This is a genomic window from Cerasibacillus sp., assembly GCF_036516575.1.
Classification (GTDB): Bacteria; Bacillota; Bacilli; order Bacillales; family Amphibacillaceae; genus Cerasibacillus.
Genome location: NZ_DATBTY010000023.1, coordinates 1 through 57671, shown reverse-complemented (window position 1 = coordinate 57671; position 57671 = coordinate 1). Strand labels below are relative to the sequence as shown.

At 36.7% G+C, this 57671-nt stretch carries 53 protein-coding genes, 2 pseudogenes and 1 other annotated feature (1 of these 56 running past the window's edge); of the genes and pseudogenes, 52 read left to right on the top strand and 3 right to left on the bottom strand.

The genetic code is table 11. The features are described from left to right. From VIG73_RS03810 to pyrE, 31 genes and pseudogenes are all read left to right on the top strand, one after another. Positions 1-1788, top strand: the 3' portion of a protein-coding gene (locus VIG73_RS03810; RefSeq protein WP_331639204.1) for a stage V sporulation protein D. 138 nt of this gene lie to the left of the window's left edge; the window shows 1788 of its 1926 coding nt (coding positions 139-1926); the start codon falls outside the window, past its left edge; it ends in the stop codon at positions 1786-1788. Positions 1789-1906: 118 nt separating this feature from the next. Beyond that, positions 1907-3394, top strand: a complete 1488-nt coding sequence (locus VIG73_RS03805; protein WP_331639203.1) for a UDP-N-acetylmuramoyl-L-alanyl-D-glutamate--2,6-diaminopimelate ligase — start codon at positions 1907-1909, stop codon at positions 3392-3394. Then, positions 3394-4758 carry a UDP-N-acetylmuramoyl-tripeptide--D-alanyl-D-alanine ligase gene (locus VIG73_RS03800; RefSeq protein ID WP_331639202.1) on the top strand — a complete coding sequence of 455 codons (1365 nt, stop codon included), beginning with the start codon at positions 3394-3396 and terminating at the stop codon, positions 4756-4758. The genes VIG73_RS03805 and VIG73_RS03800 overlap by 1 nt, the downstream gene beginning before the upstream one ends. 69 nt (positions 4759-4827) lie before the next feature. Continuing rightward, positions 4828-5814 (top strand): phospho-N-acetylmuramoyl-pentapeptide-transferase, encoded by a 987-nt coding sequence (gene mraY / locus VIG73_RS03795; protein ID WP_331639201.1) that lies wholly within the window; start codon positions 4828-4830, stop codon positions 5812-5814. Then, the gene (murD, locus tag VIG73_RS03790; RefSeq protein ID WP_331639200.1) at positions 5811-7160 is read left to right on the top strand and encodes a UDP-N-acetylmuramoyl-L-alanine--D-glutamate ligase; all 1350 of its coding nucleotides are present in this window, start codon (positions 5811-5813) and stop codon (positions 7158-7160) included. The genes mraY and murD overlap by 4 nt, the downstream gene beginning before the upstream one ends. Positions 7161-7241: 81 nt before the next feature. Further along, positions 7242-8351 (top strand): stage V sporulation protein E, encoded by a 1110-nt coding sequence (spoVE, locus tag VIG73_RS03785; RefSeq protein WP_331639199.1) that lies wholly within the window; start codon positions 7242-7244, stop codon positions 8349-8351. Positions 8352-8485: 134 nt separating this feature from the next. Then, complete coding sequence (locus tag VIG73_RS03780; RefSeq protein ID WP_331639198.1) at positions 8486-9235, top strand: cell division protein FtsQ/DivIB; 750 nt, start codon at positions 8486-8488, stop codon at positions 9233-9235. Between the two features lie 194 nt (positions 9236-9429). Beyond that, the gene (gene ftsA, locus VIG73_RS03775; protein ID WP_331639197.1) at positions 9430-10704 is read left to right on the top strand and encodes a cell division protein FtsA; all 1275 of its coding nucleotides are present in this window, start codon (positions 9430-9432) and stop codon (positions 10702-10704) included. A 110-nt stretch (positions 10705-10814) separates the two neighbouring features. Beyond that, positions 10815-11948, top strand: a complete 1134-nt coding sequence (gene ftsZ, locus VIG73_RS03770) for a cell division protein FtsZ (protein ID WP_331639196.1) — start codon at positions 10815-10817, stop codon at positions 11946-11948. 173 nt (positions 11949-12121) lie between these two features. After that, positions 12122-13051, top strand: a complete 930-nt coding sequence (spoIIGA, locus tag VIG73_RS03765) for a sigma-E processing peptidase SpoIIGA (protein WP_331639195.1) — start codon at positions 12122-12124, stop codon at positions 13049-13051. A 14-nt stretch (positions 13052-13065) separates the two neighbouring features. After that, positions 13066-13785, top strand: a complete 720-nt coding sequence (sigE, locus tag VIG73_RS03760) for an RNA polymerase sporulation sigma factor SigE (protein WP_331639194.1) — start codon at positions 13066-13068, stop codon at positions 13783-13785. Between the two features lie 121 nt (positions 13786-13906). Then, positions 13907-14689: an RNA polymerase sporulation sigma factor SigG gene (gene sigG / locus VIG73_RS03755; RefSeq protein WP_331639193.1), complete on the top strand. Its 783-nt coding sequence runs from the start codon at positions 13907-13909 to the stop codon at positions 14687-14689. 107 nt (positions 14690-14796) lie between these two features. Then, positions 14797-15039 (top strand): YlmC/YmxH family sporulation protein, encoded by a 243-nt coding sequence (locus VIG73_RS03750; RefSeq protein WP_331639192.1) that lies wholly within the window; start codon positions 14797-14799, stop codon positions 15037-15039. Between the two features lie 55 nt (positions 15040-15094). Beyond that, positions 15095-15904: a peptidoglycan editing factor PgeF gene (gene pgeF, locus VIG73_RS03745; protein ID WP_331639191.1), complete on the top strand. Its 810-nt coding sequence runs from the start codon at positions 15095-15097 to the stop codon at positions 15902-15904. A 28-nt stretch (positions 15905-15932) separates the two neighbouring features. After that, positions 15933-16604, top strand: a complete 672-nt coding sequence (locus VIG73_RS03740) for a YggS family pyridoxal phosphate-dependent enzyme (protein WP_331639190.1) — start codon at positions 15933-15935, stop codon at positions 16602-16604. A gap of 30 nt (positions 16605-16634) precedes the next feature. Next, complete coding sequence (locus tag VIG73_RS03735) at positions 16635-17051, top strand: cell division protein SepF (RefSeq protein WP_331639189.1); 417 nt, start codon at positions 16635-16637, stop codon at positions 17049-17051. 3 nt (positions 17052-17054) lie between these two features. Beyond that, positions 17055-17336, top strand: a complete 282-nt coding sequence (locus tag VIG73_RS03730; RefSeq protein ID WP_331639188.1) for a YggT family protein — start codon at positions 17055-17057, stop codon at positions 17334-17336. A gap of 11 nt (positions 17337-17347) precedes the next feature. Next, positions 17348-18124, top strand: coding sequence for an RNA-binding protein (locus VIG73_RS03725; RefSeq protein WP_331639187.1), 777 nt, complete (start codon positions 17348-17350; stop codon positions 18122-18124). A gap of 46 nt (positions 18125-18170) precedes the next feature. Then, positions 18171-18671 (top strand): DivIVA domain-containing protein, encoded by a 501-nt coding sequence (locus tag VIG73_RS03720; RefSeq protein WP_331639186.1) that lies wholly within the window; start codon positions 18171-18173, stop codon positions 18669-18671. 51 nt (positions 18672-18722) lie between these two features. Continuing rightward, positions 18723-18959 (top strand) — a binding site (T-box leader). A 45-nt stretch (positions 18960-19004) separates the two neighbouring features. Then, a complete protein-coding gene (gene ileS, locus VIG73_RS03715; RefSeq protein ID WP_331639185.1) occupies positions 19005-21770 on the top strand; it encodes an isoleucine--tRNA ligase in 2766 nt (921 codons plus the stop codon). A gap of 294 nt (positions 21771-22064) precedes the next feature. Further along, a complete protein-coding gene (lspA, locus tag VIG73_RS03710) occupies positions 22065-22529 on the top strand; it encodes a signal peptidase II (protein ID WP_331639184.1) in 465 nt (154 codons plus the stop codon). Further along, positions 22526-23437 (top strand): RluA family pseudouridine synthase, encoded by a 912-nt coding sequence (locus VIG73_RS03705; protein ID WP_331639183.1) that lies wholly within the window; start codon positions 22526-22528, stop codon positions 23435-23437. The genes lspA and VIG73_RS03705 overlap by 4 nt, the downstream gene beginning before the upstream one ends. Before the next feature lie 161 nt (positions 23438-23598). Continuing rightward, positions 23599-24150 (top strand): bifunctional pyr operon transcriptional regulator/uracil phosphoribosyltransferase PyrR, encoded by a 552-nt coding sequence (pyrR, locus tag VIG73_RS03700; protein WP_331639182.1) that lies wholly within the window; start codon positions 23599-23601, stop codon positions 24148-24150. Positions 24151-24287: 137 nt separating this feature from the next. Then, positions 24288-25191, top strand: a pseudogene (locus tag VIG73_RS03695) (aspartate carbamoyltransferase catalytic subunit). Continuing rightward, complete coding sequence (locus tag VIG73_RS03690; RefSeq protein WP_331639180.1) at positions 25166-26449, top strand: dihydroorotase; 1284 nt, start codon at positions 25166-25168, stop codon at positions 26447-26449. Before VIG73_RS03695 ends, VIG73_RS03690 begins: the two are co-directional and overlap by 26 nt. Further along, entirely contained in the window at positions 26442-27545 is a 1104-nt protein-coding gene (locus VIG73_RS03685) for a carbamoyl phosphate synthase small subunit (protein ID WP_331639179.1), read from the top strand. The genes VIG73_RS03690 and VIG73_RS03685 overlap by 8 nt, the downstream gene beginning before the upstream one ends. Then, complete coding sequence (carB, locus tag VIG73_RS03680) at positions 27532-30732, top strand: carbamoyl-phosphate synthase large subunit (RefSeq protein WP_331639178.1); 3201 nt, start codon at positions 27532-27534, stop codon at positions 30730-30732. The genes VIG73_RS03685 and carB overlap by 14 nt, the downstream gene beginning before the upstream one ends. Continuing rightward, positions 30729-31484, top strand: a complete 756-nt coding sequence (locus VIG73_RS03675; RefSeq protein ID WP_331639177.1) for a dihydroorotate dehydrogenase electron transfer subunit — start codon at positions 30729-30731, stop codon at positions 31482-31484. Before carB ends, VIG73_RS03675 begins: the two co-directional genes overlap by 4 nt. Next, entirely contained in the window at positions 31481-32422 is a 942-nt protein-coding gene (locus VIG73_RS03670) for a dihydroorotate dehydrogenase (protein ID WP_331639176.1), read from the top strand. The genes VIG73_RS03675 and VIG73_RS03670 overlap by 4 nt, the downstream gene beginning before the upstream one ends. After that, a complete protein-coding gene (pyrF, locus tag VIG73_RS03665; protein ID WP_331639175.1) occupies positions 32394-33104 on the top strand; it encodes an orotidine-5'-phosphate decarboxylase in 711 nt (236 codons plus the stop codon). Before VIG73_RS03670 ends, pyrF begins: the two co-directional genes overlap by 29 nt. Further along, positions 33097-33711: an orotate phosphoribosyltransferase gene (gene pyrE / locus VIG73_RS03660; protein ID WP_331639212.1), complete on the top strand. Its 615-nt coding sequence runs from the start codon at positions 33097-33099 to the stop codon at positions 33709-33711. The genes pyrF and pyrE overlap by 8 nt, the downstream gene beginning before the upstream one ends. A 58-nt stretch (positions 33712-33769) precedes the next feature. Here the strand turns inward: pyrE and VIG73_RS03655 are convergent, their stop codons facing one another. Beyond that, a complete protein-coding gene (locus VIG73_RS03655) occupies positions 33770-34531 on the bottom strand; it encodes a class I SAM-dependent methyltransferase (protein WP_331639174.1) in 762 nt (253 codons plus the stop codon). A 124-nt stretch (positions 34532-34655) separates the two neighbouring features. Between VIG73_RS03655 and VIG73_RS03650 the strand changes: the two genes are divergently transcribed. Together VIG73_RS03650 and VIG73_RS03645 are read left to right on the top strand one after the other, a co-directional pair. Next, a complete protein-coding gene (locus VIG73_RS03650) occupies positions 34656-35546 on the top strand; it encodes a LysR family transcriptional regulator (protein ID WP_331639211.1) in 891 nt (296 codons plus the stop codon). A 198-nt stretch (positions 35547-35744) separates the two neighbouring features. Further along, on the top strand, positions 35745-36059 hold the full coding sequence (locus tag VIG73_RS03645; RefSeq protein ID WP_331639173.1) for an Ohr family peroxiredoxin: 315 nt from the start codon (positions 35745-35747) through the stop codon (positions 36057-36059). A 50-nt stretch (positions 36060-36109) separates the two neighbouring features. Here VIG73_RS03645 and VIG73_RS03640 read toward each other — a convergent pair whose 3' ends face one another. After that, the gene (locus tag VIG73_RS03640; protein ID WP_331639172.1) at positions 36110-37810 is read right to left on the bottom strand and encodes an Rqc2 family fibronectin-binding protein; all 1701 of its coding nucleotides are present in this window, start codon (positions 37808-37810) and stop codon (positions 36110-36112) included. 109 nt (positions 37811-37919) lie between these two features. Here VIG73_RS03640 and VIG73_RS03635 point away from each other — a divergent pair, with 109 nt between their 5' ends. The 15 genes from VIG73_RS03635 (at position 37920) to spoVM (ending at position 54044) form a co-directional block, all read left to right on the top strand. Further along, a complete protein-coding gene (locus VIG73_RS03635; protein ID WP_331639171.1) occupies positions 37920-40577 on the top strand; it encodes a cation-translocating P-type ATPase in 2658 nt (885 codons plus the stop codon). A gap of 148 nt (positions 40578-40725) precedes the next feature. Beyond that, positions 40726-41610, top strand: coding sequence for a YicC/YloC family endoribonuclease (locus VIG73_RS03630; RefSeq protein WP_331639170.1), 885 nt, complete (start codon positions 40726-40728; stop codon positions 41608-41610). A gap of 109 nt (positions 41611-41719) precedes the next feature. Next, positions 41720-41983, top strand: a complete 264-nt coding sequence (gene remA, locus VIG73_RS03625; protein ID WP_331639169.1) for an extracellular matrix/biofilm regulator RemA — start codon at positions 41720-41722, stop codon at positions 41981-41983. A gap of 36 nt (positions 41984-42019) precedes the next feature. Continuing rightward, complete coding sequence (gene gmk, locus VIG73_RS03620; protein ID WP_331639168.1) at positions 42020-42634, top strand: guanylate kinase; 615 nt, start codon at positions 42020-42022, stop codon at positions 42632-42634. Beyond that, positions 42635-42835, top strand: coding sequence for a DNA-directed RNA polymerase subunit omega (rpoZ, locus tag VIG73_RS03615; RefSeq protein ID WP_331639167.1), 201 nt, complete (start codon positions 42635-42637; stop codon positions 42833-42835). 140 nt (positions 42836-42975) lie between these two features. Further along, on the top strand, positions 42976-44184 hold the full coding sequence (gene coaBC, locus VIG73_RS03610; protein ID WP_331639166.1) for a bifunctional phosphopantothenoylcysteine decarboxylase/phosphopantothenate--cysteine ligase CoaBC: 1209 nt from the start codon (positions 42976-42978) through the stop codon (positions 44182-44184). Continuing rightward, a complete protein-coding gene (priA, locus tag VIG73_RS03605; protein ID WP_331639165.1) occupies positions 44181-46589 on the top strand; it encodes a primosomal protein N' in 2409 nt (802 codons plus the stop codon). Before coaBC ends, priA begins: the two co-directional genes overlap by 4 nt. 13 nt (positions 46590-46602) lie before the next feature. Continuing rightward, positions 46603-47550 carry a methionyl-tRNA formyltransferase gene (gene fmt, locus VIG73_RS03600; RefSeq protein WP_331639210.1) on the top strand — a complete coding sequence of 316 codons (948 nt, stop codon included), beginning with the start codon at positions 46603-46605 and terminating at the stop codon, positions 47548-47550. Beyond that, positions 47547-48893 carry a 16S rRNA (cytosine(967)-C(5))-methyltransferase RsmB gene (gene rsmB, locus VIG73_RS03595; RefSeq protein ID WP_331639164.1) on the top strand — a complete coding sequence of 449 codons (1347 nt, stop codon included), beginning with the start codon at positions 47547-47549 and terminating at the stop codon, positions 48891-48893. Before fmt ends, rsmB begins: the two co-directional genes overlap by 4 nt. Positions 48894-48931: 38 nt before the next feature. After that, the gene (locus VIG73_RS03590) at positions 48932-49696 is read left to right on the top strand and encodes a Stp1/IreP family PP2C-type Ser/Thr phosphatase (protein ID WP_331639163.1); all 765 of its coding nucleotides are present in this window, start codon (positions 48932-48934) and stop codon (positions 49694-49696) included. Continuing rightward, a complete protein-coding gene (pknB, locus tag VIG73_RS03585; protein ID WP_331639162.1) occupies positions 49690-51693 on the top strand; it encodes a Stk1 family PASTA domain-containing Ser/Thr kinase in 2004 nt (667 codons plus the stop codon). Before VIG73_RS03590 ends, pknB begins: the two co-directional genes overlap by 7 nt. 13 nt (positions 51694-51706) lie before the next feature. After that, a complete protein-coding gene (gene rsgA, locus VIG73_RS03580) occupies positions 51707-52591 on the top strand; it encodes a ribosome small subunit-dependent GTPase A (RefSeq protein WP_331639161.1) in 885 nt (294 codons plus the stop codon). Then, a complete protein-coding gene (rpe, locus tag VIG73_RS03575) occupies positions 52591-53271 on the top strand; it encodes a ribulose-phosphate 3-epimerase (RefSeq protein WP_331639160.1) in 681 nt (226 codons plus the stop codon). Before rsgA ends, rpe begins: the two co-directional genes overlap by 1 nt. Next, positions 53268-53912, top strand: coding sequence for a thiamine diphosphokinase (locus tag VIG73_RS03570; protein ID WP_331639159.1), 645 nt, complete (start codon positions 53268-53270; stop codon positions 53910-53912). The genes rpe and VIG73_RS03570 overlap by 4 nt, the downstream gene beginning before the upstream one ends. Positions 53913-53960: 48 nt before the next feature. Continuing rightward, complete coding sequence (gene spoVM / locus VIG73_RS03565; RefSeq protein WP_146935966.1) at positions 53961-54044, top strand: stage V sporulation protein SpoVM; 84 nt, start codon at positions 53961-53963, stop codon at positions 54042-54044. 57 nt (positions 54045-54101) lie between these two features. Here the strand turns inward: spoVM and rpmB are convergent, their stop codons facing one another. Beyond that, positions 54102-54293: a 50S ribosomal protein L28 gene (gene rpmB / locus VIG73_RS03560; RefSeq protein ID WP_331639158.1), complete on the bottom strand. Its 192-nt coding sequence runs from the start codon at positions 54291-54293 to the stop codon at positions 54102-54104. Positions 54294-54591: 298 nt separating this feature from the next. On the opposite strand from rpmB, the gene VIG73_RS03555 reads away from it, so the two are divergent. From VIG73_RS03555 to VIG73_RS03540, 4 genes and pseudogenes are all read left to right on the top strand, one after another. After that, the gene (locus tag VIG73_RS03555) at positions 54592-54954 is read left to right on the top strand and encodes an Asp23/Gls24 family envelope stress response protein (RefSeq protein ID WP_331639157.1); all 363 of its coding nucleotides are present in this window, start codon (positions 54592-54594) and stop codon (positions 54952-54954) included. Between the two features lie 65 nt (positions 54955-55019). After that, the gene (locus tag VIG73_RS03550; protein WP_414648364.1) at positions 55020-56645 is read left to right on the top strand and encodes a DAK2 domain-containing protein; all 1626 of its coding nucleotides are present in this window, start codon (positions 55020-55022) and stop codon (positions 56643-56645) included. Between the two features lie 133 nt (positions 56646-56778). After that, the gene (sdaAB, locus tag VIG73_RS03545) at positions 56779-57441 is read left to right on the top strand and encodes an L-serine ammonia-lyase, iron-sulfur-dependent subunit beta (protein WP_331639155.1); all 663 of its coding nucleotides are present in this window, start codon (positions 56779-56781) and stop codon (positions 57439-57441) included. 33 nt (positions 57442-57474) lie between these two features. After that, positions 57475-57671 (top strand): annotated as a pseudogene (locus tag VIG73_RS03540) (L-serine ammonia-lyase, iron-sulfur-dependent, subunit alpha); the annotation flags it as partial.

The window sequence follows — 57671 nt, the reverse complement described above, 5'->3', positions numbered from 1 at the left end:
GATGAGTCATGGAGTCGAGATATCCTATTTGAACCAGAGCGGGGTCGAATTGTAGATATAAATGACGTTATTATGGGGGAAAACGTCACCGCCCCTTCAATCGTCGTCATTCCTCGCCAAGTAAAAAACAAACAGGAAACGGCAAAAAAGTTAGCTAATATTTTACATATCTCTGAATCGCGGGCTTTAGAATATGTAACGAAAAATGCGAGTACGGTAGATATACGACCTGAAGGAAAGAAGATCACAAAAGAACAGGAACAAGCTATACGCTTATTAAATATGCCCGGCATTTATTTAGCGAAGGATTCCAAGCGGCATTATCCATTTGGAAATCATCTAGCCCACGTGTTAGGTTTTACAGGGATTGATAATCAAGGCTTAATGGGCTTGGAATTATTCCACGATGAATTATTAAAAGGCAAAAAAGGTCGACTATCCTATTACTCAGATGCTAAAGGCGGTAAATTAGAAAAACATGCTGATGTCTACGAATCGCCAACTGATGGTTTAGACTTAAAAATGACGATTGATTCTCGTGTTCAAGTTATAATGGAGCGAGAACTTGATTTAGCTGAGGCGAAATACAATCCTGATGGTGCCATTGCAATTGCTGTCAATCCAAAGGACGGAAGTATTTTAGGGATGGCTTCAAGACCAACATTTCATCCAGAACAGTATCAACAAGCAGATCCAGAAGTCTATGGACGCAATCTACCTATTTGGATGACATTTGAACCTGGTTCGACTTTTAAAATAATAACACTTGCTGCAGCTTTAGAGGAGGATCTCATAGACTTAAAGAAAGATACGTATCATGATCAAGGATTTGTCAAAGTTGGTGGATCCCGTTTACGCTGCTGGAAAAGTGGTGGCCATGGCTCACAAACATTTTTAGAAGTTGTTCAAAATTCATGTAACCCAGGTTTTGTACAACTTGGTCAATTACTTGGAACAGATAAATTATTTCAATACATAGATAAATTTGGCTTCGGGTCCAAAACAGGTATTGATTTACAAGGAGAAGGAACGGGTATTTTATTTAAGCGGGAAAATATAGGCCCTGTTGAATTAGCCACAACTTCCTTTGGACAAGGTGTCTCAGTGACACCGATTCAACAAGTTATGGCTGTATCAGCAGCAATTAATGGCGGCTATCTGTATGAACCATATGTAGCTAAAGCTTGGCTTGACCCACATACTGGAAAAGAAGTAAAAACGTATAAACCTGTTTTAAAAGAACGGGTTATTTCTGACAAGACTTCTAAGGAAGTAAGAGAGGCTTTAGAGAGTGTCGTCGCAAATGGAACAGGGCGGCCTGCATATGTCGATGGATACCGTGTTGGAGGTAAAACTGGAACAGCACAGAAGGTTGGTAGGGACGGAAGATACATGGCTAATAATCATATCGTTTCCTTTATCGGCTTTGCACCAAGTGATGACCCGGAAATTGTCGTCTATGTGGCAATTGATAACCCTAAAGGAACGGTTCAGTTTGGTGGCGTTGTCGCTGCACCAATTGTCGGTCAGATTATAGAAGATAGTTTAAGTGTATTAGGAGTCGAACGTAGAAAAGATGGATTAGAAAAGAAAACTCAATGGCCAGATGTACCGAAAGTTAAAGTCCCGGATTTTAAAGGAAAGCGAACAGACGAATTGATGACCTATTTAACGAATCTTACCCTTGAAATCGAGGGGGAAGGGGATATTATTTTAGATCAGTCGCCAGAAGCAGGTGTAATGGTCGAACAAGGGTCTACTATTAGACTTTACGTTAGTGAAGAATAGGCTTACTCGTTACATAAAACAATCGAGATTATCGTATGAGTTTGATATAATAATTGAAGTGTCATTCGGACCATTTATTGAATATTAAATTAGAGCTATAGATAGGATGTTGTGATAAATGAAATTAATTAATCTGCTTGAAAGTCTAGCTTTTTATCGGACAACACGACCAATCGATCATCATTTGGAAATAGCAGCTATTGAAGTTGATTCTCGTAAAGTGTCGCCAGGCTCGCTATTTGTTTGCATAAAGGGATTTACTGTAGATGGACATGATTTTGTAAAGGAAGCACTTGACAATGGAGCATCGGCAATTATTGCTGAAAAAGAAATGACACTTCCTGAGTCAGTTCCAGTTATTTATGTATCAGACACCAAGCGTGCTCTAGCGATGCTAGCTGTCCGTTTTTATCAGCAACCCACAAAGGAATTACAATTAATTGGAATCACTGGAACAAATGGAAAAACGACAATCACATATTTATTAGAAACGATTTTTAAAGCTAATCAACGTCGAACAGGTGTAATTGGTACCATTCAAATGAAAATTAATGATCAAACGATTGAAACAAACAATACGACACCAGACGCTCTTAATTTACAGAAAGTTTTCCGTCAGATGAGTGACGAGAACGTGGATATAGCGATGATGGAAGTGTCATCACATGCCCTGGATCAGGGCAGGGTTTTTGGGTGTCATTTTGATACAGCAATTTATACAAACTTGTCACAAGACCATCTAGATTATCATAAAGATATGGATGACTACTTACGTGCCAAGTCATTACTTTTTTCACAATTAGGTAATCATTACCAATCGGATCAGAAACAATTTGCCATTATTAATGAAGATGATGCTGCAAGTGGGTTATTAAAGAAAAGCACGGCTCAGCATGTCATCACTTATGGCTACCGTAATCATGCTGATATTATGGCGAAAAATGTTGAATTACATATTGACCATACGTCATTCCAACTTGATACACCAGTTGGTACAATTGACATTAAGAGCCGCTTAATCGGCTTGTTTAACGTATATAATATGTTAGCAGCAGCAAGTGCTGCCATTTGTCACCATGTTTCATTACAAACGATTAAAGAAGCGTTGGAAAGTATGACAGGTGTAGATGGACGTTTTGAACCTGTTGTAGCAGGGCAAGATTTCGGGGTGATTGTTGATTACGCACACACGCCTGATTCATTAGAAAATGTGTTAACAACGATTCAAGAGTTTGCGAATAAAAGAATAGCGGTTGTCGTGGGGTGTGGGGGAGACCGTGACCGGTCAAAACGACCACTCATGGCGCAAATTGCTGTTAAATATGCCGATGAAGCTATTTTTACATCAGATAATCCGCGTACAGAAGACCCAGATCGCATTATTGAAGATATGATTCAAGGATTAAATCCAGATGAAACGAATTATACTGTCATTGTCGACCGTAAAAAGGCGATAGATTATGCCATTCAAAAAGCAGATTCTGCTGATATTGTACTTATTGCAGGAAAAGGACATGAAACATATCAACAAATTGGAACTGAAAAGATTCATTTTGATGATAGAGAAATTGCCACAGAGGCTATTAAACATAAGGGGAATCGCTAATGTTGTTTACAATCCACGACTTAATACAGTTATTTCCAAATATTAATGAGGATATTGAAAAAAATACGGCTATTCAATCCGTTTCGACAGATAGCCGTCAAGATATATCAGATTCATTGTTTGTTCCTATCATTGGGGAGACTTTTGACGGTCATGATTATCTTCTGGATGCAATTGCGAATGGAGCCATTGCGGCATTATGGGAACAATCAAAAAAAATTCCAGCATCTTTACCAAATGGATTCCCGTTATTTTTAGTTGATGATACGATAAGCGCTTTACAACAACTTAGTCAATATTATCGCAGAAAAATAAATCCATTTGTTATAGGTATTACGGGGTCTAACGGAAAGACAACGACCAAGGATCTTGTTGGTAACATTCTTAGCACGACATATAAAACACATGTCACGGAAGGAAACTTTAATAACCATATTGGTCTTCCTTTAACAATATTGTCAATGCCACATGATACAAAGATGCTTGTTTTAGAAATGGGAATGAGTCATGCGGGGGAGATCGCCTTATTATCGAACATTGCTGAACCAGATGTGGCGATCATAACAAATATAGGAGAATCACATATTGAGTACTTAGGTTCACGTGAAAATATCGCAAAAGCTAAATTAGAAGTACTCATCGGATTAAAAGATAAAGGTCTATTAATAGTTGATGGCGACGAACCTCTCCTAGCGGTTAAAAACATATCACATCCGTGCGTAAGTATTGGTACGACAGGGAAAGCAGATATGTCGATTAAAGATATAAAATTGACAAAAAATGGAACTGATTTTACCATCGACCAGAAAGCATATCATATCCCGCTTTACGGGATACACCATGCTAAAAATGCAGCATATGCGATTGTTTTAGGGAAACATTTAAACATCGATGAACATACAATTAAAAAGGCCCTCCATCATCCTAATATCACTCGTATGCGTTTTGAAATGATTAAAGGTATAAATAATGTCACACTAATTAATGATGCCTATAATGCTTCACCAACATCGATGAAAGCCTCAATAGAGGTAATGAAACAGTTACAGGGTTATAAAGAAAAGGTCCTTGTTCTAGGAGATATGTTTGAATTAGGCGCTGAACAAGAAGAATGGCATCGTTCAGTGGCTCATGTGATTGATGAAGACATTGATGCACTCTTTACAATTGGAGAGTATGCACATATGATAGGTGAGGAAGTAAAAAAACAAAGAAAACAAACAGCATGTTTTCAAGTAGAATCACCACATACATTCCTTGAACAAATGAAACCATTTGTACACAAGGATGCCCTTATCTTATTTAAAGCATCGCGTGGTATGCAATTAGAAGTTTGGATGAAGCGTTTATTAATAGAGGAATAAAAAAGCATAATAGCGATGAATAAAGGATGCATTTATCATTTGGACGGTTATTTGTAAGGAGGAAGTATATTGAATATATCGGTATTAATTATAACGATCTTAATAGGATTTCTGATTACCGTCCTTTTATCACCAGTATTTATTCCATTTTTAAGACGTTTAAAATTTGGACAAAGTATACGGGAAGAAGGACCACAATCACATATGAAAAAGACGGGGACTCCAACAATGGGAGGAATCGTCATTGTATTTAGTATTGTTTTAACATCACTTATTATGACTTATAAATTTACTGGAAAATTTGGATCCTACGAACTATGGCTATTATTGTTTGTACTTATTGGTTATGGTTTACTCGGTTTTCTAGATGATTTTATTAAAGTGGCAATGAAGCGTAACCTTGGCTTAACCTCAAAGCAAAAAATGCTAGGTCAAATCGTTATTGCTTTAGTTTTCTATTTCATATTACGCTCACAAGATTTTTCAACAACCATCCATATTCCTGGAACAACGATTGAATGGGAATTAGGATGGGGCTATGCATTTCTGATTATCTTTATGTTAGTTGGTTCATCGAATGCCGTTAATTTGACAGATGGTCTAGATGGGCTACTAGCAGGTACGGCGGCGATTGCGTTTGGGACTTATGGAATCTTAGCGTGGCAAACATCACTTCATAGTGAAATAACGATATTCACGCTATCTGTAGTAGGTGCTTTACTTGGTTTTTTAGTTTTTAATGCTCACCCAGCTAAAGTTTTTATGGGAGATACGGGTTCATTAGCACTTGGAGGCGCTATTGCTGCTATTGCGATTCTAACAAAATTGGAAATCCTCCTCGTCATCATCGGCGGTGTGTTTGTCATTGAAACATTATCTGTCATTATTCAAGTGATATCGTTTAAGACGACAGGAAAAAGAGTCTTCAAAATGAGCCCACTACATCATCATTATGAGTTATTAGGATGGTCAGAATGGCGCGTCGTGACAACATTTTGGATGGTTGGGTTACTCTTCTCAGCTCTCGGAATTTATATTGAGGTGTGGCTAGGATGAATACATTATCTGAATTTCCTTATACACATGTGCTCGTACTAGGATTGGCAAAAAGTGGGACTGCAGCAACAACGATTTTATTAGCTAATGATCGTCACGTTCGAGTCAATGACTTAGGAACGAAGGAAGATAATCCAGGTGTTAAAAAGCTTAAACGGCTTGGAGCAGAAGTTGTCGTTGGCTCTCACCCCTTATCAGTTTTGGACGGCATTGAAGTTATAATTAAAAACCCTGGTATTCCCTATTCTAATCCGATTTTACGAGAAGCTTATAAACGCAACATTCCGATTTTTACTGAAATCGAATTGGCGAGTTATTTAGCAAAAGACCGTATTATTGGAATTACGGGGTCTAATGGTAAGACAACAACAACAACCTTAATTACAAATATGCTTCTCAGTAGTAAGCAAAAGGTAAAGGTAGCAGGAAATATCGGAACGGTAGCATCTGAAGTCGCAACAGATTTAAAAGCTGATGAGCAGCTTGTCCTTGAGTTATCATCCTTTCAACTTATGGGAATTGATACATTCAAACCGAAAATTTCTGTGCTTTTAAATATATTTGAAGCTCATCTTGATTATCATGAAACGATGAAAAATTATATTCAGGCTAAGGCGAATATCATTAAAAATCAAAATGAATCCGATTATTTTGTTTATAATGCTGATGATCCAGTCGTTAATCAAATAGCGAGCAAAGTTCGTTCGATAAAAGTACCTTTTTCACTTGAAAAACGATTAACTAATGGGGCATGGTTGGATGAAACGAGTGTTTATTTTAAAACAGAAAAGATAATTGACAGAAAAGAAATTGTACTGGTTGGTTCTCATAATATGGCAAATATATTAGCAGCAATAAGTACAGCTATGATTGCTGGAGCTACGGTTAGTGGTATTAATCAAGTTTTAAAAACATTTACCGGTGTTAAACATCGCCTGCAATATGTTACTGAAGTCAATGGACGTGCCTTTTACAATGATTCTAAAGCGACAAATGTTTTAGCAACCGAAAAAGCTCTTGCATCATTTACAAAGCCGACTATTTTACTTGCTGGTGGTCTTGATCGTGGCAATGAATTTTCTGCTCTGATACCATATTTAAACAATGTAAAGGCATTGCTATTATTTGGAGAAACAAAAGAAAAGTTAGCTCGAATTGGTAAAGAGGCTGGAATTCAAGTTATCCAGTTTGCTGAGAATGTAGAAGATGCGACTGAACTGGCATACAATGTATCAGATGAAGGTGATGTTATTCTCCTCTCTCCGGCATGTGCAAGTTGGGATCAATATAAAACATTTGAACAAAGAGGTGACATGTTTATACAAGCCGTGCATAAATTGAAGTAGGGGCTTGTTTAACATTGTTACACAAAATATATATATAGAAAAACATGCCCCAATACCATATGAGGTGAGGGGTGTTTTCTTTTGTTACGAAAAGAATCTGTTAAAGGTCATCCAGACTATATATTACTCATTGTTATTATTTCTCTACTACTCCTAGGTATAATTATGGTTTTTACATCATCATATATTTGGGCGGAATATAAATATGAAGATATGTTTTTCTTTGTAAAACGTCAACTTTTATTTGCTTCAGTCGGTGTCATTGGTATGATTATTATCATGTCAATACCGTATCATTTTTGGATTGTATATTCGAAAGTCATCTTATTAGCATGTTTTTTCTTACTGATTATTGTATTAATACCAGGAATCGGAATGATACGTGGTGGAGCACAGAGTTGGATTGGAGTAGGTGCATTTAGTATTCAACCATCAGAGTTTGTTAAACTGGGATTAATCATGTTTTTATCGATGAAGCTGGCTAAAAACAAAAAACAAATTACCTCCTTTAGGAAAGGCTTTTTACCACTATTGTTATTAATTTTCGCCGTATTTGGTTTAATCATGTTACAACCAGATTTAGGAACGGGTGTTGTCCTTGTTTTAACATGTATGGTGTTGTTATTTGTCGGAGGTGCGCGCATTCTACATTTTATGGGGATTGCTCTTATAGGCATTGTTGCCTTTATTTTATTAATTTTATCAGCACCTTATCGTATAAGTCGTATTACTGCTTTTTTAAATCCTTGGGAAGACCCATTAGGTGATGGTTTTCAAATCATACAATCCTTATATGCTCTTGGTCCAGGTGGACTAATGGGAACAGGTCTTGGAAATAGCTTGCAGAAGTACTTTTATTTACCAGAACCACAAACAGACTTCATCTTCGCTATTTTAGGGGAGGAATTGGGTTTTATTGGTGGAGGCTTTGTCATCTGTTTATTTGCGATGTTTTTTTGGCGTGGTATAAAAATCGCTCTCGAATCACCCGATCATTTTGGGAGATATTTAGCTTTAGGAATTGTTAGTTTAGTAACGATTCAAACACTTATTAATATCAGTGTCGTGATTGGGTTAATTCCAGTTACTGGTATTACATTACCTTATTTAAGTTATGGGGGATCCTCTCTCACTCTAACACTTTGCTCCTCTGGAATTCTTTTAAATATTAGTAAAATGACTCGTCACTAGATTCACTAAAATAATTTACATGTATTTTAAAGAAACTTAGGGACAGTACTATCTGTTTCATACCATGTTATGTTATAATTCAGTTAACAAAGGAATATCTTTGTAAAATTTTTTATACGAGGGAAGAAATGAAGATGGAAGATAAAAAAGTTGTTTCAATCGAGGATCACATCCCTAAATTGAAACAAGCACGAAAGAAAAAAGCGAATAGACGTCTCATTTTTTACCTTTTTACTTTCTTTTTTTTAGTCACAATAATTGTCTATTTACAAACCCCATTAAGTGACATTAAAACAATTTCCATTCATGGGATTGATTTACTTGAAGAAGAAGAGGTTTTTGAATTAAGTGGTCTTGAAATATCACAAAATATATGGTCAATTAATAAAGGTAAAATCAAGAAAACATTAGAAAAGCATCCTTTAGTAAAGGAAGCGCATATTAAGCGCCAATTACCTTGGCAAATAACAGTTGATATAACGGAATACCTACATATTGGTTATGTCAAAAAGAGAGAAAGCTTTTATCCAGTTCTTGGAAATGGTACGGTAATAGAAGAAAAGAAAAACAGCCATATTCGTGGAGATGCACCTTTGCTCGTTAATTTTAAAGAAAATGAGCACTTGGAAAATATGGCACAAGAACTTGGAAAACTCCCTAAAGCAATTACCCACTTAATTTCAGAAATTCATTGGGAACCATCAGAAAAAAATAAACATAAAGTTATCTTGTATATGAATGATGGCTACACTGTATCAGCAACAATCCGTGATTTCTCCAAGAAAATGGAATTATATCCGTCTATTGTTTCCCAAATCGAAGAAGGTAAACAAGGAATGATTCATATTGGTGTTGGTACATATTTTGAAGAATATAGGAATTAATACCTATAATATTATCTTTAATTCTAATAAAAAGACTGATTTAATTCATTATAAAAGATTTGTAGTGCAAATATCATAGATATATATTTATTTTTTGGTCAAAGTCCTTTAATATAGGATAATAAAGGATTATATGTATTATATAGAACATCTGGGAAACTAAACAGATGCTGATAGGTCGGAGGTGCCTTGTTTTGGATAATAATGAAATCTTAGTAAGCCTTGATATTGGTACATCAAATATAAAAGTTATAATTGGAGAACTAATGAATGATTCCTTAAACATCATTGGAGTAGGTACAGCCCCATCTAATGGAATGAAAAAAGGAGCCATCGTTGATATTGAAGAGACGGTTCAATCCATTCGAAATGCTGTTGAACAAGCAGAGCGCATGGTTGGAATGAAAATTGAAAGTGCTGTTATTGGAATAAGTGGAAATCACATTCAATTACAACCTTGTCATGGTGTTGTAGCTGTTCAAAGTGAAGACCGTGAAATTGGTGATGAAGATGTCGCACGTGTCATTGAAGGAGCACAAGTGATTTCCATTCCGCCAGAACGGGAAATTATTGACGTGATTCCAGAGCAGTTTATTGTTGATGGATTAGAAGACATCACTGATCCGCGAGGCATGATTGGTGTTCGTCTCGAAATGGAAGGTACGATTATTACGTGCTCAAAAACGATTTTACATAATACACTAAAATGTGTAGAACGAGCAAATTTACAGGTTGCGGATATTGTTTTACAACCTCTAGCAGCAGGTGAAATAGCTCTATCCAAAGATGAGAAAAATCTTGGTGTTGCTTTAATTGATGTTGGTGGAGGCTGTACAACTGTATCTGTCTTTGAGAATGAACATCTCGTATCGACAAGCGTCGTTCCACTAGGTGGCGACAATATAACGAAAGACTTATCAATTGGTTTACGTACAACAACAGATGAGGCCGAAGAAATAAAAATTAACCATGGACATGCTTTTTATGAGGATGCCCGTGATGATGAAGTCTTTAAAGCGACAATTATTGGTAGTGATCGCCAAGAATCTTTTAATCAAATAGATATTGCTGATATCATTGAAGCTAGATTAGAAGAAATCTATGCTTATGCTATTAGGGAAATTAGAAGAATGGGCTATGATCATCTGCCTGGCGGATATGTGTTAACAGGCGGAACGATGAAAATGCCTGGTGTATTAGAACTAGCACAAGATATTTTTCAAGCGAATGTAAGAATTGCTATTTCAGATTATATAGGTGTTAGAGAACCACAGTATACAGCAGGGGTCGGCATCTTGCAATTTGCATATAAGAATGCGAAAATACAAGGAAAAGAATTATTTCCCGCTGTTATTATTACGGCTCAGGAAGGACCTAAAAAAAGAGTTCGAAAACAAGAAACAACGACCAAAAAAGCTGACAAGAAAAAAACCGGAATAGCTAATTTCTTTAAGAGTTTTTTCGAATAAGGCAAAGATCATGCCTCTTGGGGCTTGAACTCCTATTCGTATCGAGCAACGATGAAACAGTCATTTTTAAAGCGAATGGTGTAACTTTTGCATATTAGGAGGAAAAGATTATGTTGGACTTTGATATGAACATGGACCAATTAGCAACTATAAAAGTAATCGGCGTTGGTGGTGGTGGAAACAATGCCGTTAATCGGATGATTGAACATGGTGTTGAAGGCGTTGAATTTATTGCTGTGAATACAGATGCTCAAGCATTAAATCTATCAAAAGCCGAATTAAAATTACAAATCGGCACTAAATTGACTAGAGGTCTTGGTGCGGGTGCTAATCCAGAAGTAGGTAAAAAAGCTGCAGAAGAAAGCCGTGAACAAATTGAAGAAGCTTTGCAAGGGGCAGATATGATTTTTGTAACAGCTGGTATGGGTGGTGGAACAGGAACAGGTGCCGCACCTATTATTGCCCAAATTTCAAAAGAAATCGGTGCGTTAACTGTTGGTGTCGTAACGAGGCCTTTCTCATTTGAAGGAAGGAGACGTTCTACTCAAGCTATTGCAGGAATCGATGCCTTGAAAAAAGCAGTCGATACATTAATCGTTATTCCAAATGATCGTTTATTAGAAATTGTAGATAAAAACACACCGATGTTAGAAGCATTCCGAGAAGCTGACAATGTATTACGTCAAGGTGTCCAAGGTATCTCTGACTTAATTGCGAAACCAGGATTAATTAACGTTGATTTTGCTGACGTTAAAACAATTATGTATGATAAAGGTTCCGCTTTAATGGGAATAGGGGTAGCTACTGGTGAGAATCGGGCTACAGAAGCTGCCAAAAAAGCTATTTCATCTCCGCTTTTAGAAACATCCATCGACGGGGCACATGGTATTTTAATGAATATCACAGGTGGCATGAATTTAAGTTTATATGAAGTACAAGAAGCTGCTGATCTTGTCACAACTGCGGCAGACGAGGAAGTAAACGTGATATTCGGATCCGTTATTAATGAAAGTTTAAAAGACGAAATCATTGTAACTGTTATTGCTACAGGATTTGATGAGGCTAAACGCGAACAACCACCTGTTCGGAAAAGACCGACAAGAAGTCAACAGCAAATAGCTGCAACGAAAGAAGAAGAACCACAAGTAGAAGAACATACGTCAAATCAACATGTCAAACAGGAAGAGGATATCTTAGACATTCCGACTTTTTTAAGAAATCGCAACCGTAACCGTAATCGTTAATTATATGAATTAAGCAGGCAATCACGTGTTAAACACGTATGATTGCCTGCTTTTTTAATTCCGACAATATTCTAGAAAACATGTTCAAATTAGCTGGTTATCTCGTACAAAAACTGACAGTCTTTTTATTTTATATCAGCTATACTTTCGTTAGAGGGGTTGGGGAGTGTGGTATGTCAATATATTTAGATATTATTTGGTTACTCAATTTTTTTCTTGATGGCATGTTGTTAATGTTAACCCAATTATTAGCAAAGGAAGCAATCAAGAAATGGCGTATTCTAATTGGTGCATTTATCGCTTCATTACTTGTACCAATATCAATCTATGCACCAGATTCGTTTTTTACATCACCTGTTGGTAAATGTCTTTATTCTTTTCTGATCATCATCACCACTTTTGGATTTCATTCGATCCATCGTTTAATTAAACGCCTGTTGTTATTTTATTTTGTTTCATTTTCAATTGGAGGTGGTCTGATTGCAGTATATTTTATGATGAATCATGCGATTGTTATAACGGATCAAGGTTGGATGACTTTCCATAGTGGTTTAGGAGATCCGATTAGTTGGCTTTTCGTTATCATCGGATTTCCTATTTCTTGGTACTTTACAAAGAGTCGTATGGACAAGCACGCAATTGAGAAATTGCGCCATGATCAACTCTATTCAGTAGCCATTACAATTAAAAATAAGACTTATCAAACAATAGGTTATTTGGATAGTGGAAATCACTTAGTCGACCCACTTACAAAACGTTGTGTCGTTATTTGTGATTCCCAGTTTTTAAAACAATGGTTTACTAAAGAGGATTGGGATCATTTATTACATTCCTATTCCCAACTTAATATTCATGATATTCCAGAAGGTTGGGAATCTCTTGTTCATGTGATTCCATTTCATGGTGTATCGGGAAATGAGAATATTTTATTTGCCATACGCCCAACACAACTAACGTTTTCAAATCAAGAAAAACAAATGACAACAAACCACGTCTTAATCGGGATTCAGTTTGGTAAATTATCAAAAGACGGTAAGTACCATTGCTTATTACATCCATACTTGATGAAAGATAGCCATGCTGTATTAACCAAAATAGAGTAAGGGAGCTGAACGCATTGAAACGACTAAAGTTACGCTTGATGTTATGGTGGTATAAATTATTAATTAAACTCGGTATCAAATCTGATGAGATTTATTATATTGGTGGTAAAACGGCACTTCCTACTCCACTGACCAAGGAGGAGGAAGCTGAGTTATTAAAATTACTGGCAAAAGGAGACCAATCAGCACGTGCGGTGCTAATTGAGCGAAATCTCCGACTTGTTGTATATATTGCACGCAAATTTGAAAACACGGGCATAAATATTGAAGACCTCATTAGCATCGGAACAATTGGCCTGATTAAAGCAGTTAATACGTTTAATCCTGAACGCAAAATTAAATTAGCGACATATGCTTCAAGATGTATTGAAAACGAAATTTTGATGTATTTACGCCGCAATAATAAAACACGGGCAGAGATTTCATTCGATGAACCATTAAATATCGATTGGGATGGTAATGAGCTCTTGCTATCTGATGTGCTAGGAACGGATGAAGACTTAATTACGCGTGATTTGGAAGCAAAGGTAGATAAACATCTACTTAAAAATGCCTTAAAAAAGCTGAATGATCGTGAGAAGAAAATTATGGAATTACGCTTTGGTCTTATAGGTGAAGAAGAAAAAACACAAAAAGATGTGGCAGATATTTTAGGCATATCACAATCATATATATCACGGCTAGAAAAAAAGATTATAAAACGTCTTAAAAAGGAATTTAACAAAATGGTTTAATATAAGTCTGGTCTGATTTATCGTTGAGTAATAAAGAAAATGGTTTTTTATTCCTGCATAAAAACCCTTCTTGACGGAGATACTGTCCATAAACAGCAACTCCAATTTGGGAGGGTACAGAATGTCTAGACATAAAGTCGTTATATGTGGGGTAGATACATCAAAATTACCCGTCTTAAAAAACGAAGAAATGCGTGTTTTATTTAAAGAGATGCAATCTGGAGACTTGTCTGCACGGGAAAAACTAGTCAACGGAAATTTACGACTCGTATTAAGTGTCATTCAACGATTCAATAATCGAGGTGAAAATGCGGATGACCTGTTTCAAGTTGGTTGTATCGGTCTTATGAAGTCCATAGATAATTTTGATTTAAGTCATAATGTAAGGTTCTCTACGTATGCTGTACCTATGATTATCGGAGAAATACGGCGTTACTTAAGAGATAATAATCCGATTAGGGTTTCTCGCTCATTAAGAGATATTGCTTATAAAGCGCTTAAAGTGAGAGAAACGTTAATTAATCGAACATCTAAAGAACCAACACCAGCCGAAATTGCTGAAGAAATGGGTATTTCACATGCCGAAATTGTTTTTGCGCTTGATGCAATCCAAGATCCAATATCATTATTTGAGCCGATTTATAATGACGGGGGGGACCCCATCTATGTTATGGATCAAATCAGTGATGATAAAGAAGACGATTATTCATGGGTAGATATCCTTTCACTAAAGGAAGGAATTCACCGTTTAAATGAACGTGAAAAGCTAATTTTAAATAAACGATTTTTCCAAGGTAAAACACAAATGGAAGTTGCTGAAGAAATTGGTATTTCACAAGCTCAAGTATCCCGATTAGAAAAAGCGGCAATTCAACAAGTTAATAAAGAGATGTTTGAATCATAATGAAAAACAGGCAGTCATTTGCCTGTTTTTTTATTTGTGTTTAATCAGTTGATAACATTCATCTAAATTTGCCAAGTATGCATATATATAGTATGAGGTGAATCGTTATGATGACATTATCACAGCTCCAACAAAAAGAGGTCATTACAATCAATCGGGGGGAAAGACTCGGCTTTATCTCTGATTTGGAAATTGATTCTGATAGGGGGTATATTCTAGCGATTATTATTTTTTCGCGTGATGGTGGCCCTTTTTTTGGGAAGCATCAAGAAGTTGTCATCCCTTGGGAACAAATTATTACGATCGGTGAAGACATTATATTAGTAGAAGAAAAAGGTATACATGAATAAATAAGAATATGACAGTAAACTATGATAAACTAAAAGAAAAAAGGGAGCATTATAGATGGCTGATATATTTCAAAAGGCAGATTCAAATATTCTTCGGGTGATTCAATGGGAGAGACTTCATCCGGATTTATGTGTTGGTTTTACAACGAGAAATGGTGGTGTCAGTCAACCGCCATATGATACGTTAAATATGGGCTTACATGTATCAGATGAACCTGAACATGTTCTAATGAATCGTGAAAAAGTTAGTAAACAGCTTGGATTCCCCCTGGAAAACTGGGTACAAGGTCAACAAATACACGATTCCAACATTCATCTTATAGAATCAACTGATCGAGGTCGTGGATCATTTTCATATGACACATCGATTCGTCAAGTAGATGGTTTTATAACGAAAGAGACAGGAATTCTTTGTACAGCGGTATTTGCTGACTGTGTGCCGATTTTTTTCTTTGATCCGAAAACATCTTACATTGGGATTGCTCATGCCGGATGGCAAGGTACTGTTAAGCGGATTGCTGAACAAATGATTGTTAAATTCGTAGCACTTGGTGCCTATGCTGAAGACGTAAAAGTAGCAATTGGTCCTTGTATTTCGCAAGATAACTATGAAGTCGATCAACATGTTATGAACCGTATCCCTCAGGAATATCATAAGAGCGTTGCTATTCCGACGAAAGAACGAAAATATCTCTTGGATTTAAAACAATTGAATATGGACATACTTTTGCAAAGTGGTGTGCTTCGTACTAATATAGAGGTAACTAATTATTGTACCTATCGTCACAGAGGTCTTTTTTATTCTCATCGTCGTGAACAAGGACGAACAGGTAGAATGATTGGCTTTATAGGTTATAAATCGTGACGAAGGGTGGAAAGGGTAGAGGAATTTTATGAGAATACGGGAAAATTTGCAAGCGATTCAAGATCATATCCAAGAAGCATGTAAAAAAAGTGGTCGACAAACGAATGAAATAACAATCATTGCCGTAACAAAATATGTTACAATAGAGCGTGCGAAGGAAGCCATTGAAAGTGGAATCATTCATCTAGCCGAAAATCGTACGGATGGTTTTTTAGAAAAGTACGAAGAGATTAAGGACGATGCAAAATGGCACTTTATCGGTACACTTCAATCGAGAAAAACACGTGATGTCGTTAATAAAGTAGTCGCTATTCATTCACTAGATCGAAAATCTTTAGCAAAAGAAATTGAAAAGCGAGCCGAAAAACGTGTAGACTGTTTCGTGCAAGTGAATGTTAGTGAAGAGGAAAGTAAACATGGATTAGCGGTTAAAGACGTGATTCCGTTCATTAAGCATCTAGAAAACTATGAGAAAATCCGTGTAGTCGGATTAATGACCATGGCTCCACATACAGATGATGAGGACGAGATAAGACGTGTCTTTCGTAAGTTACGACAGCTAAGGGATGACGTCCGGAGCATGAATTTACCATATGCACCATGTTTATATTTATCAATGGGTATGAGCAATGATTATAAAATTGCGATTGAAGAAGGGGCAACACATATCCGGATTGGCTCTAGACTCGTCGGTCAATAGGAAATCATGCTCTAATAAGGAGAGATAATATTGAGTTTGAAAAATAAGATTAAATCTCTTTTTGAAACAGGTGAAGAATATGTTGAGGTCGATGTTCCGGATAATGTTGAGAGGGATGAAAGAGAGTCACAGACAGTCGTTAATTTAACACGATTACAAGAAGCGACAACTAAGATGATCTTATGTGAGCCGCGTACATATAGTGAAGCACAAGAAATTGCAGATCATATCCGTAACCGTCGTTCAGTCGTGATTAACTTACAGCAATTGGAGCATGAACAAGCACTGCGCATCATTGATTTTATGAGTGGTACAGTTTATGCGCTTAATGGACAGATTCAAAAACTTGGTACAGAAACATTTCTTTGTACTCCGGATAATGTTGATGTATCTGGGTCAATTTCTGATACAGTATCAGAGGAAGTTGAATTTAACAGAGGGTGGTAGTATATGATTTTACAGCAAATATTTCAGCTATTAAGTACAGCAATGCTTATTTATGGCTATTTACTTATTATTTATATCTTTATGTCTTGGTTTCCAGGTGCGAGGGAGTCATCATTCGGTATTTTTTTAGGACGAATTAGTGAACCATATTTAGAAGTATTTCGTCGTTTTATTCCACCACTTGGTATGATTGACTTTTCCCCAATTGTTGCTATTCTAATTCTGAACTTTGCAAGAACATACGGCTTGTCAGCCTTATTTAGTTTTTTATATCAAATGTTCTAGAGGAAATATAAATGAGTATTTATCAACATTTTCGGGAAGAGGAACAACCATTTATTGACCAAGTGTTATCATGGAAGGAAATGGTCGAACGTACATATCAGCCTAAATTAACCGATTTTTTAGACCCTCGTCAATGCCGAATTATAAATACCTTAATTCCTGATACTGAACATGAATTAAAAGTTTTAGAATATGGTGGGGGTAAGGATACTGAGCGAAAACGTGTTTTAATTGCACCATATTACGAAACGGTTGTAGAAAATGATTTTAACCTCTCACTAATTGAAACGACTTTTCCAGAGAAATTTGTTACCATATCACATAAAGATGTGTTAGGCGCATTTTTATCTTTAGGAATTGTACGTGATAAATTAGGAGATATTGTTATAATCGACGGGACAGTTCAACTTGTAATCGCTCAAGAAATTGCTCTTTTTGTAAAAATGAATTTAACGCAAATAAAACGCGCCACTGTCAAATTTTACGAAAAACCATTGAGTGAAAGAATTCAGAGTGTTGAACAATGGATTAAGTCAACAGCAACGGTTACTTCGCTAAGACTGGATAATGTCGTTAAAGAAATATATAATATATCTAGAAAAGATGCTAGACAGGCTATTTTAAAGCAACTCGTTAAAGTGAATTTTAAAACGATAGACGATGCGAAATTCTTACTTGAAGAAGGGGACCTTATTTCCTTTAGAGGAAAAGGAAGAAGTAAGCTTGTTGAAATCTTAGGAGAAACAAGAAAAGGAAAAACAAGAATTATAACGGCAAGACTCAATTAAAAGGAAACATAAAATTACTCTAAAGATGACATTAGGAGGTGTCTTCATGTCTTTAACACCACTTGATATTCATAATAAACAATTTACTAAAAGTTTTCGTGGGTTTGATGAAGACGAAGTTAATAAGTTTTTAGATCAGGTTATGAAAGACTATGAAGCTGTTATTCGTGAGAAAAAAGACTATCAAGACAAAGTTGCGCAATTAAATGAACGGTTGAGTCACTTTACTAATATTGAAGAAACGCTAAATAAATCGATTTTAGTTGCCCAAGAAACAGCAGAAGAAGTAAAAGGTAATGCCATGAAAGAAGCAAAACTCATTGTTAAAGAAGCAGAGAAAAATGCCGATCGTATCATCAATGAAGCTTTAACAAAAGCTCGTACGATTGCTATTGAAGTAGAAGAATTAAAAAAACAAGCTAAAGTATTTCGTACACGTTTGAAAATGTTAGTTGAAGCGCAACTCGATATGGTAAATACGGATGATTGGGAAGAATTATTAGACACAGAACTGATTGATGATGAACTTGTCAAGGTTGAAGGTTAACTTCTTGACGGAATCGTATTTATTGCATATAATACTAAAAAAACAGAAACATTTTATGTGATGACGGAGACAGTATAAAGGTAATGGCTGTTCAGCGAGTCAGGAAATGGTGGAAGCCTGATGCAGACATACGTTTAGAAGATCCCTCCCGAGCAGCTCGTTTGAAATGAGTAGAACTGGCCGGTTGATAGACGTTATAAATCATTATGAGTGAATTTAAAGACGATATTGTTAAAAACTAAGGCTTTAAATTAAAAGGGTGGTACCGCGAGTCTTCTCGTCCCTTATAGGGATGTGAAGGCTTTTTATTTTATATTTTAAGGAGGACTTGAAATGGAATATAAACAAACACTTTTATTACCAAAAACAAAATTTCCAATGCGTGGTAATTTGCCGAATAAAGAACCTGTACGTCGTCAAAAATGGGATGACATGAAACTATATGAACAACAACTAGAACGAACAAAAGGTCGCCCATTATTTATCTTGCATGATGGGCCACCATATGCGAATGGGGATTTACACATTGGTCATGCGCTGAATCAGATTTTAAAGGATTTTATTGTTCGTTATAAATCAATGTCAGGTTTCCATGCCCCATATATTCCTGGTTGGGACACACATGGACTGCCGATTGAAACAGCATTAACAAAAAATAAGAAAGTTGATCGCAAAAAAATGTCGGTCGCTGAATTTAGACAAAAATGTGCCGAATATGCACTTGATCAAGTTGAACGCCAACGCGAGCAACGTAAACAACTCGGTGCGACTGGTGATTGGAAAAATCCGTATCTTACATTGAAAAACGAATATGAAGCGGCTCAAATTAGAGTGTTTGGAGAGATGGCGAAAAAAGGCTATATTTATAAAGGCTTACGTCCAGTTTATTGGTCACCTTCTTCCGAATCCGCTTTAGCAGAAGCTGAAATTGAATATCATGATAAACGTTCACCATCGATCTATGTTTCATTTGATGTAATTGATGGTAAAGGTGTTTTACAGTCTGATGAAAAAATTATCATTTGGACAACGACACCATGGACGCTTCCAGCAAACTTAGGTATTGCTTTACACCCGCAATTAGAATATGTCGTCGTTCAAGTCGATGATGAAAAATATGTTGTTGCCCATGATTTACTAGAAAATATAACAAAAGAATTAGATTGGGATAATCCACAGGTTTTAAGATCATTTAAAGGTGAAGAAGCTGACCGTGTTGTAGCAAAACATCCATTCTATGATCGTGAATCTTTAGTCATGTTAGGAGAACATGTGACAACTGATTCGGGTACAGGTTGTGTTCACACTGCTCCGGGACACGGGGAAGATGACTTCAATATTTCCAAAGCATATGGGATTGATCCAATTAGCCCAGTTGATGATAAAGGCGTCTTTACAGATGAAGCACCCGGGTTTGAAGGGGTATTTTATGATCATGCGAATAAGATGATTACCGAAAAGTTAGAAGAAGTGGGTGCACTTTTAAAGCTAAGCTTCATTACACACTCTTATCCGCATGATTGGCGAACAAAGAAACCAATTATTTTCCGAGCAACACCACAATGGTTCGCATCGATTAAAGATTTCCGAGATAATATCTTAGAAGAAATCAAAGGTGTGAAATGGTATCCTAAATGGGGTGAAACCCGTCTCTACAACATGGTACGTGACCGTGAAGATTGGTGTATTTCACGTCAACGGACATGGGGGGTACCAATTCCAGTCTTTTATGGAGAAGATGGCACAGCAATTATTACAGAAGAAACGATTGACCATGTAGCTAAATTGTTTAAAGAACATGGGTCAAATATTTGGTTTGAATGGAGTGCAGAAGACTTACTTCCAGAAGGCTTTACATCTGAACATAGTCCAAATGGTCAATTTACGAAAGAAATGGATATTATGGACGTATGGTTCGATTCTGGTTCATCACACGAGGCTGTTCTTTTACATCGTGAAGACCACCGTCGTCCGGCTGATGTCTATTTAGAAGGTACAGATCAATATCGTGGATGGTTTAACTCTTCATTATCAACTTCTGTGGCAGTAAGTGGTAAAGCCCCATATAAAAGCGTTATTAGCCATGGTTTCGTCATGGATGGGGACGGTAAGAAAATGAGTAAATCTCTAGGAAATATTATTGCTCCATCAAAGGTCATCAAACAATACGGGGCAGACATTTTACGTTTATGGGTAGCTTCTGTTGATTATCAGGCTGATGTGAGAATCTCTGATAATATTTTACAACAAACATCTGAAGCATATCGAAAAATTCGTAATACATTCCGTTTTATTTTAGGAAATTTAACAGATTTTAATCCAGAGATAGACCGTGTGCCAGAAGCTGAAATGGAAGAGATAGACCGTTATATGTTATATCGTTTCCAAGAGCTTGTAGAAGATGTGCATGAGAGTTATAAGGTATATCAATTTTCACCAGTCTTCCATCGCATTCATAATTTCTGTGCAGACGATTTAAGTTCATTCTATTTAGACTTTGCTAAAGATATTTTATATATCGAGGCAGTAGATCATAAACGTCGCCGTAGCATTCAAACAGCTTACTATGAGATTGTTGTTTCATTAGCGAAACTAATAGCACCGATTATTCCACATACAGCTGAAGAAGTTTGGGAACATATTCCGGGAGCTTTAGAAAAAGCTGAAACAGTATTATTAACAGATTTACCAACAAAACGTGAGATTGCAAATTTTGCTGAAAAAGAAAAAGAAAAATGGGATCATTTCATGGCTGTTCGTGATGATGTGTTGAAGGCGCTTGAAGAAGCACGTGAAACGAAAATGATCGGAAAACCACTAGAGGCAAAAATAACGATTGTACCAAAAGAAGAAAGAACACACGAATTGTTAAAATCAATTCCATTTGTTCATCAGCTCTTTATCGTTTCCGGATTAGAATTGAAAGAAGCAGATGAAGAAGCAAAAGAATATCAACATGTTGCGATTAAAGTTGAAAAACATCCAGGTGAAACATGTGAACGTTGCTGGGTCATTTCAGAAACAGTTGGTGAGGATGAAAAGCATCCAAACCTCTGTAGCCGTTGTAGTGATGTTGTGAATGAGCATTATACAGTATAAAAATAAAAATGAAGCTGGGACATAACTAGCTAAAATAACTTAAAAAGGTTCCAATCATCGGTTTTGATGAATGGAACCTTTTTGTTTGATTTTCGTTATCTTTTGCTGGAGTTTTGCTTTTTCTCAAGTTTATCTCCATAAACGCAAAAAATGTTTTTCATCGTGAAATTGATTTATTTAATTACAATTCACAGGTGTTTTATTTCAGCTTTTTTTAATTTAAAAAGAGAAAGCGTGATTCATTTGTGGTAAAATCGATAATAATGATAGCGTAACAGATGTGGAGGAAAAGTTATGATTTGGTTTTATTTAATCGCTTTAGTTGTTATCGGGCTCGACCAATTTACTAAATGGATTGTTGTAACGAAGATGGACCTGTACGAACAGATTCCCGTTATAAAAGGATTTTTTTATATTACGTCACACCGTAACCGAGGGGCAGCATGGGGAATTCTTCAAGATCAAATGCTCTTCTTTTATATTGTAACAGTGATAGTCATCATTGGAATCATATATCTACTACATAAATATGGCCGATATCAAAAGCTGATGGCCTTAGCATTAAGTCTCATATTAGGTGGAGCGATTGGAAACTTTATCGATCGTCTTTTTCACAAAGAAGTAGTCGACTTTTTAGACTTTATTATTTTTAAATATGATTATCCAATTTTTAATATTGCAGATTCAGCCTTAGTCGTTGGGGTTATTCTATTAATCATTGTCACTCTAAAAGAAGAAAAAAGAAAGGAAAACGTATGATGAAGCAATATCGTGTGCAGAATGATGGTTCTGGTAAACGGATTGATAAATTATTAACATTCATTGAACCCAATGTGTCAAGAAGTGAGATTCAATCATGGATTAAACAAGGGCATGTTACTGTAAATGATTCTGTTGTAAAAGCGAATTACAAATGTGTAGAAGGAGATACAATCGCTTGGACCATTCCAGAGAAACAAACATTAACGATTAAGGCAGAACATTTACCTCTCGAAATTGTTTATGAAGATGATGATATTATCGTTATTAACAAGCCGAGAGGGATGGTTGTTCACCCATCATCCGGTCATACAAGTGGAACATTAGTCAATGCTCTACTCTATCATTGTCATTCCGGATTATCGACATTAAGTGGCGAAGAACGTGCAGGTATTGTGCATCGAATCGACAAAGATACAAGCGGCCTCCTTGTCGTGGCGAAAACAAATGAAGCTCATAGAGAACTTCAGAAACAATTTAAAAATCGGCAAGTAAAGCGAAACTATGAAGCCATCGTTCACGGAGTCATTTCACATGATCATGGTTTAATTGATGCACCAATCGGGCGTGATCCTAAACAACGGCAAAATATGGCCGTTGTTGACGACGGAAGACATGCGGTGACACATTTTCGCGTCATCAAGCGTTATGGAGAATTTACCCATATTGAATGTCAATTGGAAACAGGAAGAACACATCAAATCCGTGTTCATATGAAATATATAAATCATCCAATTGTTGGTGATCCAAAGTATGGCCCCCGTAAACCATTTGTTAAGTTTGGCCAAGTTTTGCACGCCCGTTCCCTAGAGTTTACCCATCCGATAACGGAAGAACATTTATCTTTTGAATCAGACCTTCCTGGGGATTTTCATGGGGTATTAAATCGGCTTAATAAAATGACTTGACATCGAAACTCAAGTTTGTCATAATTAGCATGGAATATAAAAGACCTTTAACATTAGTCCCGTGAGGCTATAAAGGAAACGGATGTAAGACTAAATGTATGCCCAAAAATCCCTTTCCCCTCATGGATAAGGGATTTTTTCATGAAAGGGTGGTGTTAAACATGCAGAAGAAAAATGTTCTCCTCGATGAGGCAACGATTAACCGTTCATTAACACGAATTGCCCATGAAATTTTAGAAAAGAATAAAGGTGGCGTTGACCTTGTACTTGTTGGAATTAAGACGAGAGGTGTGCCACTAGCAAAACGTTTACAAGAGAAAATTAAACAAATCGAAGGTATTAATGTTCCGATTGGTGAACTAGACATTACGCTTTACCGTGATGATTTACAAAAGGCTGTACATGGAGATGACCCGCAAATTAAAGAAACGAATATTGAGACAGATATAACAGGGAAGAAGGTCATTCTAGTGGACGATGTCTTATATACGGGAAGAACGGTAAGAGCTGCGATGGATGCAGTCATTGATTTAGGAAGACCGTCAGCAATCCAACTAGCCATTCTTGTCGATCGTGGTCACCGTGAATTACCAATACGTGCAGATTATGCAGGGAAAAATATCCCAACTTCCGAACAAGAAGTTGTCTTTGTCCGCCTGCAAGAAATCGATCAGGTAGATGAAGTGGCTTTATATAAAAATAAAATAACTTGACCTTTAAGAAAATCCAGAGAGGTTTTTAAGGTCGCTTTGTAATAACGTAAGTGATATAGCTTACGTGTACCCCTTTGCGACCTTTAAGCAAAGGGGTTTTATTTATGTCATGAAAAATTGAAGTGGAGGGTAAAAAGATGCATTTTCTATCAGTAGAACAATTGACTAAACAAGAGATTTTCGATTTAATTCACCAAGCTAAAACATTTAAGACAGATGTTAAACCATTTACTCAACAGCTATTTGCTGCTAATTTATTTTTTGAACCAAGCACCCGAACAAAAATGAGCTTTACAGTTGCTGAGAAAAAATTAGGATTAGAAATACTTGATTTTAACCCTGATACATCAAGTGTAAAAAAAGGTGAAACACTTTACGATACGGTAAGAACATTAGAGGCAATTGGTGCTGACGTAGCTGTTATTCGCCATCATGATGATGATTGGCCTGAAACATTAACAAATCACATCTCCATTCCGATTATTAATGCTGGTGCGGGTAAGAAGGAACATCCAACACAATGTATGCTTGATTTATTTACGATTTATGAAGACTTTCATACCTTCCATGATTTACATGTCACCATTGTTGGTGATATCAAACATAGTCGTGTAGCTCATTCAAATGCGAAAGCACTTAAAAAACTCGGGGCAAACGTTCATTTATGTGCAGCATCAGACTTTAAAGATTTATCACTTGATTATCCATATATTGATATCGATGAAGCCGTTAAACAATCCGATGTCATCATGTTATTACGTATTCAACATGAGCGTCATCAGAACATAAGTGAAACAACTGATTATTTACAGACATACGGACTTACTGTTGAACGGGAGAAGATGATGAAAGACGACGCCATTATTCTCCATCCAGCACCAGTCAATCGCGGTGTTGAAATCGCTGATTCATTAGTGGAATGTGAGCGATCACGGATATTTAAACAGATGGAAAACGGTGTTTACATGCGTATGGCGATTATAAAAAAATTATTACAAAAACGGGGGATTGAATCATGAAAACAATTTTAAGAAATGCTAACCGAATTGTAGAAAACAATACAATGGAAACATGTGATGTACTAATAGAGAACCAAAAGATCATGAAAATCGCTGATCAGATTGATGAAATCGCTGATCATGTCATTGATTGTAAAGGTCATTTATTAATTCCCGGTTTGATTGATGTCCATGTCCATTTAAGAGAACCAGGCGGAGAAGAAAAAGAAACGATTTTAACAGGAACAAAAGCAGCTGCACGCGGTGGTTATACAACCGTATGCCCCATGCCAAATACGGATCCAGTACCTGATAGTGTTGATAAAATAGAAGCATTGTTTGAGAAAATTGAGCAAGATTCACAAGTTCGTGTTCTCCCCTATGCTTCAATAACAAAAGATTTAAAGGGGGAAGAATTAACAGATATTCAGGCTCTTACAAAAGCAGGTGTCTTTGCCTTTACAGATGATGGTGTCGGGATACAGACAGCAGATATGATGTATCGTGCGATGAAAGAAGCGAGCAAATACAATATGCCAATTGTTGCGCATTGTGAAGATAACTCAATCGTCTATGGTGGAGTTTGTCATGAAGGTGAAGTGAGTAAACGTCTTAATTTACCAGGGCATCATTCACTAACTGAATCACTACAAATTGCTAGAGATGTGCTACTTGCTGAAGCAACCGGTTGTCACTATCATGTCTGCCATATTAGTACTAAAGAATCTGTCCGCGTTGTTCGTGATGCTAAAAAAGCAGGTATTCATGTAACAGCAGAGGTCACACCACACCACCTCCTATTAAATGAAACAGATATTACTGAAGATGATGCTAATTTTAAAATGAATCCCCCGCTAAGAAGTAAGGAGGACCAAGAAGCATTAATAGAAGGGTTGCTTGATGGTACGATTGATTTTATCGCAACGGATCATGCACCACATACAGAAGCGGAAAAGAAACAAGGATTTTTACATGCACCATTTGGAATCGTAGGATTAGAAACAGCATTTCCATTACTTTATACACATCTTGTCAAGCCAAATAAAATTACATTACAACAGCTAGTTGATTGGATGACAGCTAAACCGGCCGACGTATTTAATCTTCCTTATGGAAGGCTTTTAGAAAATAAACCAGCCGATTTAACTCTGATAAATCTACATGAAAGTATGCCGATTGAAAGTCGTACATTTTATTCAAAAGGTAAAAACACCCCATTTAATGGTTGGGATGTCGCCGGATGGGCTATTATGACAATGGTAGATGGTGAGGTCGTATTCGAGGAGGGAAGCGATGAGTAAGTATCAACTCGTACTTGAGGATGGATCGGTATTTAAAGGAACCTTGTTCGGAAGTGCGGAAACAATGAATGGTGATGTTGTTTTTTATAATGGTATGACGGGATATCAAGAGATTATCTCAGATCCAGCAAATGCAGGGAAAATCATCGTTATGACACAGCCACTTGTCGGCAACTATGGGATCAACCGTGATGATTTTGAAACGTTAGATCCTTGTGTTAATGGTTTTATCGTGAAAGAAGTTAGTGATTATCCATCAAATTTCCGTTCAGAAGAAAGTCTGGATCAGTTTTTTAAAGCACATCATATTCCAGGAATTACTGGAATTGATACGCGTAAATTAGTTACCCATATTCGTAAACATGGTGTGATGAAAGGTCGAATCGCAAAAGCGCATGAAAAAGTTGCCGACATCGTTGAAAACCTACGTTCAACACGGGAACAAGCCGATTTAGTTAAACATGTTTCAACGGTCAAACCGTATATAATCCCAGGTAGAGGGACTCGAATTGTGCTTGTTGACTTAGGCATGAAACATGGCATCCTTCGTGAACTAACGAAACGCGACTGTCATATTACCGTCGTACCATATGATTATAGTTATGAAAAACTAATGCGTTTAAAGCCAGAAGGCGTTATGTTCTCAAACGGGCCAGGTCATCCAGAACATTTACCTGAATTGATTGATTTAATGAAACAACTACTAGGCCAGAAACCATTTTTTGCAATCGGTTTAGGCCATCTTCTGTTTGCATTAAGTATAGGAGCAACGATTGATAAGTTACCATATGGCCAACATGGGAACTATCCAGTTAAAACAGTGGCTAAAGATCAAGCGAATATGGTGTCTAAAACCCAGCTTTATACAGTTAATCCAAGCTCAATGAAAGCATTTGATGTAACTGTTAGCCATATAGGGGTTAATAGTCCGACGATTGAAGGATTAACACATCAGACATATCCTGCTTTTTCTGTGCAATTTAATCCTGAGAGTTCACCAGGACCAGAAGAGATGACTCATTTATTCGATTTATTCTTAGATAAGGTTAATCAGTTCCCAAGACATAAGGAGGAGACATCACATGCCGAAAAATAATTTAATCGAAAAAATACTCGTTATCGGTTCAGGACCAATTGTGATAGGGCAAGCGGCTGAATTTGATTACTCAGGTTCCCAAGCATGCCAAGCATTACGCGAAGAAGGCTATACGGTTATTCTAGCGAATTCAAATCCAGCAACGATTATGACTGACCATACCGTTGCCGATATCGTTTATATGGAACCGTTAACGGTTGAATTTTTAACGAAAATTATTCGCAAAGAAAAACCAGATGCGCTCTTACCTACTTTAGGTGGACAAACCGGATTAAATTTAGCGATTGAATTAGAGCGTACAGGTATTTTAAAAGAATATGATGTCACTCTTTTAGGAACACCATTAGAGGCCATTCAGAATGCAGAAGATCGGGAAAAATTCCGGAATCTCATGCAAGAATTAAATGAACCAATCCCAGAGAGTCGGATTGTTAATACGGTAGATGAAGCACTTCAATTTGCTGAGGAAATTGGTTATCCTCTAATCGTTCGCCCGGCCTATACATTAGGTGGTACAGGAGGCGGTATGTGTTATAACGAACAGGAATTAAAAAGTATTACCCGAAATGGGTTAGCCCTTTCGCCAGTGAATCAATGCCTTATTGAAAGAAATATCGCTGGTTTCAAAGAAGTTGAATATGAAGTGATTCGTGATCGTAAAGACCAAGCGATTGTTGTATGTAATATGGAAAATGTTGATCCCGTTGGTATTCATACAGGTGATTCCATCGTCGTTGCGCCTTCACAAACGCTTAGTGACCGAGAACATCAAATGTTAAGAACGGCTTCACTCAAAATCATTAAAGCTTTAAAAATAGAGGGTGGATGTAATGTTCAATTAGCCTTAGACCCTCATAGTTTTAATTATTATGTCATTGAAGTTAATCCACGTGTTAGCCGATCATCAGCTTTAGCATCAAAAGCAACTGGCTACCCAATCGCTAAAGTAGCAGCTAAAATTGCAATCGGCATGACACTTGATGAAATTGTCAACCCGATTACTGGCTCAACATCGGCCTTTTTCGAACCGGCATTAGATTATGTCGTAACAAAAATCCCACGCTTCCCATTTGATAAATTTGTAAATGGTGATCGGACACTTGGAACACAAATGAAAGCAACAGGAGAGATCATGTCGATTGGTCGTACGTTCGAAGAATCTTTATTAAAAGGTATCCGTTCACTAGATTTAGGTACTGAAGAATGTCATTTAAATGGGTTGGAAGATGAACCGCTGTTTGAATTGGAAAAACGCTTAAAAAAGGCAGATGATGAAAGAATTTTTATTATAGCGGAAGTATTACGCCGCGGGCTATCCATTGAAGACATTCATGCCATGACAAAAATTGATTTGTTTTTCCTCTATAAAATAGAAAAACTAATTCGACTGGAGCGTGAATTAATAGAAAATAAGACATCTCTTCATTGGCTGCAACGAGCTAAGGAGGCCGGATTCTCTGATCAGGCGATTGCAAGACTTTGGGAAATGTCTCGAAAAGAGGTGTATGAGCTACGACAAGAAGCAAATATTCAACCTGTCTTTAAGAAAGTTGATACATGTGCAGGTGAATTTAGTTCAGAAGCGTCATATTTTTATAGTACATTCGATGAGGAAAATGAATCACTTCCGTCAAATCGCGAAAAAATTTTAGTGCTCGGTTCGGGACCCATTCGGATTGGTCAAGGAATTGAATTCGATTATGCTACTGTTCATTCGGTCCAAGCCATTCAAGAGATGGGTTATGAAGCCATAATTATGAACAATAATCCAGAAACGGTATCAACTGATTATAGTATTTCAGATAAGCTTTATTTTGAACCATTAACACTTGAAGATGTATTACATGTTATTGAATTAGAGCAACCTAAAGGTGTGATCGTCCAATTTGGTGGGCAAACAGCGATTAATCTAGCTGCAGGATTAGAAGAACATGGTGTAACAATCCTAGGTACAAATTTAGAAGCGATTGACCGAGCAGAAGACCGTGATAAATTCGAATTGCTTTTAGATGAACTTGATTTGCTTCGCCCAAAAGGAAAAGCAGTGATTGAATTAGACCAAGCAATTGAAGTAGCTAATATGATTGGCTATCCAGTTCTTGTTCGTCCATCATATGTAATCGGTGGCAGTCGAATGGAAATTGTTTACAATGATGATGAACTATTAAGTTATTTAAATAAGACTGAAGGCTTTAATAATGAACATCCTGTTCTTATCGACAAATACTTAACTGGTATTGAAGTAGAAGTTGATGCCATCAGTGATGGTGAAACAACAATTATCCCAGGAATTATGGAACATATCGAACGAGCAGGTGTTCATTCTGGGGATTCAATTGCTGTCTATCCACCACAACGCATGAGTGAAGCAGTAAAACAAAAATGTTTAGATGCCTCAGTTAAATTAGCAGAAGCATTACATGTAAGAGGCTTAATTAATATACAGTTTATTATTCGCAATGATGATGTCTATGTTCTTGAAGTTAATCCGCGAGCAAGCCGAACGATTCCATTTTTAAGTAAAATCACAGGTGTTACCATGGCGAACATCGCAACAAAATGTATTTTAGGAACGCGACTTCGTGATTTAGGATTTAAAACAGGATTACTAGAAGAAGTTGATTATGTATCAGTTAAAGTTCCTGTCTTCTCATTTGAGAAACTACGTAGTGTTGATGCGATTTTAGGCCCAGAAATGAAATCGACAGGAGAAGCAATTGGTTATGATCAAACGTTAGAAAAGGCCCTTTACAAAGGTCTCATGGCTTCCGGGCTTTCGATCCCACAAGAAGGCTCTGTCCTTTTAACTGTAGCGGATAAGGATAAACGAGAACTTTCAACAATTGCTAAGCGATTCCACGAATTAGGATTTAATTTATATGCTACAAAGGGAACCGCAGAATTTATTCAAAGTCTAGGAATCGACGTGATAGAGGTTGAGAAAATCGGTTCCAATGAGCCGAACGTTTTATCCATTATTGATTCGGGTGACGTTCAATTCGTTATTAATACGTTAACATCTGGGAAACAACCACGATCTGATGGTTTTCGTATTCGTCGTGAATCTGTTGAGCATGGAATACCTTGCTTAACCAACTTAGATACAGCTGATGCGATCTTGAATGTGATTGAATCCACGACATTTAGTGCCAAACCGATTACAGAAAAAGAGGTCATAAATCGATGAGAAAAAAACAGATGATGCATGTTTCAAAGGTAACGTCGATTGCTCTAGATACAGTCGAAATGGTCTTAAAAAATAAAGAAGTTTCTCAAACAGCAGTACCGGGACAGTTTCTACATATCGCTGTCCCTGGTCATACATTAAGAAGGCCCGTTTCGATTGCCGATGTTAATCGTGATGACGATACGATTACGATTCTATTTAAAACAATTGGAACAGGAACTAAAGAGCTTGCTTCCGTAAAACAAGGGTCAGAATTAGATGTGCTTGGCCCGAATGGGAATGGTTTTCCGGTCGACACAATTAAACCTTCAACTGTTCTTTTAATTGGGGGAGGTATTGGTGTTCCACCTCTCTATTACTTGGCGAAATCATTAGCTGAAAAAGGTTGTCACGTCATTTCTGTACTCGGTTTCCAAACGAAAGATTACGTATTTTACGAGGATCAGTTTAAAGCGATTGGAAAAACATATATCGTAACAGATGATGGTTCTTATGGACATAAAGGACTCGTAACAGATGTATTGAGTGATATCGGTTCATTTGAAACGTATTTTTCATGTGGTCCATTACCGATGTTAAAGGCAGTACGCCATCATTTAAAAGATACACCTGGCTATCTATCATTGGAAGAGCGAATGGGATGTGGAATCGGAGCTTGCTATGCTTGTGTCATTCCAACAAATGATGAGGTAGGATATAAAAAAATCTGTCAACATGGTCCTGTTTTTAAAAGTGAGGAGGTACAATTATGACGAATAGCTTAGCGGTTAATTTACCGGGCTTATCATTAAAAAACCCCGTCATGCCTGCTTCCGGCTGTTTCGGTTTTGGTAGAGAATACAGCCAGTATTATGACTTATCAAAGCTCGGTGCAATCATTATGAAAGCAGCAACAGGAACGAAACGGTTTGGCAATCCAACACCGCGTGTTGCTGAAACGGCATCAGGCATGTTAAATGCGATCGGTTTGCAAAATCCAGGTGTTGATGAAATCATTCGAACGGAAGTTCCATTCTTAGCTGCATACGATACGAACATCATAGCCAATGTTGCTGGAAGTACGATTGAAGAATATGTTTATGTTGCAGAAACATTTAATCAAGCAGCTGATGTAGATGCTTTAGAGTTGAATATTTCATGTCCGAATGTCAAAGAAGGTGGGATTCAATTTGGGACAGATGCTGACATGGCTGCACGGATAACAGAAAAAGTTAAACGAGCGAGTCAAAAGCCCGTTTATGTCAAATTGTCACCAAATGTAACAGATATTGTTACAATGGCTAAAGCTGTTGAAGCAGCTGGTGCTGATGGCTTATCAATGATTAATACATTAACAGGCATGCAGATTCATTTACCGAGTTGTAAACCACTCCTAGCTAATCAAACAGGTGGTTTAAGTGGTCCGGCTATTAAACCGATAGCGGTTCGTATGATTTATGAAGTGAAACAACATGTGAATATACCAATCATCGGTATGGGTGGGATTCAAACAGCCGAAGAAGTGTTGGAATTTTTACTGGCAGGAGCAAATGCAGTCGCTGTCGGTACAGCAAACTTCCAAAATCCACTCGTCTGTGTTGAAATTATTGAACAACTACCTGCAATCCTTAAAAAGTACGGATTTAAATCGGTTAATGATGCCGTAGGGAAGGGGATAATGTATGATAAATCCAATATTTCTTGCCCTTGATTTCCCGACATGGCAAGAAGCGAAACAATTTATTGACATGAATGAACTTCAAGGTGTTCCGGTTAAAGTAGGAATGGAATTATTTTATCGTGAAGGTCCCCATGTGATAGAAAAATTAAAAGCAGATAATCATCCGATTTTTTTAGATTTAAAATTACATGACATTCCAACAACGGTTATGCGAGCTATGCGAAACTTATCTGCACTTGGTGTTGATATCGTCAATGTTCACGCATTAGGCGGAAGTGAAATGATTAAATGGGCGAAAGAGGGCTTACTTCTTGGTGGTACTGGAAAAAACACAAAACTTATTGCGGTTACCATTTTAACATCGATGAGCGATAAGACGATGAATGATGAATTACGTTTAAATGGTACTGTAAATGAGGTAGCGAGCCACTTAGCAAATATTTCTTATCAAAGTGGTGCTGACGGTGTTGTCTGTTCAGTTCACGAGGCAAAGCAAATTAAACATGTTTGTGGATCAGATTTTCTAACTGTGACGCCAGGTATTCGCCTTAAACAATCAGATAAAAATGATCAAGAACGGATTGCAACACCGTTTGAAGCACGGGAAAAAGGGGCAGACATACTCGTAATAGGACGTAGTATTACAAAAGCGGAAGACCCTAGAAAAGCCTATGAACAAGCATTGGAGGAATGGAATCGTGGATATAAGTAAGGAAGTTGCTAAAGAGTTACTCGCTATAAAGGCTGTACAAATTAAACCGAATCCAGATGATTATTTCACATGGACATCAGGATTGAAATCACCCATTTATTGTGATAATCGTTTAACGATGTCTTATCCAAATGTTAGACAAAAAATTACGAAAGCATTTATTGATCTTCTCAATCGATTAGAATTAAAACCAGATTGTATTGCTGGATGTGCTACTGCAGGTATTCCGCATGCTGCATGGTTGGCAAGTGAACTCGATTTGCCGATGATATATATTCGCTCATCAGCTAAAAAGCACGGAAAAGGAAACCAAATTGAAGGAAAAATAGAAAAAGGTAAAAAAGTAATTGTTATTGAAGATCTTATTTCTACAGGTGGCTCTTCAATTGATGCTGCTATTGCTGCTAAAGAAGCAGGCTTTGATGTGATTGGTGTTTTAGCGATCTTTACTTACGGATTAGAGCAAGCAAAGAAAAACTTTGCTGAGAAGAATATTCAATATGACACAATCACATCGTTTGATTATCTAATCGATTTATTAAAGGAAAAGGGTGAAGTTGAGGAAGATGAGGTCATGTCACTATTAGCTTGGCGAAATTCCTTGTAGGATTTGCTTAAAAAATGTACAGACATTTCAAGTCTGTACATTTTTTTATAAAGAATAATTAATTTTTGTATAGAGCTGTCCATTCATCAATACTAAATGATTGTACGGAGCCGTTCGCCCATTTTACGCGATAATAGGATTTGATATTTTCACTCGCCCGACAAATAAAATCTGTCACTTTATTAATTTCATTCTCTGATTTTAGTGTTCGTTTTGTCCACTCATCATAGGGTAATTTTTTCTTGTTTTTTCTTTCTTTTATTAAGGTGAGTTGATTTTCGTTGAATAGCTTTTTCCATTCTGATATTTTAAGAGCTCGAACATGACTAACATCGCGTAATTTCTCTAACGAATTTATAAATTGATCTAAAAGACCATCTTCAGGAGCAACATTATCGATTAACATAAATTGACCTTGAGGCTTTAAGACGCGCTTTACTTCACGAATGAATCGATCTGGTTTAGGGAAGTGATGACTGGCAATTCGACATGTAATGATATCGAATGTAGAATCGAGGAATGGTAAATGTTCCGCATCAGCAATGCAATAATCAATATTATCAATGTTGGACAAATGCTTTGCTGTATTTTCAAGCATTTCTTTTGTTATATCAGAAGCAATGACTTTTTTTACATGTTTTGATAGCGCTTTTGCTACATGACCACCACCTGTGGCAATATCTAGAACGGTCATATTCGAAGTGGGCTGTAACCATTCAACTAAAAGTGATAAGTCATTCGGATTATTGTGTGTGCTACTAGTTAAATATTTCTCTTTGTTTTCCGCAAAAACTTTTCTAACTAAATATTTTTCTTCCAATTAAAAAACCTCCTTATTTTTAGAGTTTACCTTTCTGCTTAAGTATATGTTTTAGCATGTAATAAATAAAATACTAATATATAATAAGATGTGATAACAAATATTTATAGGGTAGGCGTTTATGATGAAAATTGAAGATTATGAGCTTTTATTAAAGTTAAATGAAATTGGAACGATTCGGGCAACAGCAAGGGCAATCCTCATTTCCCAACCAGCAGTTACACAACGTTTGAAGTATATAGAAAATTATTTTGGTGTCACCATTTTTATTCGCACACCGAAGCGTCTCGTATTAACACCAGGTGGTGAAATTATTTTAAAACATGCAAGGGAAGTGATTGCAAATGAAAATAGGCTAAAAAACAAACTAGCTCAATCGAGTGATGATGTACAAGGTACATTATCTATTGCTTGCTCATCGCTCATTAGTCAACGTTTTTTACCCGCGATATTAGGAGAATATACAGGGAAATACCCTAAGGTGATTATTGATTTAGTGACAGGAATTAGTGAGGACATTAAATACAATCACAAAGATTATCATCTCAGTATCATCCGCGGCGAAAAATTAAAAGAAACGACGTGTTTGCACTTATTTGAAGACCCTTTATATATTTTTGATACCGAGCCATTTCCTAAAAAACAGTTAAAAGAGCGCCCACTTATATCATTCAAAAGTGATGATAGTATGCATGAACTCGTCGATAATTGGCTATATTACAATAGCGATTTAATTAAACCACAAAAAGCGATTGCCGTTGACCAAATAGAAACGTGTAAACAATTTATGAAACAAGGGATTGGTATGGCAGTATTACCAGAAAGTGTGTCAGAGAAAATGAAATCGGAATACCCGCATTTACCATTAATGATAGAGGATCAACCTGTTACACGATCAACATGGGTATGTTATGAAGAAGGGGTACGCCAATTACCACAGGTTGATGCCTTTCTTTCTATACTAACGAAACAAACCTTCCTAAATACTAGACAACCGAATGAATCTCAATTATAATACCTGCCAGCGTATAAGCCAGTGGAAAATGAATCATTCTAATATCATAAGGTGGAATCAACTTTCCAAAAATTGAAGGTAAGATACGGATGGATAAAGCTTTATTCACAACTGTAGCTAAATCAAACAATACAACTAAAGGGGGCTACGTCAAAATCGGAAGATGGCATCATTGATTTAACATTAGTCAATCCATTAATGAAATCTAATGAGGAAGGTTCAAACCCCGAGCAGTTATTTACTGCAGGCTATTCTTCGTGTTTTGATCGTGCATTAAATTTTGTAGCTATGAAAAAGAAGATCAAAGTTGAATCTGAAACGACAGCTGAAGTCGGATTCCATAAAGACAATGCTGATCATGGATACAAAATGTCAGTTGTATTAACTGTTCGCTTAAAAGGGATTCGTAATGTGGAAGCTAAAGCTCTAGTTGAAGCAGCTCATCAATTCTGTCCATTTTCAAAAGCGATTAAAGGTAATGTAGACGTGGCAGTAAAACATGAACTTGTTTAATAATAAACATACAAATAAAAGTAGCACAGACATGCTCGTCTGTGCTACTTTTATTCTTTTCGAAGCGTTCTAATGACATGTGCATTAGGTGTTACGTACACTGTTCTCTGTTGATCATATGTTACAAAGCCTGGTTTAGCTCCACGTGGCTTTTTGACATGGCGGACTTCTGTATAATCGACAGGTACAGTTGATGAATGTTGTGCTTTACTAAAATACGCGGCAATTTGAGCTGCTTCCATGACTGTTTCTTCACTTGGTGTCGAATGGCGGATGACAACGTGTGAGCCAGGAATATCTTTTGTATGCAGCCAAATGTCATTCGCATGGGCGACTCGATGTGTCAAATATTCATTTTGTTTATTATTTTTACCGACTAAAATCAATGTCCCATCTGTCGCTTCATATTGTTCTAATTTAGGCTTTTGTTTTTTCTTCTTTCTATTTAATCGCTTCCTCTTTATATAACCTTCCTCTTGTAACTCTTCATAAATATCAGCAATATCTATTTCTGAAGCAACATCAATTTGTTGTAATAATTGCTCTAAATAGGCAATTTCTTTTTTTGTTCGTGCAATTTCTATCGTGACGATTTTTTTTGAGTTTTTAAGTTTTTGATATTGTTTAAAGTAATGTTGTGCATTTTCACTTGGCGAAAGCTGTGGGTCTAATTGAATGGTTACCTCTTTTTGTTCTGGATCGTAATAGTCAATGACTGTTACCGATTGACCCCCTTGTTTAACAAGATGGAGATGAGCTGTTAATAACTCGCCTAGTTTTTGATATTGTTCTGCTTTTTCAGCGCGTTTAATTGTTCGCGTATGCTTTTTAAGTTTTCGTTCATTTTTCTTTTTTTCATTACTTAAAAAGCGTGATAAATCTCGTGCCCGTTGTTTAACTCTTTCTCTTTCAGCTCTTCCTGAGTAATAGTGGTCAAGCATTTCATTTGCTGTGGCAAAAACAGTTTTCTTCTCATCAATATATGTCAACTTTAAAACGTGAAATTCTTCTTTTGTTAAATGATAAATGGCCGGTTCATATACTTTCTGCTTTAGTTGCTCTTGAAATGTAATAAAAGCGTCTTTATAGGCAGCTTGAGATCCTAAATGGGCCTGATGAACGATTTCTTTCGCTAGAAATGGTGATACACCATCCATTGTATGCACCATTTGCATATGTAATTTTCCGGCATTGAAATCAAGTTTTTTAATGAAATCATCCGCAGTTATTTTTAGGGGATGAAGTTTATTTTGACTTGGTGGTTCGATATAATCTGAACCAGGCAAAATGGTGCGATGTCTATTGAGTGCCATTGGAATATGTTTCATACTGTCTAGGATCATTCCACGCTCGTCAACCAACATTAAGTGGCTATGCCTTCCCATTAACTCAAAAATCAATTGAAAAGTTGTTAAATCACCGAGTTCATTTCGTGTTTCGATTTGGAAACGAATCACTCTTTCCATGCCATCTTGCTCTATGTTTTTTATGATTCCACCCGATAAATATTTCCTCAAAACCATACAAAACATAGGGGGTTCCTTAGGATTTTCAAACCGATCATCTGTTAAGTGAAAACGTGCATAAGTAGGATGAATGGAAAATATTAATTGAAAGTTTTCCCGGTTACTACGAATGGTTAATAAAAGTTCCGTTTTCGTTGGTTGGTAGATTTTATTAATACGTCCTGGGGTAATTGTATTATTTAATTCTTCAACGACTGCTCTTGTAACGACTCCATCAAATGGCATTGTCTTTCACCTCTTTTGTAATTATAGCATTAAATTGGACGAGCTGACATACATATTGGTAGTAGCTTGTTTAAGTTGGTTTAAGACTTGATATTTGGGGGAATGTATTGTGAATAAATGGTATCAACTAAGTGTTAATCACGTCGCTAATAAATTACGTGTCAATATAAATCATGGATTAAGTAGCTCTGAAATAACTCAAAGAAAAAAGAGCTTCGGTGAGAATGCATTACAAATGGAGAAAAAAAGTCCGAAAATCATTTTGTTTTTAAAGCAATTTCAGGATTTTATGGTATTAATCTTATTGGCGGCTACATTAATTGCGGGAATGCTTGGTGAATATATTGATGCAATCGCGATTATGCTTATTGTTTTATTGAATGGTTGTATCGGTTTTTTTCAAGAGTTTAAAGCAGAGAAATCACTAGAAAAACTTAAAGAATTAGCATCTCCAGTTGCCAATGTCTTACGAGATGGTGTATGGGTTAAAATCCCCTCACAAGATGTTGTTGTTGGTGATGTCATTAAAATATCACGAGGTGACCGTATACCAGCAGATATTCGAATCATTCAGTCCAATAGCCTTGAAACAGAAGAATCCCCATTAACAGGTGAATCACTTCCAGTTGAAAAATCAGCAGATAAATTGAATCAATCCGAATTAGAGGCGCAAGATCAATCCAATATGGGATTTAAAGGAACGATGGTAACGAGAGGACATGGTCTTGGAATTGTTGTTAGTGTTGGTATGCAGACAGAAATGGGTCATATTGCTTCTTTAATGGCGAAAACGAGACGAGTAATCACTCCATTAGAAAGAAGATTGGCTGAATTAGGGAAAGTATTAATCCTTGTTGCTCTAAGTCTAACCATTTTAGTTGTTGTCATTGGTATTTATCAAGGTCATCCTACTTATCAGATGTTCTTGGCAGGTGTATCTTTAGCTGTTGCGGTAATCCCCGAGGGGTTACCGGCTATTGTAACCGTTGCTTTATCACTTGGAGTGCAAAGAATGATTCGTAAAAAGGCGATTATAAGACAGTTATCTGCTGTTGAAACTTTGGGTACAGCTTCTGTCATATGCAGTGACAAAACGGGAACGATGACCGAAAATAAAATGACTGTCAAAGAGTTATATGTAAATAATCAATTGTTATCTGTAACTGGTGATGGTTATCATTTAAAAGGTCATTTTTACTTGAACGATAAAAAGCTAGCAAATGATTATCCGAATTTAAAAATGATGCTTCATTATGGTATGGTTTGTAATCACGCATCAATAATTGATAAAGGTGGGCATTCAATTATTGAAGGTGACCCAACTGATGGGGCACTATTAGTTGCTGCAAGAAAATTAGGTTTGGATGAATCCAATCGTCATCAATTAAAAATCATAAAAGAAATACCTTTTGATTCAGAGCGGAAACGAATGAGTGTTGTCGTAGAAGATCATAATCAGATGCGTTTTTTAATTGTTAAAGGTGCACCAGATGTCTTACTATCACGCTTTTCCTATTACGTCACTGAATCCGGGCGGCAATCGTTAACGAACAAAGTGAAACTTGACATTGAAGGTGCCGTTAATCATATGGCAAATCAAGCATTACGCACATTAGCCATCGGATTTAAACCACTCAAAAAAGATGATGATCTAGATGATTTCCTACTTGAAAATGATTTAACATTTATTGGTTTATACGGGATGATTGATCCACCAAGGAAAGAAGTTAAAAATGCGATTTTAGCATGTAAACAAGCAGGTATCAAAACAGTTATGATTACTGGGGACCATGTTAAAACAGCTCGAGCAATTGCTGAACAACTTCAACTATTACCAGAAAATGGACTTGTATTAGAAGGATATGAATTAAATCGATTATCATTTGATGAATTAAAGGAAATGATTGAAGACGTTTATGTGTTTGCACGTGTTACACCAGAACATAAGTTGAAAATCGTGAAAGCATTCCAAGAAAAAGGCCATGTCGTTGCTATGACGGGAGACGGTGTTAATGATGCTCCAGCTATTAAAGCAAGTAATATCGGTATCAGCATGGGGATATCGGGTACAGATGTGACAAAGGAAGCGTCTTCACTTATTCTAATGGATGATAATTTTGCTACGATTAAAAAGGCAATTGAAGAAGGAAGAAACATTTATGATAATATCAGGAAATTTGTACGTTATTTATTATCTTCAAATGTTGGCGAGATTCTTGTCATGTTATTCGCCTTAATGATGGCGATGCCGCTACCATTAATTCCAGTGCAAATTTTATGGGTTAATCTTGTAACAGATGGTCTCCCTGCTTTAGCTCTAGGACTTGATCAACCTGAAGAAAATGTTATGAAACGTGGGCCTAGAAATCCTCGTGAAAGCATCTTTGCAGGTGGGTTAGGGTATAAAATTTTAAGCCGTGGCTTTTTAATTGGACTCGTTACATTGGTTGCCTTTATAATCGTCTTTCAAAAAAATGATGCCCTTTTAGAACATGCGCGAACAGTGGCTTTTGCTACCTTAGTGATGGCACAACTTATACATGTTTTCGATTGTCGTAGTGACTCATCGGTGTTTAGTAGAAACCCATTTGAAAACCGCTATCTCATTATTGCTGTTTTATCATCATTATTTTTACTATTAATTGTTATTTACTGGGCACCATTACAGCCAATTTTCCAAACGACGTATTTATTTTTCCATGATTGGTTATTAATCATCGGATTAAGTATGATCCCGACAATCATTTTTGGATTTTCAAAAAAATAAACAATGACAAACTCATTATTGTCCCGGATGCTAAATTAGCTTGATTGTCGTATAATGTTGATAGTAGCTTATTTTCAATGCGAAAATATGTGTTTAGGGATAACGATATTTACCGATATAGGGGACTTATCAATGGGATGTGATTTGTGTGTCGGTTATTAGTATGACAGGTTATGGTAGAGAAGTTTTTCAATTCAAGGATACGACTATTATGATAGAAATAAAAAGTGTTAATCATCGGTTTTTAGACTATGTACCTCATTTTCCTCGTAATCTCATGTTTCTTGAAGAACCAGTGAGAAAAATTATCCAGACTTACTTTAAACGGGGTCGAATTGAAGTTTTTATCAATGTATACGGTGATTCATTTAATAAAAAAACATTAGAGCTAGATTGGGAATTCTTAGACGATTACGTACAAAAAATGGAAGACTTAAAAGAAACATATCAACTAAATGATTCAATTTCACTTTCCTTATTAGCAACGAACCCAAATTGCATGTGGATTGAGAAAATAGAAGAACAACCATTAGAATGGCAGGAACAATTACTTGATGTGGTTGAACAAACATGTCTAAAAGTAAAAAGGATGCGAGAAACTGAAGGCGAGTTTCTGCAAACTGATATCCACAAACACATTGAAGTTATTCATCATCTTGTTAAGCGTCTTGAAGAGCAACGGCCACTTGTTATTGAAGAATATCGGAAGCGTATTCATAGCCGTTTAGAAGACTATGTAGGGGACTTTACTGCTTCTGATCAAGAACGGTATACACAAGAAATTGCACTTATAGCTGAAAAGGGAGATATCGCTGAAGAAATCGTTCGGTTGTATAGTCATATTTATCATTTTACAGAAACGTTAAATGAAGCGGAATCCGTTGGCAGAAAGTTAGATTTTATTTTGCAAGAAATGCAGCGAGAAGCTAATACGATTGGTTCTAAATCAACAGATCCAGGAATTAGTGAATTAGCCGTTCAGTTAAAAAGTATAATTGAAAAAGTAAAGGAACAAGTCCAAAATATCGAGTAAATAGTTGTTTTTTCGTAAACTTATCTCCTATAATAGACGTAATAAACGTTCAATAAAATTTTTGCGGAGATATCGTATCCAAGTACTGTCACCTAAAGGAGGGACAAGTTTGGGATTACAATTAATCAATATCGGTTTTGGTAATGTCGTCTCCGCTAATCGAATTATTACAATTGTTTCTCCGGAATCGGCTCCCATTAAGCGAATTATTCAAATTGCTAGAGAACGTGATAAATTGATTGATGCTACATATGGAAGACGAACAAGAGCCGTTATTATTACAGATAGTGATCATGTTGTCTTATCTGCGGTTCAACCAGAAACAGTCGGTCAGCGTTTAGTGAATCAAGATGAATACCTCGATGAATCATGATTTAATAAAGAGATTAAAGTGTAAGGAGGAGCCTCGTTGAGTGAACAGAAAGGCATATTATTTATTTTATCCGGTCCTTCAGCTGTGGGAAAAGGTACTGTTAGAAAAGAATTATTTAAAAGAAATCCGGATTTAGTATTTTCAATATCAGCAACTACACGAGATATCCGCCCAGGAGAAGTTGACGGTGTGGATTATTATTATAAAACGAAAGAAGAATTTGAGGAACTGATTAAACAAAATAAATTACTAGAATACGCCCAATTTGTCGATAATTATTATGGCACCCCGCGTCAGTTTGTCGAAGAACAGTTAGAAAAAGGGTGTGATGTATTGTTAGAAATTGAGGTACAAGGTGCGATGCAAGTAAAGGAAAATTTTCCAGAAGGTGTCTTTATTTTCCTTTTACCACCAAGCCTTGAAGAATTGGAAAAGCGGCTTGTTCACCGCGGGACTGAATCGCTCTCACTTATGCAAGGTCGTTTGAAAAAAGCTAAAGAAGAAATTAATTTGATGGATCAATATGATTATCTGATTGAAAATGATGATGTGAAAACGGCTACTTTTAAGGTTGAATCGATTATTCAAAGTGAACACTTAAGAAGACATCGTGTCGCTCATATACATAAAAAACGTTTGGAGGTTGAATAAATGTTATATCCATCCATTGATTCATTACTAGAAAAAGTAAATACCAAATATTCACTTGTTACATTTGCTGCTAAACGAGCAAGACAACTTAAAGAATTGGATAATTTACAAATTGAAAATCCAAAATCATATAAATTAGTAGGAAAAGCCCTTGAAGAAATAGCAGCAGAAAAAATAATTTTAGAAGATAGTAAGGAATGATAGAGAGCCCTCACGAAAGTTTCGCGGGGGCTTTTTAATTACAGGATGTTTTTCTTAGATGGTGCCAACTGCTAATTCATGGTATAAATAAATAAGAAGGTATGTTTGCTAGAAAAATAGTTATAAAGGTTGGGATATAAATGCTAACAGACAAAAAAATTGTTCTTGGCGTGACAGGGGGGATTGCTTCATATAAGGCGTGTGTCCTGACAAGTAAACTCACACAAAAAGGCGCTCACGTTAGAGTCATCATGACAGAGAGTGCGACTAAATTTGTGACGCCGTTAACATTCCAAGCATTGTCGAGAAATCCCGTCTATTTTGACACATTTGACGAAAAAGACCCGCAAAAAATTGCTCATATAGATTTAGCAGATTGGGCAGATATGATAATAATTGCTCCAGCAACAGCTAATGTTATTTCAAAACTTGCAATAGGGATAGCAGATGATATGCTAACAACAACTTTATTAGCAACAAAAGCTCCTGTATACATAGCACCAGCTATGAATGTTCATATGTATGAGCATCCAGCTATTGTTAAGCAAATGAAACAATTAGAAAATTGGGGTTATCATTTTATTGAACCAGGAGCAGGTCATTTAGCCTGTGGTTGGGTTGGAAAAGGGCGTTTAGAAGAACCAGAAACGATTATCGAAGTGATTGAAGACCACTTAACAGAAAAGCAAATATTAAAGGGAAAGAAAGTTCTCGTTTCTGCTGGACCTACACGTGAGATCATTGATCCGGTACGCTTTTTAAGCAATCGTTCCAGTGGTAAGATGGGATTTGCTTTAGCTAAGGCAGCAGCCGATTTTGGAGCAAATGTGACATTGATAACTGGACCAGTACATGAACACATTCATCATCCTAACATTAAAAGAGTTGACATTATCTCAGCAGAAGACATGTATAACGTGATACACAAGCATTATCCGACTCAAGATATTGTCATTAAAGCTGCTGCAGTTGCTGATTACCGTCCCAAAATTGTCCACGAGGAGAAAATGAAGAAACAATCAGGTGAACTGACTTTAGAAATGGTTAGAACTCAAGATATTTTACAATCACTTGGTGAGAAAAAGAAAGATCAATTTTTAGTCGGTTTTGCTGCAGAAACGACCAATGTTATTGAGAATGGATTAAAGAAATTAAAAGCCAAAAACTTAAACGCTATTGTTGTTAATGATGTTTCAGAACAAGGGGCAGGATTCGCTGGCGATACGAATAAAGTAACATATATTAACCGCGATGAACATTTAGAGAACATCCCTTTAGCAACGAAGCAGAATGTTGCAAAACATATATTGCGGCGTATTAAACGCGATTTAGAGGATGAAATAACGTGAAAATAGCTGAGGTGATTGTCGATGTACCAGCAAAACAGGTGAACCAAACTTTTGATTATTTAATTCCTGAAAGGTTTCAAGAAATCCTGACAGCTGGCATGCGGGTGATTGTTCCATTCGGCCCACGTAAAGTCATGGGATTTGTCATCAATCGAACAAATGAATCCAAGTTTAAACGACTAAAGGAAGTTAGTGATGTACTTGATTTTACACCCGTTTTAACCGACGAAATGATTGGACTCGGAAAATGGGTAGCAGACCATACGCTTAGTTATTATATTACAGCGTATCAAGCGATGCTTCCCCAAGTATTAAAAGCTGCCTATAAAAAAGAAATCGTTCGACTCACTAAAGGAGAACTTATCCCAGAGTTAGAATTTTTATTTGCTGGACGTGATGTTGTTAATTTTGATGAATTAATGGAATCAACTATATCTTATCGTCTTGTTCAAGAAGCGATTCAGGCGGGGGATATTTACATCGATTATATCGTCCAATCGAAAGTAACAAAAAAATACGTGACAATGGTTCGTCCGAAGCTAGAAGAATATCGTCTTATCGAGGCATTGGAAGACTTATCAAAAGGTGCTAAAAAACAGCGTGCAATTATCGAACATTTTATTAATAATCGAGATCCACTTAGTCAAAAAGAGCTTCTTAAGCTGTATTCAACGAGCTATTCAACGATTCGGCAATTGAAGCAGAAAGGAATGATTGAAACCTATCAACAAGAAGTATATCGCAATCCATATGATGATAAAGTGTTTACCAGAACATCGCCACTCCGATTAACTAAACAACAGGAACAGGCCATTCAACCGATCAAACAACTGATTTATCAGGAAGAACACGAGGTGTTTTTATTACATGGTGTAACAGGTAGTGGAAAAACTGAAATCTATCTACAAGCAATCCAAGATGTTCTCGACCAAGGTAAAGAAGCCATTGTTCTAGTTCCGGAAATTTCACTTACACCTCAGATGGTTAAACGGTTTAAAGGGCGCTTTGGTTCCAATGTCGCTGTGTTTCATAGTGCCCTATCAGCAGGTGAAAAATATGATGAATGGCGTAAAATCTATCGCCAGGAAGTACAAGTTGTTGTTGGTGCACGGTCAGCAATTTTCGCCCCTTTTGAAAATATCGGAATCATTATTATCGATGAAGAACATGAAACATCCTATAAGCAAGAAGATCAGCCACGTTATCATGCGCGCGATGTCGCTATTCAAAGAGGAATCCATCATCAATGTCCGGTCATTTTAGGGAGTGCGACACCGACCTTAGAGTCTTATGCACGAGCATTAAAAGGTGTCTATGAACTCGCTGTTTTAGATACCCGGACAAATAATAAAGCGATGCCAGAAGTAGAAATTGTTGATATGCGTCAAGAATTACATGCTGGTAATCGAACGATGTTTTCTCGTTTATTAAAATCAAAAATTGAAGCTGCTCTTATGAGAAAAGAACAAATTGTACTCTTATTAAATCGACGAGGGTTTTCGACATTTGTTATGTGTCGTGATTGCGGCCATGTGAGTGAATGTCCACATTGTGATATTGCGTTGACATACCATAAAAGTTCTCACCAATTAAAATGTCACTATTGTTCATATGAAGAACCGATGCCCATCGTTTGTCCAGAATGTCAGAGTGAATACATTCGTTATTTTGGAACGGGAACAGAGCGAGTCGAAGAAGCATTGACAAAACTAATCCCTGAAGCACGCGTTATTCGTATGGATGTTGATACAACGAGAAGAAAAGGAGCACATGAACGCCTGCTTGCTCGTTTCAGTAATCATGAAGCTGATATTCTGCTGGGAACACAGATGATTGCTAAAGGATTAGATTTTGAAAATGTCACACTTGTTGGCGTATTAACAGCGGATTCCATGCTTCATTTACCTGATTTTCGGTCGGCAGAAAAAACATTTCAATTATTAACACAAGTAAGTGGGCGTGCGGGCAGGCATGAATTACCAGGTGAAGTCATCATTCAAACATATACACCTGAACATTACACAGTCCAACTAGCTAGTCGATATGATTATGTGCAATTTTTTAATATTGAAATGCGCATGCGCCGGCAATATCAGTATCCGCCCTATGTCTATTTATCTTTAATTACCGTATCACACCCAAATCATGCCACGGCAATAAACATAACTGAGCAGATTGTCCAAGCTCTGACACAATATTTGGGGCGCCATACAACGGTGCTAGGGCCCACGCCATCACCGATTATGCGTATCAAAGATAGATATCGTTACCAGTGCATGATAAAATACAAAAAAGAACATCAATTAATTGAGAAAATCAATATGGCCATTCGCCCTTTTGAAAATCAAATGAATCAAGATGAGTTGCAGATTACGATTGATATGCAACCATATCAATTTATGTAGAGGAATGATAATGATGAAACGCATTGTTTTTATGGGTACGCCCGATTTTTCAGTACCAATTCTACACGCTTTAAGTGAAACAGATTATGAAATAGTTCTCGTTGTGACCCAGCCTGATAGACCAGTGGGTAGAAAGAAAGTCATTACACCCCCACCAGTAAAAGTGGCGGCTGAACAGTTAAATATCCCTGTTTTTCAACCTGAAAAGCTTCGCGAAAATTATCAAGTGATTTTAGACTATAAACCTGACATTATTGTGACAGCTGCATATGGGCAACTTCTCCCTAATGATCTATTGGAAACACCGGAATTTGGTTGTATTAATGTTCATGCGTCATTATTACCTGAACTTAGAGGTGGTGCTCCCATTCATTATGCCATCATTCAAGGAAAAGAGGAAACAGGCGTTACAATCATGTATATGGCAGAGAAATTAGACGCTGGTGACATCATTTCACAGCGACGCATCTCAATTGAACATGATGACCATGCTGGCTCTTTACATGATAAATTATCTGAACTAGGGAAAGACTTACTCTTAGATACATTACCAGAGCTATTTAAAAATAATATAGAAGCAACCCCACAAGATGAGACAAAAGCAACCTTTGCTTCAAATATTAATCGAGCCGATGAAAAAATTAATTGGGAGAACTCCCATATTGATGTCTACAATCAAATTCGTGGCCTACATCCGTGGCCAGTAGCATTTACAAAATATAACAATAAGACGATGAAAATTTGGTGGGCTCAGTTAGATGAAAAAACATATGATTGCCAGCCAGGTGAAATTGTGGATGTAGTTGATGAAGAGGCCATTATCGTTGGCTGTGGTAATCAAAAAGCCATTCGCATAACGGAATTACAACCAGCGGGAAAAAAAAGAATGACAACAAAAGAATTTCTATTAGGATACAGTGATCAAATTAAGATGGGTACAAAGATGGGTGAAACTATTTGAGTAAATTTGCACTAAGAGAGACGATGCTCGATCTATTGATTCGAATTGAAAAAGATAATGGTTTTAGTCACTTGCTTATTGACCAAGCTGTGAAGAAAGCAGACTTTTCTTCGGCGGATCGTGCATTACTAACAGAAGTCGTTTATGGTACTATTCAGCGAAAACTGACATTAGATTATTACTTAAATCATTTTATAGATTCAAAGAAAAAGGCAACACCGTGGGTTCGTACATTACTGCAAATGTCAATCTACCAAATGATTTATTTAGACCGCGTACCCCCATATGCCATCATTCATGAAGCAGTGGAGATTGCTAAAAAACGAGGGCATAAAGGAATAGCTTCTTTTGTGAACGGTGTGTTGCGACAAATACAACGAAAAGGGGTTCCAGATACAGATACAATAATTGATGATGTAAAACGCCTTTCAATTAATACGAGTCATCCTGAATGGCTTGTAAAACGTTGGATTAATCATTATGGCTTGGAACATACGAAAGAAATGTGTGTGGCAAATCTCATTCATCAGCCGATATCAGTTAGAGTCCAACCTCTACTCATTAGCCGAGATGATGCTATGGCGTCTTTACGTAGAGAAGGGTATACCGTTGAACCTTCTATCTTCTCTTCACAAGGCATGATTATTAAAGAAGGAAACATATTAAAATCCAACTTATTTAAAAACAATCAGATTACAATTCAAGATCAAAGTTCAATGCTTGTTGGCGAGATGATCCAAGCTAAACCACATATGACAGTCTTAGATACATGTAGTGCACCAGGTGGAAAAGTAACACATATAGCAGAAAAAATGTCTAATAAAGGGAACATTTACGCCCATGATTTACATCAAAAAAAGATTCAATTAATCGATGTTAAGGCCAATAACCTTCAACTAAATATTATTCATGCCACTAGGGAAGATGCGCGACAATTACGGCAACATTATCAAGAACATACTTTTGATCGCATTTTAGTTGATGCACCATGTTCAGGTTTAGGAGTTATTCGTAACAAACCCGAGATTAAATATAATAAAGAACTAGCTGATATCAAGCGATTGTCAGACATTCAATTAGCGATTCTGACAGAGGTAGCACCACTTCTGAAGCAAACAGGGTTGTTAGTTTACAGTACATGTACAGTAGAACCGATAGAAAACGAAGAGGTCATAAGGAAGTTTCTTAAAAAACATGATATGTTTAAAGTTGATTCATTATTTTTCAAACAATTACCTGTACAATTACAACAATCACCAGGTATAAGTCCGTACGGGTTACAATTATTTCCACAAACTTATAATACAGATGGTTTCTTTCTAACCCGCTTAAAATATAAATAGGACGAATGAGTATAAATCGTTTAGTAAAGAGGTGTTGTATGATGGATGGGGTTTTTTATACAGACCGCGGTAAAGTTCGACCTCATAATGAAGATTCAGGCGGATTATACCAGAATAAGTCTGGTCAATATCTTGCTGTGATAGCCGATGGAATGGGCGGGCATAAAGCAGGGGATGTAGCAAGTAACATGGCAACACAAATGTTGCAAGAAAAATGGCAAGCATGTGTAACAATTGAAACACCTGAACAAGCAGAAAAATGGCTCGTACAGATGTTGGACCATATTAATGCAGCCATTTACCAATTAGCACAAGAAAAAACCGAGTGCACGGGAATGGGGACGACAGTCGTGATTGCTTTATTTGCCGATGAATTCTTTACTGTGGCACATATTGGCGATAGCCGATGCTATAAATATCAAAATGCGACATTAAGTCAAATCACAAATGATCATTCACTTGTTAATGAACTTGTACGATCAGGAGAAATAACAAAAAAAGATGCCAAACATCATCCACAGAAAAATGTTGTCTTAAAAGCATTAGGGACACAACCCCAAGTTGGAGCGGACGTTCAGTCATTAAGTTGGGATCAAGAAGCAATCGTATTACTTTGTTCGGATGGTTTAACTGACAAAGTAGATGATGATGATTTAATAAACCATTTAAGTCAAGATGTAGACATTTCTATGATTGGTAAACAATTGGTTGATTTAGCAAATGAGCGGGGTGGAGAGGATAATGTTTCGTTAGTAATTATGAAGCATCCCATCCATGAAGAAAAAGGTGAGGCATCATGTTAAAAGGTCACATATTAGATGACCGCTATCAAATCATAGATATGATCGGTGGCGGTGGCATGGCTAATGTTTATTTAGCAAAGGATTTAATTCTTAATCGCCAGGTCGCTATAAAAATGCTCCGGATGGAATTTGCTAATGATGAAGAATTTATTGCGCGCTTTGATCGAGAAGCCCAATCGGCAACAAGTTTGGCGCATCCTAATATCGTTAATATATATGATGTTGGTGATGAAGATCATTTGTTGTATATGGTTATGGAGTATGTTGAGGGCATGACATTAAAGGAATATATTCAACGCTTCAGCCCACTTCCAGTTCAAGACGTAGTAGACATTATGAAACAGATCACATCGGCGATACATCATGCCCATGAACATAATATTATCCATCGGGATATTAAACCGCAAAATATTTTAATCGATCAGAATGGGCAAGTGAAAGTGACAGATTTCGGTATTGCCATTGCTCTTAGTTCAACGGCTTTAACACAAACGAATTCGATTCTAGGATCTGTTCATTATTTATCACCAGAACAAGCTAGGGGTGGTATGGCAACAAAAAAATCAGATATCTACTCGCTCGGAATTGTTTTCTTTGAACTATTGACAGGGCGCTTACCCTTTTCAGGGCAGTCACCAGTATCCATTGCTTTGAAACATTTACAAAATAATACCCCGTCTGTCAGAAACTATCATTCAGATATCCCACAAAGTGTTGAAAATATTGTTTTACGGGCGACTGCAAAGGATCCATTCCATCGCTTTCAATCGGTATCAGAAATGTATCATAGTTTAGAAACAGCACTTGATTCTAGTCGGATAAATGAGCCGAAATATAGCCCACCCCAAGAAGTCGGGGAAGAGACAAAAGCGATTCCAATCATTACGAATCTTGAAGACACTAATGTATCGAATCATGATGAAACAATTGTTCATCGCCCGAATGAAAAGACAATTAAAGTTTCAGATAAACAAAATCAACAAGTAAAGAAACCAAAAAAGAAAAAAGCACCAAAAAAGAAAAAATGGCGTCGTATATTGCTGATCATATTCATTCTAATCGCATCTGGACTAGCAGCATTATTTATCATACCTGGAATTTTTCAACCAAAAGATGTTGTTATTCCCGATGTTATTGGTATGACATATGAGGAAGCGGTTGAAGAGCTTGAAAAAGTAAAGTTAGAAGCGGAAAAAGAAGATACGTATTCAGATGAAGTTGAAGAAGGGTTAGTCGTTAAAACGAATCCGAACGTTGGCCGGACTGCTAAAGAAAAATCGACTGTCACAGTGCTCGTCAGTGCAGGTAAGGAAAGATTCAAGATGGACGACTATGTTGGAAGAGATTTTGAACAAGTCAAACGTTTGTTAGAGGACAAAGGGTATGAAGAAGTGATAGCTTACGAAAAACATTCAGACGAGCCGGTGGGTGAGATATTAAATCAAATTCAGCCAACCCCAGATTCGGAAGTTGTTCCGAGTGAAACAAAGGTTATATTTGAAATTAGTAGTGGGCCTGAATTAATAAGCTTAAATAATTTAAAGGGCATGACATTGGATCAAGCAAAATCCTACCTTGAAGAAAACGGCCTGAAAATGAACAAAAAAGAGGAGCATTCGGAGTCTGTTTCTAAAGGTCATGTTATAAGACATAGCCCAGAATCTGGTGCTTCATTAAATAAAGGCGCAACAGTTGATGTATATGTATCTACTGGACCAGAAGAAAAACCACCAGTTTCTCATACAGTCCGTTTTACAGTCCCATATAGTGGAGAAATACAAGGCGATGACGATGATGAGAAGCCAAAAGAACAAACAGTAAAAATTTATATTGAAGATGTAGAACATCAAATTTCAAAAGTCTATAAAGAAGATAAGATTACAAGTGATACGGAATATTCGATTACATTACTGATAGCACCTGGCTCATTTGGTGAGTATAAGGTTGTCCGTGATGACGAATTGATTATAGAAAAAACCGTACCATATAGAGATTAAAGAGGGTGAATGAATGGCAGAAGGTAGAATAATGAAAGCATTAAGTGGATTTTATTATGTTCAATCTGATGAAAATTTGTATGCTTGTAAAGGCCGTGGTCTATTTCGTAAACAAAAAGTAAGTCCACTTGTCGGAGATCTTGTTGTTTTTGATAAATCCAGTGATTTAGAAGGATATATTCAAGAAATTAAGCCGAGAAAGACTGAACTTTCTCGGCCTCCGATTGCGAATGTTGATCAAGCTATGATTGTCAATTCTGTTAAGATGCCCCAATTTAGCCCGTTATTACTCGATCGATTTCTCGTGTTTATTGAATCTAAGCGAATTAAACCACTTATTATTATTAATAAAATAGACTTAGCTAATGATAGCGATTTGAAAACAATAAAAGAATTTAAAGCAATTTACGAAAAAATCGGCTATCATGTTTTATTATTTTCAGCAAAAGAACCGAGAGATTTTATGACTATGAAATCGTTATTTAATGATAAGATAACCGTGTTTGCAGGGCAATCCGGGGTAGGTAAATCATCAATCCTAAATGCAGTTAAACCATCGCTAACTTTGGAAACCGCTCAGATTTCTAAAAGTTTAGGTCGGGGTAGACATACGACAAGACATGTTGAACTATTAGAAATTAATGGCGGTCTTGTAGCCGATACTCCGGGATTTAGTGTCGTTGACTTCTCGCATATTTCAAGAGAAGAGCTCGGTTTATGTTTTCCGGAGATTAAAACATTCCAAGCTCATTGCAAATTTAGAGGTTGCTTACATGACAAAGAGCCGGGATGTGCTGTAAAACAAGCCGTTGCTAACAAGGAAATGGCTACATTTCGTTACGATCATTATCTTGCGTTTTTAGAAGAAATACAATCACGAAAGCCGAGGTATTCATAATGAAAAAAATAGCACCATCATTATTGTCTGCAGACTTTTCACGATTACAAGAAGAAATTAAAGAAGTAGAACAATTAGGGGTCGATTATCTTCATGTTGATGTGATGGATGGTCATTTCGTACCTAATATAACAATCGGTCCCCTCGTTGTTGAGGCGATTAAACCAGTTACCAATTTACCATTAGATGTTCATTTAATGATTGAAAATCCAGACACATATATTGAACAATTTGCTCAAGCGGGAGCATCTATCATCACTGTTCATCAAGAAGCGTGTACGCATCTTCATCGTACGATACAGCATATTAAGAAAAGTGGTGTCAAAGCAGGCGTCAGTCTTAATCCTGCGACACCGATTAGTACGATTCAACATATCTTATCAGAAATTGATCTCGTATTAATTATGACAGTTAATCCAGGCTTTGGTGGACAATCGTTTATCGAAGAGATGGTTCCTAAAATTGAAACCCTTGCTGAAATAAGGAACAATCAACATGATGATTTCTTAATAGAAGTTGACGGTGGGATTAATGAAAAGACGGCTTATGCTTGTGCAAGAGCTGGTGCAGACATACTCGTAGCAGGAAGTGCAATTTTTGGTAAAAAAGACCGCAAACAAGCTGTTCATGCTATTCGACAGTCAATTAAGCGTGTTCAAGTTCAGGGAGAGAATGAATGAATATCGCTATTGTTGCTAATGGACCACTGAAAAATATTCCACCACTATCAGATTATAGAAAGGAAGTTGACATTTGGATTGGTGCCGACCGTGGTGCACTAACTTTAATTAAGCACGGGATATCACCAAAAATCGCGATTGGTGACTTTGACTCCATATCAGACGATGAAATTGAACAAATAAAAAACTTGGCGAACAAAGTAAAAATCTACCCTATTGAAAAAGACAAGACAGATCTCGAGTTAGCGATTGATCTGGCAATAGCATACAACCCGAAAAATATTTATTTGTTTGGGGTAACGGGTGGGCGTTTAGATCATACAATTGTTAATATACAACTTCTTCTTACACTATTAGAACATGATATAAAAGGAATAATAATTGATAAACAAAATATACTTAGAATCACTTATCCAGGTAAATATTCGGTTTCATTCCATTCTGCCTATCCACATATCTCTTTTTTACCTTTAACAAAAGAGATAACAGGGCTAACACTTCATGGGTTTTATTATCCATTAAAGAATCAAACCGTGTCTTTTGGTTCTTCGCTTTGTATTTCTAACAAGCTTACTGAAAATAAAGGTACTTTTTCATATGAAACTGGCATACTATTAGTAATAAAGAGTCGTGATTCATAAGCCAAGTTTCACTGCATATGCTTGTGTTTATATGAGGAGGTCGGTCTCATGAAGTTTTATACCATTAAATTACCACGGTTTATTGGGGGATTTGTTCGCATTGTCATCAGTATTTTTAAAAAAGACAAGTAAATACCCAAAAAAAATAAAAGCACCTTTAAAGGTGCTTTTATTTTTTTAAGAGAACAATTATACACGCTCAACTTTTCCAAGTTTTTTCAGAGCACGGGCAGATACATAAACGCGTTTAGGCTTACCATCTACCATGATACGAACTTTTTGTACATTTGCTTTCCATTTACGTTTATTAGCATTTAAAGCGTGGGAACGCTTATTACCTGTACGTGTTTGTCTTTTTGTAACAACGCATCTTCTTGCCATAGTAATCCCTCCTAACTTAACAACTAACGAATACTTAATTCAATTTACCACATGTAAGAAAAAGATGCAATAACCGATACGAAAGGAAAAATTCTTGACAGAACAAACGGATTCGTTCATTCTATATAAAGGGTAAGATACAAAACGAGTCCAAGTGTTTACATTCTGTAAAGAATTGACATATTTATGTCAATTAATACACCAGTACGAAAGTCCTGCGTTTTCATATTTATGACTACTTTTAAAAAATCAAGGCTTATAGTAGAATATGTTTAAGTTAATATGGAGGAGGATCAACATGTCCATCGAAATTAATACAAGTGATGGGGTCGTGACGATTACGAATGATGTGATTGCAACAATAGCTGGGGGAGCAGCTGTTGAATGTTATGGAATTGTCGGCATGGCATCTAAAAGTCAAATCAAAGATGGTATTGCTGAAATCTTGAAAAAAGAAAATTATTCACGTGGTATCGTTGTCCGAAAAGACAACAATCATTTGCATATTGATATGTATATCATTGTGAGCTATGGAACGAAAATCTCTGAAATTGCTCACAACGTACAGTCACAGGTAAAATATACGTTAGAGAAAACACTCGGATTAGAAATTGATTCAATCAATATATACATACAGGGTGTTCGTGTAAATAAAGATTAGCGTTTTGTTATTTCGTAAGAGGAGGAAGTATGGTGGAAAAATTAGATGGCAAACAATTTGCGAAAATGGTACGTATCGGTGCACGCCATTTATCAAATAACGCCAAAAATATTGATGCATTAAACGTCTTTCCTGTTCCAGATGGAGATACAGGAACAAATATGAATTTATCGATGACTTCTGGAGCGAAAGAAGTTCAACAAACGGACAGTGAACATATTTCGGATGTTACGAAAGCATTGTCAAAAGGACTTCTTATGGGAGCAAGAGGAAATTCTGGTGTTATTTTATCACAGATTTTCCGTGGTTTTGCAAAAGGTGCTGAAGGTCAACAAGTGTTGACGACAACAGATTTAGCTATGGCGTTTGAAGAAGGTGTTCGCACAGCCTATAAAGCCGTGATGAAGCCGGTTGAAGGAACAATTTTAACAGTTGCGAAAGATGCAGCTGCAAAAGCGACTGAACAAGCGGAAGTTGAAACGGAAATCATTCCATTTATGGAAGCAGTTGTTACTGAAGCAAAAGCGTCCTTAAAAAGAACGCCAGATTTATTACCTGTATTAAAAGAAGTCGGTGTTGTTGATTCAGGTGGACAAGGTCTTGTAACGATTTACGAAGGATTTTTAGCAGCGCTTAAAGGTGAAGATCTACCCGAAGAGGCAGACACAATTAAAATGGAAGAATTAATTAACGCCGAACATCATAAAATCAATCAAGAATTTATGGACACATCAGACATCGAATATGGCTACTGTACAGAATTTATGGTGAAATTCGAAGCTGATAAATTAGCTGAAACACCGTTTGATGAAATTGGATTTCGAGAGGAATTGAGTAAACACGGAGATTCACTACTCGTAGCAAGCGATGATGACATCGTTAAAGTTCATGTTCATGTTGAATATCCGGGTAAGGTTCTCACAATTGGCCAACAATATGGTAGCTTAATCAATATGAAAATTGAAAATATGCGTGAACAACATGCTGCTATTTTGAAAGAGAAACATGCTGAGAACGAAGTTAAAGCTGAAAAGAAACCATATGCGATAATCGCTGTTGCTATGGGATCAGGTATAAAGGACCTTTTCAACAATCTAGGTGCAACTGTTGTTATTGAAGGTGGGCAGACAATGAATCCAAGCACACAAGATATTACAGATGCCATTAAAGCAGCGCATGCCCATAATATTATCATCTTACCTAATAACAAAAATATCGTTATGACAGCAGAACAGGCGCGTGATTTGACAGAAGACAATGTAGCGGTTGTCAAGACAAAAACAATTCCACAGGGGATTAGTGCTTTATTAGCCTTCCATCCTGATGAAGATATTGAGACGAATCAAGAGCATATGACTGAAGCACTTGCCGAAGTTAAAACAGGACAAGTCACATATGCGGTAAGAGATACGACGATTGATGGTATGTTGATTAATAAAGGTAATTATATGGGAATCTTAGATGGCAGTATTAAAGCATGTGAATCTGATCGATTTGAAACGGTAAAAGGATTACTTCAAGAATTAATTACTGATGACGATGAAATCTTAACCATCCTTTACGGTGAAGATGTGACAGATACTGAAGTTAAAGAACTAACGCAATTTGTAGAAGAAAAGTATGAAGACATAGAAATAGAGGTACATCACGGTAACCAGCCAATCTATTCATATATTTTATCTGTTGAATAAAAAAATCACCTTCTCCGGTATGGGGAGAGGTGATTTTTTTTATGAGTGGAAAAATATTGTGTGATAAATGACCATATATTTGCTATAATTCATGTTAAGGTTATGTGAATAATAGAAGCGAGGTGTCATAACGATGAAGTTTAATTCCGTATTTGATATTATCGGTCCAGTTATGGTAGGACCGTCCAGTTCACATACTGCAGGTGCCGCGCGGATTGGACTTGCAGCAAGAAACTTATTTGGAAGAGAACCAAAATGGGCCAAAATTCATTTGTACGGTTCTTTCGCTAAGACATATCGTGGCCATGGGACTGATTTAGCTCTTGTAGGTGGATTACTTGGTTATGATACAGATGATGAACGGCTAAGGAAAGCATTACAACTAGCTGAGAAGCGAGGAATTGAAATAGAATTTATTGAAGATAGTGCTCGGGTTGATCACCCAAATACAGCCCGAATCATCATAGGTGATGAAGCCGAAACATTAGAGTTAATCGGTATCTCAATAGGTGGTGGAAAAGTGGAGATTATCGAACTTAACGGGTTTGAACTTCGTTTATCAGGAAATCACCCCGCTATTTTAATCATGCATAACGATCGTTACGGAGCGATTGCCTCAGTGACTTCGATTTTAGCGAAGCATCAGATTAACATCGGACATATGGAAGTGAATCGTAAAGACGTTGGTAAAGAAGCTTTAATGGTTATTGAAGTCGATGAAAATGTATCTGATTTGGTTCTCCAAGAATTAGAAGAAGCTGATCATATTATTCAAATTGCAAAAATTGTTAGCTAAACATTGAAATAAAGAGCACAAGGGGGTTTGATGATGTTCCGTACAGTAGCCGAACTCATTGATCAGGCAAAAGAAGATGACATACCTATTTCAGAAGTGATGATTCGTCAAGAAATGGACGTCAAAAATCAGACACGTGAACAAGTTTTTGCGCAAATGGAAAATAATTTGCGTGTTATGGAAAAAGCCATTGAAGATAGTTTACAAGGTGTTCAATCTGTTACTGGGCT

Excerpts from the sequence above, each read along its gene's own strand:
- VIG73_RS03805 (WP_331639203.1), top strand. The coding sequence starts at position 1,907 with ATGAAATTAATTAATCTGCTTGAAAGTCTAGCTTTTTATCGGACAACA.
- VIG73_RS03800 (WP_331639202.1), top strand. The coding sequence starts at position 3,394 with ATGTTGTTTACAATCCACGACTTAATACAGTTATTTCCAAATATTAAT.
- murD (WP_331639200.1), top strand. The coding sequence starts at position 5,811 with ATGAATACATTATCTGAATTTCCTTATACACATGTGCTCGTACTAGGA.
- VIG73_RS03780 (WP_331639198.1), top strand. The coding sequence starts at position 8,486 with ATGGAAGATAAAAAAGTTGTTTCAATCGAGGATCACATCCCTAAATTG.
- ftsZ (WP_331639196.1), top strand. The coding sequence starts at position 10,815 with ATGTTGGACTTTGATATGAACATGGACCAATTAGCAACTATAAAAGTA.
- spoIIGA (WP_331639195.1), top strand. The coding sequence starts at position 12,122 with ATGTCAATATATTTAGATATTATTTGGTTACTCAATTTTTTTCTTGAT.
- sigG (WP_331639193.1), top strand. The coding sequence starts at position 13,907 with ATGTCTAGACATAAAGTCGTTATATGTGGGGTAGATACATCAAAATTA.
- VIG73_RS03750 (WP_331639192.1), top strand. The coding sequence starts at position 14,797 with ATGATGACATTATCACAGCTCCAACAAAAAGAGGTCATTACAATCAAT.
- pgeF (WP_331639191.1), top strand. The coding sequence starts at position 15,095 with ATGGCTGATATATTTCAAAAGGCAGATTCAAATATTCTTCGGGTGATT.
- VIG73_RS03740 (WP_331639190.1), top strand. The coding sequence starts at position 15,933 with ATGAGAATACGGGAAAATTTGCAAGCGATTCAAGATCATATCCAAGAA.
- VIG73_RS03730 (WP_331639188.1), top strand. The coding sequence starts at position 17,055 with ATGATTTTACAGCAAATATTTCAGCTATTAAGTACAGCAATGCTTATT.
- VIG73_RS03725 (WP_331639187.1), top strand. The coding sequence starts at position 17,348 with ATGAGTATTTATCAACATTTTCGGGAAGAGGAACAACCATTTATTGAC.
- VIG73_RS03720 (WP_331639186.1), top strand. The coding sequence starts at position 18,171 with ATGTCTTTAACACCACTTGATATTCATAATAAACAATTTACTAAAAGT.
- ileS (WP_331639185.1), top strand. The coding sequence starts at position 19,005 with ATGGAATATAAACAAACACTTTTATTACCAAAAACAAAATTTCCAATG.
- lspA (WP_331639184.1), top strand. The coding sequence starts at position 22,065 with ATGATTTGGTTTTATTTAATCGCTTTAGTTGTTATCGGGCTCGACCAA.
- VIG73_RS03705 (WP_331639183.1), top strand. The coding sequence starts at position 22,526 with ATGATGAAGCAATATCGTGTGCAGAATGATGGTTCTGGTAAACGGATT.
- pyrR (WP_331639182.1), top strand. The coding sequence starts at position 23,599 with ATGCAGAAGAAAAATGTTCTCCTCGATGAGGCAACGATTAACCGTTCA.
- VIG73_RS03690 (WP_331639180.1), top strand. The coding sequence starts at position 25,166 with ATGAAAACAATTTTAAGAAATGCTAACCGAATTGTAGAAAACAATACA.
- VIG73_RS03685 (WP_331639179.1), top strand. The coding sequence starts at position 26,442 with ATGAGTAAGTATCAACTCGTACTTGAGGATGGATCGGTATTTAAAGGA.
- carB (WP_331639178.1), top strand. The coding sequence starts at position 27,532 with ATGCCGAAAAATAATTTAATCGAAAAAATACTCGTTATCGGTTCAGGA.
- VIG73_RS03675 (WP_331639177.1), top strand. The coding sequence starts at position 30,729 with ATGAGAAAAAAACAGATGATGCATGTTTCAAAGGTAACGTCGATTGCT.
- VIG73_RS03670 (WP_331639176.1), top strand. The coding sequence starts at position 31,481 with ATGACGAATAGCTTAGCGGTTAATTTACCGGGCTTATCATTAAAAAAC.
- pyrF (WP_331639175.1), top strand. The coding sequence starts at position 32,394 with ATGATAAATCCAATATTTCTTGCCCTTGATTTCCCGACATGGCAAGAA.
- VIG73_RS03650 (WP_331639211.1), top strand. The coding sequence starts at position 34,656 with ATGAAAATTGAAGATTATGAGCTTTTATTAAAGTTAAATGAAATTGGA.
- VIG73_RS03645 (WP_331639173.1), top strand. The coding sequence starts at position 35,745 with ATGAAATCTAATGAGGAAGGTTCAAACCCCGAGCAGTTATTTACTGCA.
- VIG73_RS03640 (WP_331639172.1), bottom strand. The coding sequence starts at position 37,810 with ATGCCATTTGATGGAGTCGTTACAAGAGCAGTCGTTGAAGAATTAAAT.
- rpoZ (WP_331639167.1), top strand. The coding sequence starts at position 42,635 with ATGTTATATCCATCCATTGATTCATTACTAGAAAAAGTAAATACCAAA.
- coaBC (WP_331639166.1), top strand. The coding sequence starts at position 42,976 with ATGCTAACAGACAAAAAAATTGTTCTTGGCGTGACAGGGGGGATTGCT.
- fmt (WP_331639210.1), top strand. The coding sequence starts at position 46,603 with ATGAAACGCATTGTTTTTATGGGTACGCCCGATTTTTCAGTACCAATT.
- VIG73_RS03590 (WP_331639163.1), top strand. The coding sequence starts at position 48,932 with ATGATGGATGGGGTTTTTTATACAGACCGCGGTAAAGTTCGACCTCAT.
- pknB (WP_331639162.1), top strand. The coding sequence starts at position 49,690 with ATGTTAAAAGGTCACATATTAGATGACCGCTATCAAATCATAGATATG.
- rsgA (WP_331639161.1), top strand. The coding sequence starts at position 51,707 with ATGGCAGAAGGTAGAATAATGAAAGCATTAAGTGGATTTTATTATGTT.
- rpe (WP_331639160.1), top strand. The coding sequence starts at position 52,591 with ATGAAAAAAATAGCACCATCATTATTGTCTGCAGACTTTTCACGATTA.
- VIG73_RS03570 (WP_331639159.1), top strand. The coding sequence starts at position 53,268 with ATGAATATCGCTATTGTTGCTAATGGACCACTGAAAAATATTCCACCA.
- spoVM (WP_146935966.1), top strand. The coding sequence starts at position 53,961 with ATGAAGTTTTATACCATTAAATTACCACGGTTTATTGGGGGATTTGTT.
- rpmB (WP_331639158.1), bottom strand. The coding sequence starts at position 54,293 with ATGGCAAGAAGATGCGTTGTTACAAAAAGACAAACACGTACAGGTAAT.
- VIG73_RS03555 (WP_331639157.1), top strand. The coding sequence starts at position 54,592 with ATGTCCATCGAAATTAATACAAGTGATGGGGTCGTGACGATTACGAAT.
- VIG73_RS03550 (WP_414648364.1), top strand. The coding sequence starts at position 55,020 with ATGGTACGTATCGGTGCACGCCATTTATCAAATAACGCCAAAAATATT.
- sdaAB (WP_331639155.1), top strand. The coding sequence starts at position 56,779 with ATGAAGTTTAATTCCGTATTTGATATTATCGGTCCAGTTATGGTAGGA.